General features: G+C 40.4%; 50 protein-coding genes (1 of these 50 running past the window's edge). 24 read left to right on the forward strand and 26 right to left on the reverse strand.

Annotated elements, in window-relative coordinates; genetic code table 11:
- The first annotated feature begins 869 nt into the window (after positions 1-869).
- A complete protein-coding gene (locus tag AACU98_RS05110) occupies positions 870-1,829 on the forward strand; it encodes a glycosyltransferase family 2 protein (protein WP_232504896.1) in 960 nt (319 codons plus the stop codon).
- An 11-nt stretch (positions 1,830-1,840) separates the two neighbouring features.
- Here the strand turns inward: AACU98_RS05110 and AACU98_RS05115 are convergent, their stop codons facing one another.
- The 3 genes from AACU98_RS05115 to cpxR form a co-directional block, all read right to left on the reverse strand.
- On the reverse strand, positions 1,841-2,638 hold the full coding sequence (locus tag AACU98_RS05115; protein ID WP_223304294.1) for an ATP-grasp fold amidoligase family protein: 798 nt from the start codon (positions 2,636-2,638) through the stop codon (positions 1,841-1,843).
- A gap of 165 nt (positions 2,639-2,803) precedes the next feature.
- Positions 2,804-4,171 carry an envelope stress sensor histidine kinase CpxA gene (cpxA, locus tag AACU98_RS05120; protein ID WP_004249903.1) on the reverse strand — a complete coding sequence of 456 codons (1,368 nt, stop codon included), beginning with the start codon at positions 4,169-4,171 and terminating at the stop codon, positions 2,804-2,806.
- A 12-nt stretch (positions 4,172-4,183) separates the two neighbouring features.
- Positions 4,184-4,882 carry an envelope stress response regulator transcription factor CpxR gene (gene cpxR, locus AACU98_RS05125; RefSeq protein WP_161735644.1) on the reverse strand — a complete coding sequence of 233 codons (699 nt, stop codon included), beginning with the start codon at positions 4,880-4,882 and terminating at the stop codon, positions 4,184-4,186.
- A 183-nt stretch (positions 4,883-5,065) separates the two neighbouring features.
- Here cpxR and cpxP point away from each other — a divergent pair, with 183 nt between their 5' ends.
- Positions 5,066-5,641 carry a cell-envelope stress modulator CpxP gene (gene cpxP, locus AACU98_RS05130; RefSeq protein WP_161735646.1) on the forward strand — a complete coding sequence of 192 codons (576 nt, stop codon included), beginning with the start codon at positions 5,066-5,068 and terminating at the stop codon, positions 5,639-5,641.
- 573 nt (positions 5,642-6,214) lie between these two features.
- Positions 6,215-6,526: a helix-turn-helix domain-containing protein gene (locus tag AACU98_RS05135; RefSeq protein WP_012368673.1), complete on the forward strand. Its 312-nt coding sequence runs from the start codon at positions 6,215-6,217 to the stop codon at positions 6,524-6,526.
- A gap of 145 nt (positions 6,527-6,671) precedes the next feature.
- Here the strand turns inward: AACU98_RS05135 and fabG are convergent, their stop codons facing one another.
- Positions 6,672-7,427, reverse strand: coding sequence for a 3-oxoacyl-ACP reductase FabG (gene fabG / locus AACU98_RS05140; protein ID WP_012368674.1), 756 nt, complete (start codon positions 7,425-7,427; stop codon positions 6,672-6,674).
- 533 nt (positions 7,428-7,960) lie between these two features.
- On the opposite strand from fabG, the gene pfkA reads away from it, so the two are divergent.
- Both pfkA and AACU98_RS05150 read left to right on the forward strand, forming a co-directional pair.
- Positions 7,961-8,938 carry a 6-phosphofructokinase gene (gene pfkA, locus AACU98_RS05145; RefSeq protein ID WP_004246429.1) on the forward strand — a complete coding sequence of 326 codons (978 nt, stop codon included), beginning with the start codon at positions 7,961-7,963 and terminating at the stop codon, positions 8,936-8,938.
- Positions 8,939-9,232: 294 nt separating this feature from the next.
- Positions 9,233-10,237 carry a sulfate ABC transporter substrate-binding protein gene (locus AACU98_RS05150; protein ID WP_017628682.1) on the forward strand — a complete coding sequence of 335 codons (1,005 nt, stop codon included), beginning with the start codon at positions 9,233-9,235 and terminating at the stop codon, positions 10,235-10,237.
- A gap of 95 nt (positions 10,238-10,332) precedes the next feature.
- On the opposite strand, the gene tpiA is transcribed toward AACU98_RS05150, so the two are convergent.
- Both tpiA and AACU98_RS05160 read right to left on the reverse strand, forming a co-directional pair.
- On the reverse strand, positions 10,333-11,103 hold the full coding sequence (tpiA, locus tag AACU98_RS05155) for a triose-phosphate isomerase (RefSeq protein WP_017628681.1): 771 nt from the start codon (positions 11,101-11,103) through the stop codon (positions 10,333-10,335).
- A gap of 106 nt (positions 11,104-11,209) precedes the next feature.
- Positions 11,210-11,845 (reverse strand): DUF1454 family protein, encoded by a 636-nt coding sequence (locus tag AACU98_RS05160; RefSeq protein WP_004249899.1) that lies wholly within the window; start codon positions 11,843-11,845, stop codon positions 11,210-11,212.
- A gap of 111 nt (positions 11,846-11,956) precedes the next feature.
- Between AACU98_RS05160 and AACU98_RS05165 the strand changes: the two genes are divergently transcribed.
- The gene (locus AACU98_RS05165) at positions 11,957-12,385 is read left to right on the forward strand and encodes a DUF805 domain-containing protein (protein WP_004249714.1); all 429 of its coding nucleotides are present in this window, start codon (positions 11,957-11,959) and stop codon (positions 12,383-12,385) included.
- Positions 12,386-12,445: 60 nt separating this feature from the next.
- Here the strand turns inward: AACU98_RS05165 and fpr are convergent, their stop codons facing one another.
- Entirely contained in the window at positions 12,446-13,192 is a 747-nt protein-coding gene (gene fpr / locus AACU98_RS05170) for a ferredoxin--NADP(+) reductase (protein ID WP_004246424.1), read from the reverse strand.
- Between the two features lie 338 nt (positions 13,193-13,530).
- On the opposite strand from fpr, the gene emrD reads away from it, so the two are divergent.
- Positions 13,531-14,715, forward strand: coding sequence for a multidrug efflux MFS transporter EmrD (gene emrD / locus AACU98_RS05175; protein WP_004246423.1), 1,185 nt, complete (start codon positions 13,531-13,533; stop codon positions 14,713-14,715).
- A 109-nt stretch (positions 14,716-14,824) separates the two neighbouring features.
- Here the strand turns inward: emrD and glpK are convergent, their stop codons facing one another.
- Together glpK and AACU98_RS05185 are read right to left on the reverse strand one after the other, a co-directional pair.
- The gene (gene glpK / locus AACU98_RS05180) at positions 14,825-16,357 is read right to left on the reverse strand and encodes a glycerol kinase GlpK (protein WP_004246422.1); all 1,533 of its coding nucleotides are present in this window, start codon (positions 16,355-16,357) and stop codon (positions 14,825-14,827) included.
- 42 nt (positions 16,358-16,399) lie between these two features.
- A complete protein-coding gene (locus AACU98_RS05185) occupies positions 16,400-17,215 on the reverse strand; it encodes an MIP/aquaporin family protein (RefSeq protein ID WP_004246421.1) in 816 nt (271 codons plus the stop codon).
- Positions 17,216-17,511: 296 nt separating this feature from the next.
- Here AACU98_RS05185 and zapB point away from each other — a divergent pair, with 296 nt between their 5' ends.
- Positions 17,512-17,754, forward strand: a complete 243-nt coding sequence (gene zapB, locus AACU98_RS05190; RefSeq protein WP_012368679.1) for a cell division protein ZapB — start codon at positions 17,512-17,514, stop codon at positions 17,752-17,754.
- Between the two features lie 93 nt (positions 17,755-17,847).
- Here zapB and rraA read toward each other — a convergent pair whose 3' ends face one another.
- From rraA to priA, 7 genes are all read right to left on the reverse strand, one after another.
- Positions 17,848-18,366: a ribonuclease E activity regulator RraA gene (rraA, locus tag AACU98_RS05195; RefSeq protein ID WP_004246419.1), complete on the reverse strand. Its 519-nt coding sequence runs from the start codon at positions 18,364-18,366 to the stop codon at positions 17,848-17,850.
- A gap of 108 nt (positions 18,367-18,474) precedes the next feature.
- Positions 18,475-19,392: a 1,4-dihydroxy-2-naphthoate polyprenyltransferase gene (locus AACU98_RS05200; RefSeq protein ID WP_020946557.1), complete on the reverse strand. Its 918-nt coding sequence runs from the start codon at positions 19,390-19,392 to the stop codon at positions 18,475-18,477.
- Between the two features lie 98 nt (positions 19,393-19,490).
- The gene (gene hslU, locus AACU98_RS05205) at positions 19,491-20,831 is read right to left on the reverse strand and encodes an HslU--HslV peptidase ATPase subunit (protein ID WP_004246417.1); all 1,341 of its coding nucleotides are present in this window, start codon (positions 20,829-20,831) and stop codon (positions 19,491-19,493) included.
- Positions 20,832-20,843: 12 nt separating this feature from the next.
- On the reverse strand, positions 20,844-21,374 hold the full coding sequence (gene hslV / locus AACU98_RS05210; RefSeq protein ID WP_004246416.1) for an ATP-dependent protease subunit HslV: 531 nt from the start codon (positions 21,372-21,374) through the stop codon (positions 20,844-20,846).
- Positions 21,375-21,484: 110 nt separating this feature from the next.
- Complete coding sequence (gene ftsN / locus AACU98_RS05215; protein WP_004246415.1) at positions 21,485-22,279, reverse strand: cell division protein FtsN; 795 nt, start codon at positions 22,277-22,279, stop codon at positions 21,485-21,487.
- 70 nt (positions 22,280-22,349) lie between these two features.
- On the reverse strand, positions 22,350-23,381 hold the full coding sequence (gene cytR / locus AACU98_RS05220; RefSeq protein WP_004249710.1) for a DNA-binding transcriptional regulator CytR: 1,032 nt from the start codon (positions 23,379-23,381) through the stop codon (positions 22,350-22,352).
- 252 nt (positions 23,382-23,633) lie between these two features.
- Positions 23,634-25,835, reverse strand: coding sequence for a primosomal protein N' (gene priA, locus AACU98_RS05225; RefSeq protein WP_004249709.1), 2,202 nt, complete (start codon positions 25,833-25,835; stop codon positions 23,634-23,636).
- A gap of 203 nt (positions 25,836-26,038) precedes the next feature.
- Here priA and rpmE point away from each other — a divergent pair, with 203 nt between their 5' ends.
- A complete protein-coding gene (rpmE, locus tag AACU98_RS05230) occupies positions 26,039-26,251 on the forward strand; it encodes a 50S ribosomal protein L31 (protein ID WP_004246411.1) in 213 nt (70 codons plus the stop codon).
- A 392-nt stretch (positions 26,252-26,643) separates the two neighbouring features.
- The gene (gene yjjJ, locus AACU98_RS05235) at positions 26,644-27,948 is read left to right on the forward strand and encodes a type II toxin-antitoxin system HipA family toxin YjjJ (RefSeq protein ID WP_004246410.1); all 1,305 of its coding nucleotides are present in this window, start codon (positions 26,644-26,646) and stop codon (positions 27,946-27,948) included.
- A 72-nt stretch (positions 27,949-28,020) separates the two neighbouring features.
- On the opposite strand, the gene metJ is transcribed toward yjjJ, so the two are convergent.
- On the reverse strand, positions 28,021-28,338 hold the full coding sequence (gene metJ / locus AACU98_RS05240) for a met regulon transcriptional regulator MetJ (protein WP_004246409.1): 318 nt from the start codon (positions 28,336-28,338) through the stop codon (positions 28,021-28,023).
- A 285-nt stretch (positions 28,339-28,623) separates the two neighbouring features.
- On the opposite strand from metJ, the gene metB reads away from it, so the two are divergent.
- The 5 genes from metB to ppc all read left to right on the forward strand — a co-directional run bounded on the left by metB (position 28,624) and on the right by ppc (position 36,222).
- Entirely contained in the window at positions 28,624-29,784 is a 1,161-nt protein-coding gene (gene metB / locus AACU98_RS05245) for a cystathionine gamma-synthase (protein WP_004249706.1), read from the forward strand.
- A 9-nt stretch (positions 29,785-29,793) separates the two neighbouring features.
- Complete coding sequence (locus AACU98_RS05250) at positions 29,794-32,232, forward strand: bifunctional aspartate kinase/homoserine dehydrogenase II (protein WP_004249705.1); 2,439 nt, start codon at positions 29,794-29,796, stop codon at positions 32,230-32,232.
- A 122-nt stretch (positions 32,233-32,354) separates the two neighbouring features.
- Positions 32,355-32,873, forward strand: a complete 519-nt coding sequence (locus tag AACU98_RS05255; RefSeq protein ID WP_004246405.1) for a TIGR00645 family protein — start codon at positions 32,355-32,357, stop codon at positions 32,871-32,873.
- Positions 32,874-32,951: 78 nt separating this feature from the next.
- A complete protein-coding gene (locus AACU98_RS05260; RefSeq protein WP_004246404.1) occupies positions 32,952-33,113 on the forward strand; it encodes a hypothetical protein in 162 nt (53 codons plus the stop codon).
- A gap of 472 nt (positions 33,114-33,585) precedes the next feature.
- Positions 33,586-36,222 (forward strand): phosphoenolpyruvate carboxylase, encoded by a 2,637-nt coding sequence (gene ppc, locus AACU98_RS05265; RefSeq protein WP_004246402.1) that lies wholly within the window; start codon positions 33,586-33,588, stop codon positions 36,220-36,222.
- 56 nt (positions 36,223-36,278) lie between these two features.
- Here the strand turns inward: ppc and AACU98_RS05270 are convergent, their stop codons facing one another.
- Genes AACU98_RS05270 through proP form a run of 3 tightly spaced genes read right to left on the reverse strand, consistent with a single transcriptional unit; the run spans position 36,279 to position 40,245 of the window.
- Positions 36,279-37,262 (reverse strand): glycosyltransferase, encoded by a 984-nt coding sequence (locus AACU98_RS05270; protein WP_049210413.1) that lies wholly within the window; start codon positions 37,260-37,262, stop codon positions 36,279-36,281.
- A 39-nt stretch (positions 37,263-37,301) separates the two neighbouring features.
- On the reverse strand, positions 37,302-38,732 hold the full coding sequence (gene phrB, locus AACU98_RS05275) for a deoxyribodipyrimidine photo-lyase (RefSeq protein ID WP_017827019.1): 1,431 nt from the start codon (positions 38,730-38,732) through the stop codon (positions 37,302-37,304).
- A gap of 10 nt (positions 38,733-38,742) precedes the next feature.
- Positions 38,743-40,245: a glycine betaine/L-proline transporter ProP gene (gene proP, locus AACU98_RS05280; protein WP_161735648.1), complete on the reverse strand. Its 1,503-nt coding sequence runs from the start codon at positions 40,243-40,245 to the stop codon at positions 38,743-38,745.
- A gap of 769 nt (positions 40,246-41,014) precedes the next feature.
- Between proP and AACU98_RS05285 the strand changes: the two genes are divergently transcribed.
- Positions 41,015-42,028 (forward strand): LysR substrate-binding domain-containing protein, encoded by a 1,014-nt coding sequence (locus AACU98_RS05285; protein ID WP_004246397.1) that lies wholly within the window; start codon positions 41,015-41,017, stop codon positions 42,026-42,028.
- A gap of 76 nt (positions 42,029-42,104) precedes the next feature.
- Here AACU98_RS05285 and AACU98_RS05290 read toward each other — a convergent pair whose 3' ends face one another.
- The 3 genes from AACU98_RS05290 to AACU98_RS05300 are packed head-to-tail and all read right to left on the reverse strand — an operon-like array spanning position 42,105 to position 44,553.
- Positions 42,105-43,286: a M20 metallopeptidase family protein gene (locus AACU98_RS05290; RefSeq protein WP_161735650.1), complete on the reverse strand. Its 1,182-nt coding sequence runs from the start codon at positions 43,284-43,286 to the stop codon at positions 42,105-42,107.
- Positions 43,286-43,735, reverse strand: coding sequence for a hypothetical protein (locus tag AACU98_RS05295; protein WP_004246394.1), 450 nt, complete (start codon positions 43,733-43,735; stop codon positions 43,286-43,288). The genes AACU98_RS05290 and AACU98_RS05295 overlap by 1 nt, the downstream gene beginning before the upstream one ends.
- Positions 43,732-44,553, reverse strand: a complete 822-nt coding sequence (locus AACU98_RS05300) for a DUF3100 domain-containing protein (protein WP_004246392.1) — start codon at positions 44,551-44,553, stop codon at positions 43,732-43,734. Before AACU98_RS05300 ends, AACU98_RS05295 begins: the two co-directional genes overlap by 4 nt.
- 564 nt (positions 44,554-45,117) lie before the next feature.
- Between AACU98_RS05300 and poxB the strand changes: the two genes are divergently transcribed.
- Entirely contained in the window at positions 45,118-46,842 is a 1,725-nt protein-coding gene (poxB, locus tag AACU98_RS05305) for a ubiquinone-dependent pyruvate dehydrogenase (RefSeq protein WP_017827020.1), read from the forward strand.
- A gap of 91 nt (positions 46,843-46,933) precedes the next feature.
- Here poxB and argE read toward each other — a convergent pair whose 3' ends face one another.
- Entirely contained in the window at positions 46,934-48,097 is a 1,164-nt protein-coding gene (gene argE, locus AACU98_RS05310) for an acetylornithine deacetylase (protein WP_004249893.1), read from the reverse strand.
- A 100-nt stretch (positions 48,098-48,197) separates the two neighbouring features.
- On the opposite strand from argE, the gene argC reads away from it, so the two are divergent.
- From argC to oxyR, 5 genes are all read left to right on the forward strand, one after another.
- Positions 48,198-49,202, forward strand: a complete 1,005-nt coding sequence (argC, locus tag AACU98_RS05315) for an N-acetyl-gamma-glutamyl-phosphate reductase (protein ID WP_161735653.1) — start codon at positions 48,198-48,200, stop codon at positions 49,200-49,202.
- Positions 49,203-49,222: 20 nt separating this feature from the next.
- A complete protein-coding gene (gene argB / locus AACU98_RS05320; protein WP_004246388.1) occupies positions 49,223-49,996 on the forward strand; it encodes an acetylglutamate kinase in 774 nt (257 codons plus the stop codon).
- Positions 49,997-50,060: 64 nt separating this feature from the next.
- On the forward strand, positions 50,061-51,272 hold the full coding sequence (locus AACU98_RS05325; protein WP_004246387.1) for an argininosuccinate synthase: 1,212 nt from the start codon (positions 50,061-50,063) through the stop codon (positions 51,270-51,272).
- Between the two features lie 92 nt (positions 51,273-51,364).
- Entirely contained in the window at positions 51,365-52,747 is a 1,383-nt protein-coding gene (gene argH / locus AACU98_RS05330) for an argininosuccinate lyase (protein ID WP_004246386.1), read from the forward strand.
- Positions 52,748-52,981: 234 nt separating this feature from the next.
- Positions 52,982-53,899 carry a DNA-binding transcriptional regulator OxyR gene (oxyR, locus tag AACU98_RS05335; RefSeq protein ID WP_004249700.1) on the forward strand — a complete coding sequence of 306 codons (918 nt, stop codon included), beginning with the start codon at positions 52,982-52,984 and terminating at the stop codon, positions 53,897-53,899.
- On the opposite strand, the gene sthA is transcribed toward oxyR, so the two are convergent.
- On the reverse strand, positions 53,891-55,288 hold the full coding sequence (gene sthA, locus AACU98_RS05340; RefSeq protein WP_004246384.1) for a Si-specific NAD(P)(+) transhydrogenase: 1,398 nt from the start codon (positions 55,286-55,288) through the stop codon (positions 53,891-53,893). The genes oxyR and sthA overlap by 9 nt on opposite strands.
- Before the next feature lie 200 nt (positions 55,289-55,488).
- Between sthA and fabR the strand changes: the two genes are divergently transcribed.
- The gene (fabR, locus tag AACU98_RS05345; protein ID WP_004246383.1) at positions 55,489-56,169 is read left to right on the forward strand and encodes an HTH-type transcriptional repressor FabR; all 681 of its coding nucleotides are present in this window, start codon (positions 55,489-55,491) and stop codon (positions 56,167-56,169) included.
- Complete coding sequence (locus tag AACU98_RS05350) at positions 56,169-56,570, forward strand: YijD family membrane protein (RefSeq protein WP_004249699.1); 402 nt, start codon at positions 56,169-56,171, stop codon at positions 56,568-56,570. The genes fabR and AACU98_RS05350 overlap by 1 nt, the downstream gene beginning before the upstream one ends.
- Before the next feature lie 121 nt (positions 56,571-56,691).
- On the opposite strand, the gene trmA is transcribed toward AACU98_RS05350, so the two are convergent.
- Positions 56,692-57,671, reverse strand: partial view of a tRNA (uridine(54)-C5)-methyltransferase TrmA gene (gene trmA / locus AACU98_RS05355; protein WP_004249698.1) — the 3' portion only. Its footprint extends 118 nt past the window's final position; 980 of the gene's 1,098 nt are visible here — the last part of the coding sequence; the start codon falls outside the window, past its right edge; it ends in the stop codon at positions 56,692-56,694.

Below are 57,671 nucleotides of genomic sequence, written 5' to 3' on the forward strand. Positions count from 1 at the left end.
TGAAATTAAAGATATAAATTTTCCAAAATATTTAAAAAAATTTCTTCCGGTCATAATGATTATTTCTTGATAGCTACGATTTTTGGTCTTTCATTATTAATATTATCTATTTTTTTAAAAAACGTTAATTGCATTCTCTTTAATAGTAAATAATACTGACTCATTGCCTTCTGCTCCTGATTATACATAGCCTAAAATATGAAAAATATTGTCTTTAGGCCCGATGATACTGTATTTAATAACAAGAACTACTTTAATAATTAAAACGGCTAAAGCTACCGCACTAGGTTTACGGCCCCCAGAGCGCCAAAATTTCTCTTTTAAAACTCTTATCTATCTGTAATATAAGAGTTTTATTGTATAAGTATACTTTATCTGTACACAAACCCCACTGAGATTAGACTCTTCAAACCAGCGGGTCAAGTAATTGATGGGTATTCTAACATTGATTAGGTATATATAAGTATCGGAATATCGGCCGATTTAGCAAGATCATTCTGAATTATGTATAAAAGATAGGTATAAGAAGAATATGCTACCAATTTATTAATAAATGGTAGAGTTTGCTAATATATTAATTTTATTGTTTATTTAAATTGGTTGTTAGTAGGCGTTCTTTGTAACTATGATATCTTGCTGATTTATATAGTTTAAATGTTTTCTGTAGAAGGGGTAAGAACTCAGTGTAAACATTGTTATTTTATGTTATGTCATAGCTATTGATGCTCGATGATTATAATTATTTCAACTACTTTAAATGTTTATTGATATTCACTAATTTTATTTATTAATTTATAGTATATGCAATGTCGACTATAGGAAATAACATTTAATTAAAAATGAAAAATCATCCCAAAGTTAGTGTATTAATGTCAGTATATAATGATGCAGTACACTTAGAAGAAGCGATAAATTCTATTCTTAATCAAACAGTTAAAGATCTTGAATTTATCATTATTGATGATGGTTCTACTGATGTGTCTGTAGATATACTTAGACGATACGAAAAGCAAGATAGTCGAGTTAAAGTATATACTAATGAATCTAATATTGGATTAGCTAAGTCTTTGAATAAAGGTTTTTTACTCTCTTCTGGTGAGTATATTGCTCGTATGGATGCTGATGACTATGCATATCCTATCCGACTTCAAAAACAATTAGAGTTTATGGAGGCGCATAAAAATATCATGGTTTGTGGTACATCAATGGAAATTTATGAAGACCATAATAAGTTTATGGTTCCACCAACTGCACATAATGCCATTGCTGCGGGATTAATTTTTGGAACAAATTTTTATCATCCAACGGTGATGTTTAGAGCGAGTTTTATCGGAGATAATCAAATCACATATCCAGAAGATTACAAATATGCTCAGGATTATGGGTTATGGGTTAAATTATTAAAGTTGGGTAAAAAAGATATTTTTGCTAATTTAGAAGAACCTTTATTAAAATATCGAACCCATCCAGAAAAAAATAGAAAAAAATACTTTAATACACAAACTTCATTTGCTATAAAAACACAAATTAGCGCATTAGAGATATTTAGTATTAATGCAAATGAGAAAGTTTTATATGATTTGAATTTTTCCTCTGAATATCTCACATTAGATAATATAAAAAAATGTAATTCTTTGTTGGAAAAAATAAGAATTAAAAATATACAATCAAAACCTTACTTTTATAAGGAGCTTAAGGTTGCCATCATCAGAAAAAAAGTTTCTTTATTTAGGCGTTGTGAGAAGAAAAGTTTTTATTATCCTTATATGAAGTTGAAAGCTCGATTTATTTATTTAATTAATAGAAAAATAATTAAGTCCATAAACTAAGGGGACTCCCCTTAGTTTAATTTAAGATAGTTGCCAAAAATCATATCAACGTTTTTAACTTCTTCATTATTTAGTTCTTTATCCATTCCTGCTGATGGTATAAATGTTAATTCTCCAAAATGGATAATACCATTGTTTAAATATAAATCTACTCTAACAAAAGGAAATGGCTTAGACAGCTTTTCTGCATATTCAAATAGTTTTTGATAATTTTGAGGTTTCTCTAGTACAGTTGAAACATTTCTATTTTTATAATCAATACCATAGGGTAGTAGCTCCCATTCTTTATTAACAAAATAGAATTTTGGATGGTGAGATTCCCTTTCTGTGCATATCATTACAAATAGTGGTTTACCATGGAAACAAAATAATTTGTAATCGTATGGCAATTCATTATTTTTTGTTTCAATGAATTTTTCACAAATTATTTTTTTAGGTACATCTTTATAAACAAATTCTACAGATAAACGCCAATAATCTTCATTTAACCAAGTTGATAATTTTTGTTTTATTTTATCAGGAGATATACTATTTTTATCTCTACAAATAATATTGTATCCTGCTCCATGGTTGCATTTTAGTACAAATTTATTTGGTAATTCGGAAAAATTAATTTCATGTGGTTCTTCCCATACCTGATGGATTTCATTGAGTATCTCTTGACAGCCACATTCTTTAACATATTCTCTAGCCGCATATTTATCTGCACATTGTGTTACCAGCGGGTTATCTCTATATAAATTTAGTTTTAGCCATTGCAATTTTTCATTGAAAGTTTGCGGATGTCTTAAATCTAATTTTTTATTCATTCTTTCTTTATATATTGATTTTGTTATCAATTTTGGAAAAACATCACAGTACTTATAACGTAATTTATTTCTGATAATTTTTAAGTATTTATTCATTTTAACGATTAATTAAAGTTTAGTATTTTTGTATTTTAAATCTAAAGGCGACTTTTAGATAGCTTATGTTTATTTTGTTTTCGGCAACCAAATCTCCACTCTTAATCCCCCTAATGGGCTATCGTCAGCTTTTACATGGCCTCGATGTTGACTAATTGCGGTTTCAACAATTGCCAGTCCTAGTCCTGTACCGCCGGATTCTCTATCACGTGCTTCGTCCGTACGATAAAAAGGTCGGAAAATATGCTCGCGATCTTCTGGGCTAACCCCTGGGCCATCATCATCAACAATAATAGTGATACCCTGATTTTGTTCGGTAAAGGCCACTTCAATACGAGAATGTGAATAACGCAAGGCATTGCGAACGATATTTTCAAAGGCACTCGCTAATGAATAAGGATTGCAATAAATTGTCCATGGGCCTGGCGGGGCGGTTACTGTTAGGGTTTTATTGCTCTGTTCAGCCTCAAATTTCGCGTTATCTAAAATATCGTTCCAAAGCTCATTTGCTTTTACGGTTTCACGTAATAACTCATTTTTATACTGGTTGCGAGAAAGCACTAATAAGTCATTGATCATGCCATCTAGCCGCTGTGTTTCTGTTTCAATACGCTCTAGCTCTTTACTTTCACCGCTACGACGACGTAGTAATGCACTGGCAAGCTGTAAACGAGTTAACGGGGTGCGCAACTCATGGGAGATATCAGAAATCAATCGCTGTTGCGCTTCAACCATACGCTCTAATGCGCTGATCATCTGATTAAAACTGGTGCCTGCCGCTAAAAATTCTTGTGGGCCAGTTTCCAACTCAGGGTGAGGGCGCAGATTGCCTTTTGCCACATCATCCGCCGCATTTTTGAGTTTTCGGGCCGGTTTTGCCAAGCTCCAAGAGAGCCAAACCAGTAGCGGTGTACTGATAAGCATGGTGAATATCAGTAATAAAAGCGGTTTATCAAATAATAAATTGATAAAGTCAGATTGTGGGCTACTTGATGGGCGCACTAAGTAAAGTTGATAGTGATCTTCACCATCTCTAATGGAAAAGGGGCCTAGCATCTCAGAGCGACCGTATTTTTTCTTTTTCGGATGGTCTGCGTTATCAGACTGTCCCATAAAGTTTCTGACAACTTGTATTTCATTACGTTGAGCACCAATAATACGACCTTCACTGGTGACAATAATAAGACGTTGACCAGGTGGCGCCCATTTATCAATGGCGCGGATTAATCGCCGCCACCATAGCAGATCGTTAGCCGGATCTTGCGCTAGTTCGGCTTCTATATGTTGCTCTAGCATAACACCTTGACGGTATTCACTTTCAAGTAAAGTGGTAAGCTGGCGCGAGTCCAGCTTGGGTACCATCATAACTAGCACTAGAACTAATGCTAGTGTCAGCCAGAATATGGCGAATATACGCGCTGACAAACTGTTTATCATAAAGATTTTTTATTAAGTTATTGAAACCATAAGATAACCACGGCCACGTAATGTTTTAAACCAAGGCTGCCCGTCTGTTCTTTCCGGTAACTTACGACGTAAGTTGGAAATATGCATATCAATCGCTCTATCAAAAGGTGTTAAGCGTTTACCTAACACTTCTTGGCTGAGATGCTCGCGCGATACCACTTGTCCTAAATGCTGAGCAAGTAGATAAAGTAACGTAAACTCAGTACCTGTTAGCTCTAATGGTTCATTATCAAAGCTGGCCTCTTGTCTACCCGGATTAAGTTGTAATTTATCGACTTGCAATATCGGTGAGGTGTTACTATCGGTCTGTTTTTGTTCACTCCAGTTGGAACGACGTAAAATAGCCCTAATGCGTGCAACTAGCTCTCTATCGTTAAATGGCTTAGGTAAATAGTCATCTGCTCCCAGCTCTAGGCCAAGTACACGATCAAGATCGCTGCCTCTTGCCGTTAACATAATGACAGGTGTTTGGAAATTTTGGCGTAACTCTTTAAGTGTCTCGATCCCGTTCTTACGTGGCATCATGATATCCAGTAATAACAAGTCAATAGACGCGTCCAGAAGTTTTAAGGCCTGTTCGCCGTCAGTGGCGAGCACAACATTAAAGCCTTCCATTTCAAGTAGTTCTTTCAATAGCGAGGTTAATTCGCGATCGTCATCCACTAATAAGATTTTATGCATTCGTCAATTCCTCCAAGAGAAAAATACGATAATAAATAGCGCGAATCTATGACTTTACGTTCTTTTACACGCTCTGACGCTAGTTTGCAGCCGTAAAGGTATAGTAATCCACATCGAGAACAATTACACATATTTAGGTCAGCATTAATAAGTCGGTATTATAACCGAATGAGGAGTGGGACAATGCGTAAAGTAGCAATGGTTGCACTAGCATCAATGTTTTTAGTAGCTCCGACGGTAGTAATGGCTGAAACATCAAATACAAATAATCAGCCTGCTGGGCAACAACAGTATAATGATAATTACCATTGTGGATACGGTTACGGTATGCATGATGGACGTGATAACCGAGGTCATCGTGGACAACGTGGCCATATGATGGGTAACAATAATTTCGGTGAGTCGCGTATGTTTAATGGTATTACATTAACAGAGCAACAACGTACTCAAATGCGCGATTTAATGCGCCAGCATCATCAAGATCGTTTTAATAACAGTGATTTTCGTCAGCGTCACGAAAATATGCATAAGCTAATTACCACGGATAAGTTTGATGAAGCAGCGGTAAGAGCGCAAATACAAGATATGGACAAACAAGCAATAGAGCGCCGAGTTGAAATGGCGAAAGTTCATAATCAAATGTATCAGCTATTAACCCCTGAGCAAAAAGCGCAGCTAGAAAAGAATTATCAACAGCGTGTCTCTTCTGTTAGCCAGCAAAACCAGCAAAACCAGCAAACTCAAGAGAAAGCTAATTAGTGATTAAGTAAAGTCCTTTAGTAATGTAGTAGTAAGAGTGTAGTAAAGCAGTACCTAGTTAGAGAGTAAGTAGCAACAACGAAGTTTTTTCCTTGCCATAGACACCATCCCTGTCTTTTGCAGCCCCTCTGGAGAGGGGCTTTTTTTTGCTCTTTTGTTTACCATTCCTTTTAAAACAAAGAGTTAGATTTCATTTTTAAGGGTAATAAAAGTCTACTAAAGTCTTTAAAGGTGGACGTTTTTGGCTGTCCGTGGACACTTTGTGGACATTTTAAAGACTTATAAATGCTAGATTTCCTCTTTACTTTTTAGTGGGTTAAATTAGTGGCTTCTTTCCCGTTTCTTGCGACTATACTTCGGTAAAGTAATACCACCTACTTTTTATTTCTGTCTAACCTCTATGAAAAAAGAAAGGATAAAAATGTAATAACGTTTTTTTGTCAGTTTTGTTCTTTGTTTTTAGGTACAAATTCTAAATTTTTATTTACGGTAAAAACATTGCTGATGATTTAACAATAACTCAACGTGAACAGCTGAGAGCAATGTTAGAAATGATTAAAAAAAGGGGGGATCATGACTAAACGTGATATTTTTTCTGAGCTTCAAGAAGGAATGAATGCGTGGAGTGAATTTAATGAAGGGAAAAAAACACTAAAGACTCACCGTATTAATGTTAAGCCTCTTTCTATGACGCCAGCAGAAGTAAAAGCAGTACGTGAAAAATTGAATTTATCTCAAGCTGTTTTTGCTCAGTATTTACATACGGGGGTTACAACATTACAAAACTGGGAGCAAGGGATAGTAAAACCGAATAAACAAGCGGTTTTACTACTTAAAATGGTTGAAAAAAGACCGGATACGTTGATTGAGCTAGCAGGACTTTGATGTCGGTATGTTTAACGATAACTGAATAATTAACCCCTCTGGAGAGGGGCTTTTTTTTGCGTTTTTAATTTTATTATTGATATATTATTTTATCTTCTGGTAGTGAATTATAATCGATTCATTCTTCCTTAATTAATCTAATCAACTACAACAACGCCTCTGGAGATTCAGGTAAAATCTGGCCGCCATCGACAATAATGGTTTGACCGGTAATATATTTTGCTTCATTAGAGGCAAAGAATGCGGCGGCATAGCCGATATCTTCAGGCTCCCCTAAGGTATGGGTTGGGATAGAGGCCTTCATTTGATTAAGATAGGTCTCTCCTTGGGCTTGTAAGCCTTCGGTTAAAATATTGCCGGGCATAACGGCATTAATGGTAATACCGTGGCGTGCATATTCTAGTGCAGCACTGCGCATAAAGCCTAACTGACCTGCTTTGCTTGCTCCGTAATGGCTCCAGCCCGGATAGCCAGTAATGGCGCCTGTAATAGAAGAGGTGATGATCACACGACCATATTGTTGTTTTTCCATTACCGCAAGGGCCGCTTTTACTAAGAAAAACATTCCTTTTAAATTGACGGTATGCATTTTATCCCAATCAGCTTCGCTCATCTCTTTAATTGTTGCTTGGGGGAAAATACCGGTATTAGAGCAAAGAATATCGAGTTTGCCATACTGTTTAACAATATCATTGACTACTTGTTCACAGGCTGCTTGAGAGGTGACATCAAGGTGCATAAAATCAACACCAAGTGCTTCTTTGGTTGCGTTACCTGCTACATCATCAATATCAGCAATAATAACCTGTGCACCGCTGTTTTTTAATGCGCTAACAATGCCTTTACCAATACCTTTTGCTCCGCCGGAAACTAAAGCAATTTTACCCGTTAAATCAAACATAAAACCTCCTACTGTACTGTTTGTTATACTGTATCAGCCTTATTGTATAAACGGTAAATTAACGCAAAATTTTTGTCATCAGTCACAATTGTGTAGGGTGGGCGCTTCTTCTATTTATGCCGAATGACAAAAAAGTATCGATAACAGCGCGCAAAGTGTTAAGCAAACCGTCAATAAGCCCATTACACTTTATATCTTGATAGTAATATATGGCTAACACACTGTTTTTTGAGATAGATAGCAAAAGGCTGTAAAGTATCTGTATAAAAAGTGTTAACTTATCGGTGTAATACAGAGACGATAGACTAGTATAGTATTTATACAGGCTACTCAATTAATTTAATGCGCATCAAGTTTATAAAAAAAAATGTACGTTGATGATGAAGTGATAAAAAATATGCGTACAATGGGGTTGTTGAATCAATTCAGCATTTGAGATATCGGTGGATTACGTTCGTGAAGCCGGTATTAAGATAACAGTTATTCCAACAATATATTGCAATAATGATATCGAATAAGAATCAGAGGTAATCATGGTTAATGGGATCAAAAGAATTGGGGTTTTAACAAGTGGTGGTGATGCACCGGGTATGAATGCCGCGATCCGTGGTGTTGTCCGTGCAGCACTCAGCGAAGGTTTAGAAGTGTACGGTATTTTTGATGGCTATATGGGCTTATATGAAAACCGTATGAAAAAACTCGATCGCTTTAGTGTGTCAGACATGATCAACCGTGGTGGTACTTTTTTAGGCTCTGCGCGTTTCCCAGAATTCCGCGAAGATAATGTGCGTGCCGTTGCTATTGAAAATATGAAGCAAAATGAGCTAGATGCACTGGTGGTTATCGGGGGAGATGGTTCTTATCTGGGGGCGAAAAAATTAACTGAAGCGGGTTTCCCATGTATTGGTTTACCGGGCACCATTGATAATGACGTTGCGGGTACTGATTACACTATTGGCTATTTCACGGCGTTAGAAACGGCGGTAGAAGCGATTGACCGCTTACGTGATACCTCAACATCCCATAAACGTATCTCTATCGTTGAAGTGATGGGACGTTATTGTGGTGATTTAACCTTATCCGCTGCTATTGCGGGTGGTTGTGAGTTCGTGGTGTTGCCTGAATCCGAATTACCTTTTGATCGTGATGAATTATTAGCAGAAATTAAAGCGGGTATTGAGCGTGGTAAACGTCATGCTATCGTGGCAATTACCGAACATGTGTGTGATGTACATGAGCTAGCACGTTTTATTGAAGCAGAAACCAAACATGAAACACGTGCCACTGTATTAGGCCATATTCAACGTGGTGGCTCTCCGGTTGCTTACGATCGTATTTTAGCCTCTCGTATGGGGGCTTACTCTGTACAACTGCTACTTGAAGGTTATGGTGGTCGTTGTGTAGGGATCCAAAATGAAAAACTGGTTCACCATGATATTATTGATGCGGTTATGAATATGAAACGTGTCTTTAAAGCCGATTGGTATGAAACTGCGAAAAAACTGTATTAAGCCATAGTTTTACTCTATTACCAGAGCCTTTCTGAGTTATATCCTTATTCGTGGACTGTTCTGATGCAATATCAGCTTGTATCAGAACAGCTTCCCGAGTGAAAATATTTCATTCTACGCGCTTTTCTTCTCTTATCTGATGGGTAATGACTGTGTGAGTCCCCCGTTTTCTCAACTATATAGCTGTTACGTATAACAGTCTGTTTTTTATTATTTCATCGTTATAAATCTTTCTGTCAGCCTAGTTAAACAAAACAAATAAACCAACTAGAAATAGGATAGGGGGAGATAACGATGTTAAAACGATGGGGATTATTGACGACGCTAGCGCTGACGGCACTGTTTACACAAAGCATCTGGGCGAAGGATATTCAGTTATTAAATGTTTCTTACGATCCGACTCGAGAGCTTTATCAACAATATAACCACGCATTTAGTCAATATTGGCAACAAAAAACCGGCGATCATGTGACTATTCGTCAATCTCATGGTGGCTCTGGTAAACAGGCAACCGCCGTAATTAATGGTATTGAAGCGGATATTGTCACCCTCGCATTAGCTTATGATATTGATGCCATTGCACAAAGAGGGCGTATAGATAAGCAGTGGATCACCCGCTTACCTGATAACTCAGCACCTTACACCTCAACCATTGTTTTTTTAGTGAGAAAAGGTAATCCGAAACAGATAACCGACTGGGATTCTTTAATTAAACCCGGTGTATCGATTATCACACCTAATCCTAAAACCTCCGGTGGAGCAAGATGGAATTATCTGGCTGCATGGGGATATGGATTAAAGGCCAATCAGCAAGACAGTGAAAAAGCGAAAGCCTTTGTAAAGTCACTGTATCAACAGGTTGAAGTCTTAGACTCCGGCGCGAGAGGCGCGACAAATACTTTTGTTGAGCGTGGTATTGGTGATGTGTTAATTGCATGGGAAAATGAAGCGTTATTGGCGATTAATGAGTTAGGTACAGATAAGTTTGAAATAGTCACCCCTTCCGTCTCTATTTTGGCAGAGCCAACCGTCTCTGTGGTGGATAAAGTGGTTGATAAGCGAGGTACGCAGGAAGTGGCAAGCGCTTATTTAGAGTATCTTTATTCACCTCAAGGGCAAGAAATTGCTGCTAAAAACTATTATCGTCCAAGAGATAAAAGCATTGCTGAAAAATATCAAAAACGTTTTCCAACCTTGCAATTATTCACTATTGATGAGCTTTTTGGCGATTGGCAATCAGCGCAACAAACCCATTTTGCCACCGGGGGAGTATTTGATGAAATCAGCCGACGTGATTAGCGAGTAACGCATAAAAAAATCACCTTCTGTTAAGACGCAGTAAGGTGATTTTCGTGATAGTTATTTATCGGTAAGATAACGATTTGCTATCAAAGTTATTTTTTCGCTTTCGCTTCTGCTGCTGCTTTCACGATAACGGCAAAGGCATCTGCTTTCAGTGACGCGCCACCAACTAATGCACCGTCGATATCAGGTTGGCTAAATAGCTCTGCTGCGTTTTTATCGTTGACTGAACCGCCGTATTGAATAATGACTTGCTCAGCGATAGCCGCATCTTGTTTAGCGATATGATCACGAATAAATTTATGTACCGCTTGTGCTTGTGCAGGCGTTGCTGATTTACCTGTACCAATCGCCCAAATAGGTTCATAAGCGATCACTGCATCTTTGAATGCTTGTGCACCATGTGTATTTAAAATCGCGTCGATTTGACGTGCGCACACTTCTTGTGTTTTACCAGCTTCGTTTTCTGCTTCTGTTTCACCGATACATAACACAGGTGTTAAGCCTAACTCTTTTAACACACCAAATTTTTGTGCGATAAATTCATCAGATTCTTTATGGTAAGTGCGACGTTCAGAGTGACCGATGATCACGTATTTAACATCAACGTTTTTCAGCATTTCTGGGGAAGTTTCGCCAGTGAAAGCACCAGATAAGTTAACACCGGTATCTTGGGCACCTAACGCAATACGGCTTCCACCGATTTCATGACGAGCTTGGCACAGATAAACTGTTGGTGGTGCAATAGCAACATCACATCCAGCAACACCGCTGATTTCTTTACGTAATGCAGCGATTAATTCATGAACCATATGAATGCTGCCGTTAAGTTTCCAGTTACCCATGACTAATGGATGGCGCATAACTTTTCCTCCAACCGAGTGGTTTAAATTTAATTTATCGATAAACTCAAATTCTGTTGATACACAACAGTATAGAGAACATTGAATAGAATAGCTTTGTTTTTTATCACGGAATAGCTGAATCGATATTGCTATTAAGTGAAAGCTTAATCGGTTCAATGGCAAAGGTCGTTAATTGATTGTCCTCGTGGGCAATAATATAGCGAATAGCACCAACATTATGGCTAATATAAGCAGGCACATCTTGTTTAACAGCAAATAAATTGAGCACCTCTTGAATTTGCGCTGCATTAATGGAGGGATCAAACTGTGTCACTAATGCAGTGATATAGCGCATTGCAGTATCTTGATGCTCTTTTTCGATTTGTGGCGTATCAAGTGTATGGATCAGGGTGAGCTGTAGACTCTTAATTTTTTCACTGCCACGCTCTAATACGGCTGATGAGTATAAATAAGGGGTTATTCGTGTCGCGGCCCTGACTAACGGAATAGTAATATCGTTGTTGGTGATAATTTTATATTCATTGAGAAATAACGACGCATTATTTTGATTGAATTTAGCTCTTATCTCCGGAATGGTGGTTTCAAAAACAGGGGCATCCTGTTTAAGGTAAAGAATATCATCTTTAGTTGGGGGTTGATGAGCAATCGAGGGCGACGCTGCCATAGCAAGGGTTGGCAAAGATAAAGCGATGCTTATTATGATAAGTGCTAACTGAGTAAGCGTGCTTTTTTTTATCATCTGTCCTCCTTGGTCTGTTGTGCGATAGAATATTATAAAATCACTCTGTATTATTTGATGTTAAATGGACAGCTTAATTCACTAAAATAAGTCTATATTGAGAAATTATTAATGACCTTACAACATTGGGCCTTTTCATTCAAAGGGCGAATTGGACGCCGTGACTTTTGGGCGGGTTTTGCACTCTGTTTTGTGCTGTTTTGCGGATTATATACAGTTAATCAGCACTATTCATTGCCTGCTGTACTGGTGGGGATAATTTCGCTGGCTATTTTATATCCGTTATGTGCCATTTTTACTAAGCGACTTCACGATAGAAATAAACGTGGTGCATGGCTGTTACTATTGTTGCTGGCGGTGATGCTAGGATTGACTGATACCAGTAGTTTAGAGCCCTTTTGGCAGTGGGCGATAGGGCGTTTTCTCCCATCATTTATTATGATGATCATGTTGTTAGATTGTGGGGTGTTTATTGGCACCCAAGGAGAAAACTATTTTGGTGCCACGACTGAAAAGGTTGACTACTCAAGTTTTCGTTAAAGTGTGTAACTGCTAAACAGTCAGGGCTGAATAAAGTGCTATTCAGCCCTGATGTTGTCATTACCAATACTGTTCACTGGTGATATGTCCCGGTTTACGGCGTAAATGTTTTCTCATATCACGCTGTGTTTTCAGTAACTGTTGCGTGTCTCTTACCATTTCTGGATTACCACATAGCATAATATGGCTCTCTTCTGGGGAAATGGTTAATCCTACGGTTTTTTCTAATGCACCACTTTCAATTAATGCTGGAATGCGTCCGGTTAGTGAGCCTATATGGTTTTCACGGCTGACAATAGTTTGGATACGCAGTTTCCCTTGGTAGCGTTCAGCTAACTGCTCCATTAATGGTAGATAGCTTAAATCACGGGCGTAGCGTACAGCATGGACTAAAACAATATTTTCGAAACGGTCGAGATCATCACCAAGTTGTAAAATAGAGAGAAATGGCCCGATCGCCGTACCTGTTGATAACATCCATAAGGTATTCGCGCTAGGCACCTCTTCTAAAACAAAAAAGCCACTGGCTTGTTCTGTCACTAAGAGTTCATCACCAACGGTTAACGCCGCTAAGCGTGGGCTGAGTTTACCTTCAGGTACAGTGACTAGATAGAACTCTAAGTTGGGATCTTGCGGGGAGTTAACATAAGAGTAGGCGCGTTGTATACGTTCACCGTCAATTTCGAGTGCCAGTTTGGCAAATTGACCTGCTGTAAACTTATCGATAGGGGCGTGTACAACTAAACTGATTAATGTATCTGTCCAATACCTAACTTGAATGACTTTTCCAGTGACCCAATTTGCCATAATCTCTTATCTCCTTTTTAGGAAAGCGCTTATGTCGATAATTTATTCTAAAGAGGAAGGGCGTTTTTATTTATCAAGATGATGTGATGGCGATATTAATCTGTAGTTTCGTTAATCGTTAATACAAAATGTACATTTATATTGACAACGATGGTGTTTTTCACTGACATCGTTGACGAGATAAAAATGGCTGACTACTTCGCAAATTTTGCTAGATTTGTTACCTTAGTCTCATTATTTAGCGCAAGTGCATTTTGCAGAGTTTATTTTATCAAAGCTCTGTAGCACTTTCCTGTCCGTTAATCGGTTAATTTTTAATTTCTGAGCAAAGAAAAGAAATGAGAAAGTTAGAACATGCAAATCTGTTATTACTGATTATTGCACTGGTTGCTGTCGGTCAAATGACACAGACGATTTATGTTCCTGTGATTGCTGATATGGCTGTCTATTTTGGTGAGCCAACAGGTGCTGTACAGCAAGTAATGGGCGCATATCTGTTTTCTTATGGTTTTTCACAATTAATTTATGGCCCTATTTCTGACCGAGTAGGGCGTCGTCCGGTTATTTTAGTGGGGATGAGTATTTTCTGTTTAGCGACGATCGTGGCTATTTTTTCACAGAACTTAACTACCTTAGTGATCGCCAGTACCTTACAAGGAATGGGGACTGGGGTCGCAGGGGTAATGACCCGTACTCAGCCTCGTGATCTCTATACCGGTACTGCGTTACGCTATGCCAATAGCTTATTAAATATGGGGGTGTTAGTCAGCCCACTCTTAGCGCCAATGATCGGTGGGGTGGTGGCGCACTTCTTTGGCTGGCATGCCTGTTATATCTTCCTATTATTATTAGGAGGAAGTGTACTCTTTAGTATGTATCACTGGATGCCAGAAACCCGACCTGTACAGGCTGAAAGACGCAGTATGTTGTCATCTTTTTATTTATTGCTGTCCAACAGTACTTTTAGTGCCTTTTTGATCATGTTGATTTGTGCATTATCAGGTATTGCCGTATTTGAAGCTTCCAGCGGTGTGTTGATGGGAGGCGTGTTGGGTTTAAATAGTATTACTATCAGTATTCTATTTATTTTACCTATTCCCGCGGCCTTCTTTGGTGCGTGGTACGCAGGGCGTGAAGGTAAAACCTTTGTGCAATTGATGTGGCACTCCGTATTTTGCTGTGTAGCAGCAGGTATTTTAATGTGGCTTCCCGGCTGGCTGAATATTATTAATATTTGGACTTTACTGGTGCCCGCTGCCCTGTTTTTCTTTGGCGCTGGGATGCTATTTCCGCTGGCAACGACAGGGGCGATGGAGCCATTCCCTTATTTAGCCGGAGCGGCTGGTGCGTTGGTGGGCGGATTGCAAAATGTTGGCTCAGGGATAGCAACGTGGTTCTCTGCACTATTGCCACAGCATAATCAATTTAGCTTAGGAATGATTATGTTTATTATGTCAGTGGCTATTATGTTGTGTTGGATCCCGTTATCACACCGTTTTAGTCATCAGCAGAATACGGTTTAATGACTACCTTTAAGTTTTCGCCAATAAAAATGCCGATAGTGTATACCTACTATCGGCATTTGTTTTATGTCGCCTAGGCGACTTCTCTCTCATAGGGGGTGATTAGCGATTAACCGCGATCTTCCCATTCTTGTGCGCGGGCAACCGCTTTTTTCCAGCCGTTATAACGATAATTACGCTCTGTGGTTTCAATACCTGGGCGGAACTCTTTATCAATCTCGGCTTTATTTTTTACCTCTTCCAGATCAGACCAGAAACCTACCGCAAGGCCTGCAAGGAACGCAGCCCCTAACGCAGTACTTTCACGTACCACAGGACGTTCAACACGGGTACCTAAGATGTCAGATTGGAACTGCATTAAGAAGTTATTGGCAACGGCACCACCATCTACACGTAGTGCTTGTAAGCGTGCTCCAGAGTCTGCTTGCATCGCATCAAGGACATCGCGGGTTTGATAAGCGATAGATTCTAAAGTCGCTCGAATAATATGATTACGGTTAGCACCACGGGTTAAACCGAAGATAGCGCCACGGGCATACGGATCCCAATAAGGTGCACCTAAGCCAGTAAATGCAGGTACGACATAAACACCGTTGGTGTCATTAACTTTAGTGGCAAAGTATTCTGAGTCAGTTGCTTCATCAATTAATTTTAGCTCATCACGTAGCCACTGAATGGAAGCACCACCGACGAAGACTGCACCTTCTAAGGCATAGTTTACTTCACCACGTGGGCCACAGCAGATAGTGGTTAATAGACCGTGGTTAGAGCGCACGGCTTCTTTACCTGTATTCATCAGCAAGAAGCAGCCTGTTCCGTAGGTGTTTTTTGCCATACCGCTTTGTACACAGAGCTGACCATAGAGTGCCGCTTGTTGGTCACCAGCCATACCGGCGATAGGAATACGTGTACCACCTTTACCACCAATGTTGGTTTGACCATAAACTTCAGAAGAAGGCACCACTTTAGGTAGCATATTGCGGGGAATATTCAGCAGATCGAGGATTTTTTGATCCCAATCTAAAGAGTGAATATTAAACAACATAGTACGTGAAGCGTTGGTATAATCTGTTACGTGAACACGACCTTGTGTCATTTTCCAGACTAACCAAGTATCAACGGTACCAAAGAGTAACTCTCCTTTTTCTGCTCGTTCACGAGCGCCTTCAACATTATCGAGGATCCATTTTAATTTGGTGCCTGAAAAATAGGGGTCAACCATAAGCCCAGTATTTTGACGAATGTACTCTTCAACCCCTTCTTGATCTTTTAAGCGAGTACAAAAGTCTGCAGTACGGCGACATTGCCACACGATAGCATTATAGATAGGTTTACCGGTCTCTTTTTCCCAGACGATAGTCGTTTCACGTTGGTTGGTAATACCGATACCGGCAACATGATCAGAAGGGATGTCTTCTTTGGCCAATACTTCAATTAGCGTTGCGCTTTGAGTTGCCCAGATTTCCATTGGATCGTGCTCAACCCAGCCGGGCTTAGGATAAATTTGGGTAAATTCGCGTTGTGAGATGCTAACAATGTTGGCGTCATGATCGATTACGACAGCGCGTGAACTGGTTGTTCCCTGATCCAGAGCAACGATATATTTTTTTTCACTATTCGATTTGTTTGTTTCTGTTGTCATGTTAGTAACCTGTTTTCATAATCAACGATATTGCTTGCATCGTTATTTGTCGTTTTCAATTTTGCAGGTATCACAAGGTAAGTGACGGCCAATAAGTTTACGATAAGCAAGTGCGCCTAAAATACCCCCAATCATTGGAGCAATGAGTGGGACTAAGAAATAAGGAATATCGCGTCCACCTGTTAAAGCAATATCACCCCATCCGGCAAAGAATGCGACTAATTTTGGCCCAAAATCACGGGCAGGGTTTAAGGCGAATCCAGTTAATGGACCAAATGCACCACCGATAACCGCAATCAGAATACCGATAAGTAATGGCGCTAAAGGCCCACGAGGTACACCGTTACCATCATCTGTTAAGGCTAAAATTAAGCCAACGAGAATAACGGCAATAATTACTTCGATAAAAAATGCGTGGATCACAGAGATTTGGGCTGCTGGGTAAGTAGAGAAGACGCCCGCAGTAAAGAGGCTTTCTTGTGATCCTCGTACAATTCCATTGACCTGTTCGTAGTCGATAAATAAATTGTAATACATAAAGTACACAACAGCGGCGGCAAAAAAACCACCTAACATTTGTGCAACAATATAAGGGATAACTTTTTTACGTTCAAAGCACGCAAACAACCAGAATGCGACTGTGACCGCCGGGTTGAGGTGAGCACCAGAGGTACCCGCAGTAAGGTAAACGGCTAAGGCAACACCTAAGCCCCAGATAATACTTATCTCCCAAAGACCGAGTTGAGCGCCTGCGATACGTGCTGCTGCAACACAACCAAGACCAAAGAAGACTAGCAATGCAGTACCGATAAACTCGGAAATGCATTGACCCATAAGAGAGGTTTTCGTCTGGCTCATATATTCTATCCTGAAAGAGGGTGATTTTAATTGTTAGTATTCTTTTCGTATTGAAAAGATAACTGTAAATTTATCGTTAATGAGCGTAAACGAGAATAAGCGAAATTGAATTTTGTGTGTCCCATCATGAAAATGAGTGAAAACGCTCTTAAATAGTGACTTGTACAACACTAGGAGTGTGATCAGACCAGTATTTTTGTTAAATTGAAAAAAGCAGGTAATTCCACGGAAGATGCTAGACAGTTGTTGATAGGCTACTTACAATCGGGAGTATCGATTATATGGGGGATTACAGTATGTCATTTGAAGTTTTTGAAAAATTAGAGTCAAAAGTACAACAAGCACTAGATACCATCACATTATTACAGATGGAAATTGAAGAGCTAAAAGAGAAAAATGATGCACTGAATCAAGAAGTGCAGGGCGCAAGAGAATCAAGAGAAGCCTTGGTTCGTGAAAACGAAGAGCTGAAACAAGAGCAATCAAGCTGGCAAGAGCGTTTACGTGCTCTGCTAGGAAAAATGGAAGACGTACAATAATCGTCCACCGTTTTCACCAGTTAAAAACAAAGCCACTGATAAAGTGGCTTTTGTCGCTTTATGCGTTATCTTTGTTAATAAGAGAATGGTCTATTATTCTTCTAATAAATCATCATCTAAATCGTCATCATCTAAGCCTAAAGGCTCTTCAGATAAGATAATGCCAGTATTATCAGCATAAAGATAATCACCGGAGAAGAAAGTAACACCACCAAAGTTTACGCGGATATCACTGTCGCCGATGCCTTCACTTGGGCAACCTGCAGGAATGGCAGCCATCGCTTGAATGCCTAAATCAAGCTCAGATAAAGCGTCCACTTGGCGTACTGCACCATAAACAACAATACCTTCCCATTCGTTGAGTACCGCCAGTTGCGCCAATTCAGCGTCGACTAGCGCTTTGCGGACAGAGCCACCGCCATCAACTAATAGAATACGATCTTTACCGTTTTCTTCTAGTAAGTCATAAAGCAGACCATTATCTTCAAAACATTTGACAGTGGTAATTTGTCCACCAAAGGAGCTACGACCACCAAAGTTTGAGAAAAGCGGTTCTACGACATTGATATCTTCTTGATAGATATCACAGAGTTCAGAAGTATCATATTTCATAGGATTTACGTCAGGTTGCCTCAGGAAAGTCCAGTATATCCCTTAACAGGGGGTGTTGGCAAAAGACTCACTGACAATTCAGTGAGTCAAATCAACAATAGCGGTAAATTACTCTAAAACTAAACCTAAAGAAAAAAGAATATTGGTTAACAGCGCCGCTTTGACCATATGTTCAAGCAGTGGTCGCATGGCTTCGCCACTAAGATCGGCATTAACGCGTTTAATATGCAGTAATAGCATGGGAACGGCTAATAAAAATAGCCACGCCGTCCAACGGTGCATATAAATCAGGGTGAACACAATCAAACAGATAATGGCTATGGCAATCACGCAGGTGTGGTAAATCCGTGAGCCAGAAGCCCCCAAACGCACCGCCAAGGTATTTTTACCGGCTTGAATGTCGTTTTCAAGATCACGCATATTGTTAATGTTAAGTACTGCGACCGAGAGCAGTCCGCAGGCGGTGGCAGGCAGTAGTGTCACAATATTAAAAGCATTAGCTTGCAAATAATAAGTGCCAATCACACTTAGCCAGCCAAAGAAAATTAATACCGAAATATCGCCCAATCCCATATAGCCATAAGGGCGTTTCCCTACGGTATAGGTAATGGCTGCCACGATAGCCAATAAGCCCATCACTAAAAAGCCAATAGCATCTTCGGGTTTTTTACATGCGACAATTATTAAGGCGATACCTGAAACACAGGAGATAATTACATTAATAATTAAGGCTTTTTTCATTTGAGCAGGGGTGATCACCCCTTTTTGCATTCCACGCAGTGGCCCTAATCGCTCTTCAGTATCTGTCCCTTTAACGGCATCACCATAGTCATTCGCTAAGTTAGAGAGAATTTGTAGTGTGCCAGCAGTTAAAATCGCCAGTAATGCAATAGGTAGCTCAAAATGACCCGTCCAATACGCTAAGGCGGAGCCTGTCACAATAGCAATTAACCCTAAAGGTAGGGTTTTGGGTCGTAAACTTTCAAGCCAGGCTTGTGTCCGGCTAATGGAATGTTGAGCGCTCATGCTGAAATTCAATACTCATGTTCGTTGTTATTATAAAAATAAGAATGGGAGGCAAGCCTCCCACGTTAATATTGCTGATTAAGGATCGCATAAGTTGATTATAAAATAAATCGACTCAGATCTTCATCTGCTACAAGCTCATCCAGATGCTGTTTCACATATTCTGCATCAATAAGAATAGTTTCGCCTTGACGTTCACTCGCATCATAGGAAATTTCTTCCATTAAACGCTCTAATACCGTATGTAGACGACGTGCACCAATGTTTTCAGTGGTTTCATTTACACGCCATGCAGATTCGGCAATTTTGCGAATACCGTCTTGGCTAAAGTTAATGCTTACCCCTTCGGTAGCCATTAATGCTTGATACTGTTTTGTTAATGATGCATTTGGCTCAGTAAGGATACGTTCAAAATCTTCTGCAGTCAGTGCTTGTAGTTCAACACGAATAGGCAGACGGCCTTGTAACTCAGGAATTAAGTCAGAAGGACTAGAGACTTGGAATGCACCTGAGGCAATAAACAGAATATGATCTGTTTTCACCATACCGTGCTTAGTGGATACGGTGCAACCTTCTACCAGTGGTAATAGGTCACGTTGTACACCTTCACGAGAAACATCAGGGCCAGAGCTTTGACCACCACGTTTACAGATTTTATCTACTTCATCAATAAACACGATACCATGTTGCTCAACTGCATCGATGGCTTGTTGTTTTAACTCTTCAGGATTAACCAGTTTAGCGGCTTCTTCTTCGACAATCAGTTTAAACGCTTCTTTGATTTTCATCTTACGCGCTTTTTGCTTTTGTCCCGCTAAATTTTGGAACATGGATTGTAATTGATTAGTCATCTCTTCCATGCCTGGAGGTGCCATAATTTCAACACCCATTGGGGTGGCCGCTAATTCAATTTCAATCTCTTTGTCGTCTAATTGGCCTTCACGGAGTTTCTTACGGAACGCTTGGCGCGCTGCTGAAGGCTCTGAGGATGATGCCGATTCTGTGACTCCCCAGTTATTTTTTGCTGGTGGGATCAGTACATCAAGAATACGCTCTTCTGCCATTTCTTCAGCACGGTAACGATTTTTTTCAATCGCTTGGCTACGTACCATTTTAACAGCAGAATCAGTTAAATCGCGGATAATAGAATCGACTTCTTTACCTACATAACCCACTTCAGTGAATTTTGTGGCTTCGACTTTGATAAAAGGTGCATTGGCTAATTTTGCTAAACGACGTGCAATTTCAGTTTTACCTACCCCTGTAGGTCCAATCATCAAAATATTTTTTGGGGTTACTTCATGACGCAGCGCTTCATCAAGCTGCATGCGACGCCAGCGGTTACGCAGTGCAATAGCAACCGCACGTTTGGCCTTATCTTGACCAATAATAAATCTGTCGAGTTCGCTGGCAATTTCGCGAGGAGTCATTTCGGACATGCTCTCAAATCCTTACTCTTTTGAAGAGATTTCTTCAAAGTTGACATTATGGTTGGTGTAGATGCAGATATCACCGGCAATATTCAGTGCTTTTTCCGCAATTTCGCGTGCACTTAGATCGGTGTTTTCTAACATCGCTCTCGCCGCTGCTTGTGCATAAGGGCCACCAGAACCAATAGCAATCAGATCGTTTTCTGGCTGCACAACATCACCGTTACCGGTGATAATCAAAGATGTTGTTTCGTCTGCCACAGCCAGTAATGCTTCTAGTTTGCGTAACATTCTGTCTGTACGCCAATCTTTCGCAAGTTCAACAGCGGCTTTAGTTAAATGGCCTTGATGGAGCTCTAATTTACGCTCAAAAAGTTCAAAAAGCGTGAAAGCATCAGCAGTGCCGCCGGCAAATCCCGCAATCACTTTGTCGTTATAAAGACGGCGTACTTTGCGAACATTGCCTTTCATGACGGTATTACCCATCGTCGCCTGTCCATCACCACCGATTACGACTTGGCCATTACGGCGAACACTTACGATTGTAGTCATGAGTCAGCCCCTGGTTTATCAATAAAAAGAAGTGGGTTGTGCTTTAATATCAGAAAAAACACAGCCCATTATGTGAATTAGATTTATAGGTGGGGGAGAAATTTTATTTTTCAACCCCCCGCAGTACGAAGAATACAACCTGATACACCTGCGCCTGCAGCTTGACGGCTTAGCGTATTGGCTTGCTCTTTATTAAATGGGCCAGATAAAACGCGGATCCAGCCGTCATTTCCTTTGGTCACACGGCTTTCGATACCGGAAAATGCCAAGGTTGCGCGTACAGATTCGGCTTGTTCATTGGTTTTAAATGAACCGCATTGGACTAAAAATCGCGCTTCAGTCGTTGCAGGTTTTGGTGTCGTTATCGCGGGTGCAGGCTCCTGTTTTACCGGTGCTGAAGGTTGCGAAGGTTGTACCGAAGGTGCGGTGGTTGTCGGTGGAGTAATGACAACCTGTGAACGTGGTACTTCACCGTTATAAGGCACTTCTGGTAACTCTACCGCCGGTTGACGTTTATCCGCTTCAATTTGTTGTAAAAAACGTAATTGCTCCGGTGAAAGTGTCGCTTTCGGATTAATCTGGCTCCCTGAAGAGGTCGCTGGTGGCTGTAATGGGTTCCCCACCTGTCGATTCTCGAGCTCTTTGATATATTGCCAACGCTCTTGCGGTTTAGGTGGTAAGTTGTTAGTTGGTTGTTGCCCTGCACTTGATGACGTTGGTTCGACAACCTCTTTTTTATTATGGGTAATAAAATAGAGGCCGCCAACAAATAGCGCCACAAGCGCAATTGCTACAATAAGTGTGGTTAAAGGCAACCCACTGGCCGCCTTTTTACCTTTGCCTTTCGTTGTCTTTTTACGACGAGCAGATGACTGTCCTCGTCCCACATAGTCTCGTTGTGCCACAGTTCGATTCGCTGATAATTAAATGAATAGGTATCACAACCGATATGTTACTTAACATAGTGTCTTTTGCCTAGCTTTTAAGCCGACAGACACTTTCTCTTACTATTAACTCACAATCTAATAGGCGAGAGCCGGGTGCAACAGGTCTACCTTGTAACTGATCAAGCAGTAACAACATGGATTGACGACCAATTTGGTAACGTGGCTGTTCCATGGTGGTTAATGCAGGCTCGCTATAGCGCGTAATATCAAGGTTATCGAAGCCAATCACAGAGAGATCGTCAGGTAATTGTAAGCCAAGTTTTTTAGCCTGCCACATCACACCAATCGCCATAATATCGCTATGACAAAATACCGCTGTCGGTGGTTCAGGTAACGAAATTAACTTTTTCAGACTTTCTGCACCGCTTTCGTGGGTAAAATCACCTCTAATAATATAATCTTCGCGTAGAGGGACACCGGTTCTACGCATAGCTTGAATATAACCTTGTAAGCGATAACGACATAGTGGCATATCTTCAGGGCCAGTAATACAGGCAATACGCTTATGTCCCATCTGTTGTAGATAGTGGGTGGCTCTAAAAGAAGCAGTCAAATTATCAATATGAACGGTTGGCAATTCAAGCTCTGGCGCAAATTCATTTGCCATGATCATAGGAGGAAGATTTTTTTGCTCTTCTTTAGAAACATCAAAAGGGATATGAGAGCCAAGCAGTAACATGCCGTCAATCTGCTTAGTAATAATTAAATTAATAAAGGCATTTTCATGTTTTTGTTGGTGTTTGCAGTCACCAATTAATACGAGATAGCCGTGTTGAGCTGCGGTTTCTTCAATGCCACATACAACATCTGTAAAAAAGGGATCACTGATGTTAGGGACGATCACGAGGATCGTTTTTGACTCGTTACGTTTCAGGTTTTTTGACAAATTATGTGGGTAATAACCCACGTCAAGAACAGCTTGCTCAACTTTTTGACGGGTTTGTGAGGATACTTTTTCTGGATTCATTAATGTGCGTGACACCGTGGCTGTTGACACGCCAGCAGCAAAAGCAACATCTTTCATTGTTGCTTGTGCGCTCTCTTTATTATTCTGTTGCAAACCCCATACCTCCGTACTGATGGTTTGGTTAAACGATTGCTTTTTTGTTGCAAAAAAACCGTCGTTGTCCAAAATACAAAGATGCGACGGTTTTTTAATTCAAGAAATATTCTAAATTGTTATTTTACCCACTTTTTGAATAGATACTGTTACCTAGTTTGCATAAAAAGTGTGATACCAATCGTTTTTATGAGGTAGTTCGCAAAATTGATAAATAGTTTTGAATTATAAGCGCGCTAAATATCAGTAGGCTTAGCAATCAGTTGGATCAACATCAATATTCCATTTCACTTTTTTACTCTCAGGAAGCGCCACTATCTGAGGATAAGTAACAGACATTAACTTTTGTAAATAACCCCTTGAAGGATGTTGCAATAATAGTTGCCAACGGAAATTTCCCCCTCGTTTTGCCTGAATGGCCGGAATGGGGCCCATCACCCATAAATGACTATCCCTCATCGGGTGTTGCTCGAAGAACTGTTTAAGCTGGCGTAAAAACTGGGGGGCTTTTTGGTTATTATGATCTTCAGAGCGGATCATAATATGGCTGGAATAAGGGGGTAAAAAGGTTGCTTGTCGCTCTTGTAACGCCTCTTTAGTAAAAGCATCATAGCCTTTTTCTAACAGCGTTAATAATAGTGGGTGATCGGGTTGGTGAGTTTGTAAATAGACGGCACCTTGTTTCCCAGCTCTTCCTGCACGACCTGATACTTGAGTATAAAGCTGAGCAAAACGTTCAGCAGCACGAAAGTCACTAGAAAATAAAGCACCATCAACATCAAGTAGCGCCACCAGCGTAACGTCTGGGAAGTGGTGACCTTTAGCCAACATCTGTGTGCCAATTAGAATACGTGATCCACCTTGATAGATGTCTTCTAGTTGTTGCTCTAATGCTCCTTTACGACTGGTGGTATCTTTATCAATACGGGTGATCGGGGTATTAGGAAATAACTCGCCAATGCCTTGTTCAAGTTGTTCTGTGCCCAATCCTACTGGCATTAAATTAGTTGAACCACATTGAGGGCATTGTGATGGAATACGACGTTGGCTATCACACTGGTGGCAACGTAGCATGCCGTGTTTTTGATGTAAGGTATAATAGTGATCACAGCGAGGGCATTCGGCAATCCAACCACACTCATGGCAGAGTAACGCAGGCGCAAAGCCACGGCGATTTAAAAACAACATCACTTGATTTCCGGCATTAAGATGCTCTTTTATGGCTTTAATGAGTGTTGGAGAGAGTCCGGTTGTGAGCGGTTGCCCTTTTAGGTCGATTAAATGCTCTGTGGCAGGTTTAGCATTTCCCGCCCGTTGCGTTAACGTCAGTTGTTGATATTTTTTTTGTGCAACGTTATAGCTGGTTTCAATCGATGGGGTGGCAGTGCCCATCACGATAGGAATATTTTCTTGCTTGGCGCGAAAGACCGCTAAATCCCGTGCATGGTAACGCCAGCCATCTTGTTGCTTATAAGAGCCATCATGCTCTTCATCAATAATAATAATCCCTAATTGCTGAAAAGGGGTGAGCAATGCCGAGCGCGTACCGATAATAATGGCATTATCTCCCCGTTTCGCTCGTAGCCATACCGCAAGGCGTTCCGTATCGTTGAGTCCGGAGTGAAGAACATCGACGGGGGCATTAAAACGTGCTTTAAAACGGCGAATGGTTTGTGGGGTCAAACCTATTTCAGGGACTAAGATCAGTGCCTGTTTACCTTGAGCGAGAATAGTTTCAAGTACACTGAGATACACTTCTGTTTTACCAGAGCCAGTGATCCCCAATAATAACCAAGGCGAAAATTGGTCTGCTTGTGCCGTGATAGCACCAACAGCAACCGCCTGTTCAGCATTAAGTTTAAATCGTTCACCCTGTACGGCAAAAGTGCTTTGCCACTGTATAGGGGCGGGTTGAATAGGACGTAAATCCGCTAATGCTTTCTTTTTTAAGTTATTTAGTGTCGCTGTTGTAATTTCATATTCATCTAACTGGTGGCGATACAAAGGGGCACGGCGTAGTGCCGCCAAAGCTTGTTGTTGCTTTTTAGCGCTTTTTAGACTGTTAAGATCAAGCGCTTCTCCCTCTTGAGTGGCATACCATTGCCATAAGGGCGTAAATTCAGCCGGTTTCCCTTGTCGTAGTAGAATTGGCATCGCATGAAAGAGAACTTCACCTAAAGGATAATGATAATAAGCACTTGCCCAATTAAGCATATCCCATAAGATCCCCGGAAACAGAGTCTCTGTATCAAGTACTTCTTCAATAGGTTTCAGTTTTTCAATGGGAAACTCACTGTGTGAACTAAAACCTTTAACAATACCGATAGAGCGACGCTGTTTGCCAAAGGGAACGACCACGCGACAACCTATTGTTGGCATGGCACAACCTTCTGGAAGCAGGTAGTCAAAGGAAGAAAACAGTGGTACAGGTAATATTACCTGAACTATAGTCATATCAGGGTTTCCGAGTGTTTTAGCGAAAAGATAGTATTAAGAATATCACAAAAAGTGTGCAGATTTCATTGCGCGTTTGGCGGATATTCTGTATGATCCGCCCCCTTTGGTAGATAAAATACCAAACAATTTAATTCAATCAACACGACGTGTGGTGTTCGGCTGAGGGCTGAATAGCGACACGGCCTTAGCAGAGGTTTTCCATGAAAAAAGATATTCATCCTAAATACGAAGAAATTACTGCAACTTGTTCTTGCGGTAACGTTATGAAAATCAACTCCACAGCAGGCCACAACCTGAATCTGGACGTTTGTGATAAATGCCACCCATTCTATACTGGTAAACAACGTGATGTTGCAACCGGTGGTCGTGTTGATCTGTTCAACAAACGTTTCAAAATCCCAGGCAGCAAATAAGATATTTGTTACCACAACTTTTCAGGTAACACTGAAAACGTGTAGGGAAAACGGAATTGAAGAAAGCCCAAAGTATTTGCTTTGGGCTTTTTGTTATTGTGTATCGTCCAAATTATGGTCACTTTGTATCACACTTTAACCGCTTGATCTTTTATTATTGATAGTAAGCTTTCCCTATCTCTATTCATCACCTAGCATGACCTCCCAATGATAAAATAACATATCGAATATACCTCAAAGCGATAGCGCCCTTTTGTATGCATTTTTTATGTAATATCGTCGCCAATGTTCGCGCTTTTAATAGTGACAAGACAGATCACAGCTGATAAATTATCTATTCATAATCCTATTCATTTATCTATTCATTAACCTATTTATAAGTAGCTAATATCATGACACAACGAGCAGAAGTCATACGAAAAATACTACGTAATGGACCTGAGCCAGCAAGGCAACTAGCTAATATTATGAATATTAGTCAGCCAACCCTGTCGAGGGCATTAAAAATGTTGTCTAATGATATTGTTCAAATTGGCTCGGGTCGTTCTATTCAATATGCTTTACGTGATGGTTCGCGTGGCTTCAACTCTGTACCCATTTATCGCATAAATGAAGAAGGTAAAATTAAATTGTTGGGTAAATTGACACCAGTTTATCCAGCCGGTTTTGTTATGGAGCAGGTTGATAATGTCAATCGGTATAGCGAAGGATTGCCGTGGTGGTTATTTGATATGCGTCCACAAGGGTATCTTGGACGTGCTTATGCTGCGACTTATTCCGCTGAGTTGGGTTTACCACATAATCCAGACAGTTGGTCTGACACAGATATTATCAGAGCTTTAATTGCTCACGGTCATGATGCAGTGGGAAATTTGTTAATAGGGGAACAGGCAAAAAAACATTTTTTGGCGATGCCGATACCTGCTGTGGTTGCTCGTTCAACAACTTACCCAACATTAGCTCGAGCGGTTAGTTCAGGGGAAGATCCTGGCTCATCCGCAGGTGGCGAACAACCCAAGTTTTGTACCTATACCGATAGAGGCCATGTCATCGTTAAATTTACGGCTTCTGACAATAATGCTATCAGCGAGCGTTGGCGTGATCTCCTGCAAGCTGAGCATCTTGCCTTAAAGGTGCTAGGCGTTGAAACAGAAATTTTTGATTTTGAAGGGCAACGTTTTCTTGAAATACCGCGTTTTGACCGTGTAGGTGCTCTAGGTCGTGTCGGACTTTTTTCTTTACAAGCATTAGATGCACAGTTTGTCGGGCGAGCAAGAGAGCCATGGCCTGTGTTAGTTGATGCGTTAATTGAGCAAAAACAGGTTCAGCCTGATGCCTCGGTAAGTACAATGCGACGTTGGGCATTTGGTATGTTGATTGGAAATACTGACATGCACCATGGCAATTTATCGTTTATTAGTCTCCATGGCCGACCATATGCGCTTGCGCCTGCTTACGATATTCTACCAATGGGATTTGCGCCTAAAGTAGGAGGAGAAATAGTCAACACACTGCGACCGGCGACATTACTTGATGGGATCAGCCGTGAAATTTGGCGGGAGAGTTTAGCACTCGCAGAGCAGTTTTATACTTTGCTTACTCATTGTCATGCTCTTTCTGACAATTTTTCTCCCTGCCTTAACGCGTTACGCAATCATCTGGATGAAGCGAGTTCGCGTATCTCTCGTCTAGAGTAATGCACAAATTGAAGCCCAAAGTGTTGGCTTTGGGCTTCTGGTTATATTTTTGCTATCAAAAATAATTTCTGATCAATATTCCCAAGTCTCGGGATCAACACCCCGCTGGCGCATTATTTCTTTTGCCTCTTCAGGGATTTCATCGTTACGCTCTTTGCGTAAGTCTTCATCATTGGGGAGAGGCTGTCCGGTAAATGCGTGTAAAAATGCTTCACACAATAATTCACTATTGGTGGCATGTTTTAGGTTATTGACCTGACGACGAGTGCGCTCATCTGTCAAAATTTTTAGCACTTTCAATGGGATTGAAACTGTAATTTTTTTGACTTGTTCGCTTTTTTTACCATGCTCAGCGTAAGGGCTGATATATTCACCGTTCCATTCAGCCATGGATTACCTTAATTAATATCATTTAGTTGAAGCCAGTTTAGGGTTGATGCCCTATTCTGACGAGCCATGCCAGTTTATCATGACTTTTCTAAAACCACCGACTGTTACTGGCTAAAGGTGTGAGAAAAAGCAATAGTTACCTGGCGATATCCTTAATATTTATATTATTCCATTTGTTGGTCTATCCGTAAAGGAGTTTAGATGTCTAGATGTATTGACGTCTTGGTGTCTAATTGGATATGCTGTAAGCGACTTTTCCACTTAGCGCTGTAACAAGGTGTCTGTATGACGAAGAAAACCGCAACCATTGCCATTCACAATGGGCTTAATGAAGATAAGCAATATGGCTGTGTTGTACCGCCAATCTATCTTTCTAGCACCTATAATTTCTTAGCATTTAATCAACCTCGTGAACATGATTACTCTCGTCGGGGCAATCCCTCGCGCGATATGGTGCAAAATGCATTAGCAGAGCTTGAAGGTGGGGTGGGAGCGGTTGTTACTAGCAGTGGGATGTCAGCAATTCATTTAATTTGTACGACTTTTTTAAAACCGGGTGATGTCATTGTGGCGCCCCATGATTGTTATGGGGGCAGTTATCGTCTGTTTAATAGTCAGCAGCAACGTGGTGCTTATCGTGTGGTATTTGTTGATCAAAACGATGAGCAAGCGTTACAACAGGCGTTGGCATTAGCACCAAAAATAGTATTTATTGAAACACCCAGTAATCCACTATTGCGCATCACTGATATTGAGAAAATAAGCCAATTAGCTCACCAAGTTGGGGCGTTGGTGGTGGCGGATAACACCTTTATGAGCCCGGTATTGCAAAAGCCATTGGCTTTAGGGGCTGATTTAGTGGTGCATTCTTGCACTAAGTATCTTAATGGGCATTCTGATCTTGTCGCGGGTGTTGTGATTAGTCAGTGTAGGAAACAGCTTGAGGATTTAAGCTGGTGGGCAAATAATATTGGTGTTACTGCTGGGGCGTTTGATAGTTATTTGTTATTACGAGGGATCAGAACCTTAGTACCACGAATTCGATTACAACAAGAAAATACTCAAGCATTGGTGGCTTATCTACAAACACAACCCTTAGTGGATAAAATTTATTACCCAGCACTAGAACATCATGTCGGTCACGCGATAGCGAAAAAACAGCAACAAGGTTTTGGTGCGATGTTAAGTTTTGAGTTAAAAGGGGGGATTGAAGCAATTAAATCCTTTTTATCTCATTTAACACTCTTTACACTGGCAGAGTCTTTAGGTGGTGTAGAAACATTAATTTGTCATCCGGCGACCATGACACACGCAGGAATGTCTGAAGAAGCGAGAAAAACCGCTGGGATCAGTAACGCTTTATTGCGCATTTCCGTGGGGATTGAGGATAGTCTGGATCTCATCAACGATTTACAAAATGCGTTTAATGCAGCAACGAAAAGGTAACCATGGATCATGAGCGTAGTGGCGATTAAACAACAGGCGCAACCAACTTGCCGTCAGTTACATAAATTCGGTGGTAGCAGTCTTGCAGACATAAAATGTTATCAGCGAGTTGTGAATATCATGACAAATTATAGCCAACCTAATGATTTAATGGTGGTTTCTGCAGCAGGCTCGACAACAAATCAGCTGATTAACTGGTTAAAATTGAGTCAAAGTGATCGTATTTCTGCCCATCAAGCTCAGCAAGAATTACGTCGTTATCAGCTATCCTTAATTGAAGGACTATTATCAAAAGAGCATGCACAAGCTCTTTCACAGGCCTTTATTGCTGATTTAGAAAGACTAAGTTACTTACTTGATAAGCCGATAACGGATGCAACTTATGCTGAAGTCGTTGGTCATGGTGAAATTTGGTCAGCGAGATTAATGGCAAGCTTATTAACGGAGCAGGGTTTACCTAGTGTGTGGTTAGATGCGCGAGAGTTTTTATGTGCAGAGCGCGCCGCACAGCCTCAAGTTAATGAAGCCTTATCGCGTCCTTTGTTACAATCATTGCTGGCTAAATATCCTCAATGTCGCTTTGTGGTAACGGGTTTTATTAGTCGTAATCAACAAGGTGAGACGGTGCTATTAGGCCGTAATGGTAGTGACTACTCAGCGACCCAAGTAGGTGCTTTAGCTGATGTGGGTAAAGTGACCATTTGGAGCGATGTTGCAGGGGTTTATAGTGCCGATCCCCGAAAAGTGAAAGATGCTTGTTTGCTACCGTTATTACGTTTAGATGAGGCGAGCGAGCTGGCAAGATTAGCGGCGCCCGTTTTGCATACACGCACACTACAACCCGTCTCAGGGAGCAATATCGATTTACAATTACGTTGCAGTTACCAACCAGAGCAGGGTTCAACTCGAATTGAACGGGTATTAGCATCAGGCACAGGGGCAAAAATTGTCACTAGCCATGATGATGTTTGTTTAATTGAGCTTCAATTAGCCGCACATCAAAATTTTGAACAAATCGCTAAAGAAGTGGATGCATTACTTCAGCGGGTACAAATTCGTCCACTGGCAACAGGTATTGATAGAGATAGTCAGTTGCTACAGTTGTGTTACACCAGTGAAGTCGCTAATAGTGCGTTAGATGTTCTGCAAGATGCGGCCTTACCGGGTAAATTACATCTGCGAGAGGGCTTTTCTCTCGTTGCTTTAGTTGGCGCCGGGGTATGTAAAAATCCACTCCATTGCCACCGTTTCTACCAACAACTTAAAGATCAACCGGTAGAGTTTATTTGGCACGCGGAAGATAACATCAGTTTAGTTGCGGTATTACGTAACTATACGGCTTCATTATTGCAAGGTTTACATCAAACATTATTTAGGGCAGAAAAACAGATTGGTTTAGTGCTGTTTGGTAAAGGGAATATTGGCTCACGTTGGTTAGAGCTGTTTGCTCGTGAACAAGAGCCATTATCTGCACGTAGTGATTTTGAATTTATTCTGGCGGGGGTGGTAGATAGCCGTCGCAGCCTACTAGATCACCAAGGTATTGATCCTAGTCGCGCACTGGCCTTTTTTGATGATGAAGCAACAGTGCATAGTGAAGAGTCGCTTCATTTATGGATGAGATCGCATCCTTTTGATGATTTAGTGGTGGTCGATATTACCGCTAATGAAGAGCTTGCCGCCTGTTATGAAGATTTTGCCAGCTATGGTTTTCATGTGATTAGTGCAAATAAAATCGCTGGCTCGGCATCAAGTTTACGCTATCGCGCAACTCGTGATGCTTTCTCTAAAACAGGACGCCACTGGTTATATAATGCGACAGTTGGTGCGGGATTACCTATTAATCATACGGTGCGTGATCTACGTGAAAGCGGTGATACGATTTTATCTATCAGTGGTATTTTCTCCGGCACATTGTCATGGCTATTTTTACAATTTGATGGCAGCGTACCTTTTAGTGATTTGGTAGAGCAAGCATGGCAACAAGGGCTAACCGAGCCTGATCCGCGTATCGATTTATCAGGACAAGATGTGATGCGCAAATTGATTATTTTAGCCCGTGAAGCTGGCTATGATATTGAACCTGAGCAAGTCCGTGTTGAATCGCTGGTTCCTGCTCAAGCGCAAAGTGGATCATTAGAAGCCTTCTTTGAAAATAGCAGTGTGATTAATGAACAAATGGCACAACGTTTAGCGGCTGCCAATGAGATGGATATGGTACTGCGTTATATTGCGCGGTTTGACGCTAACGGCAAAGCGAAGGTTGGGGTTGAAGCGGTGAGAAAAGATCATCCTCTGGCATCACTATTACCGGGGGATAACCTATTTGCTATTGAAAGCCGTTGGTATCGTGATAACCCATTAGTCATTAGAGGTCCTGGTGCTGGACGTGATGTGACTGCGGGGGCTATTCAGTCTGATCTCAATCGCCTTTCTCAACTATTGTAAAAGACTATTTTCTTTTTAATCAAAACTATCAGTGATTTTTTTATTGCTGATAGTTTTCTGTGTATTTTTTTCTCTTCTATACTGAAAAAGATGATGATTAATTGTGTAGATAGAGAGGAAATATGAATAGAATTGTTGAAAAATGGATGTATCGCTCTCGTTGGTTATTTGCACCTGTCTATATTGGCTTATCTCTTGGATTGTTGGCATTAACGATTAAGTTTTTTCAGTCAATGTACGAGATCTTACCCAATATATTTGCCTTATCTGAAGCTGATTTAGTTTTACGTTTATTATCGCTAATTGATTTGGCATTAGTGGGGGGGTTATTAATAATGGTTATTTTCTCAGGTTATGAGAATTTTATTACCAATATGGAAATCGAGGGAGCGAAGGATAAACTCTCTTGGTTAGGTAACATGGATGCAGAATCGCTGAAAAATAAAGTTGCTGCTTCTATTGTTGCTATCTCTTCTATTCATTTGTTAGGGGTGTTTATGGACTTAAAAAATATCCCCGATAACAAGTTATTATGGTATGTGGTGCTACATCTGACGTTTGTTTTTTCCGCTTTTGTGATGGGCTATTTAGAGAAGATCTCTAAACGAAGTAAGCGAGCAAATAAAGCCAATCAAGGGTGATAAAATGAGAGCTACAGCACGTCGTTATTTTTAACCTTGGCTATACTTAAATCATCTCTAGTCACAAAGGAGCGATTAATGTCAAAAATTGAAAAACATGTTGATCAGCTAAAAGATAAAGCGACGGAGGTGAAGCATCGGACAGAAGAAAAATTATCTGAAGTTGCCCACGATTTAAAACATGGTGCATCTGATCTTAAAGAAAACGTAGAAAAAAAGATTGATTCATTGAAAAAGTGAATGTGCTATTTGTTAACACAAGGCGCTGCATAGTCAGCGCCTTTTCTATTTAAGAAGTATCGATAGGGTGAAGTTGGAGAAAAAACACCAGACAATTTATCAATATTAAAAAAATTCATCTAAATTTTTCGCCAGATAAATTTTTACTTATTTCACCCTTTCTAGTAAAAAACGCTTCTTAGACGATAAGAAACAAAAAAATGTCCTTATTATGGTTAATATTGAGCAAAAACAACGTCGATATTAGCCATTCTTATAACACTAAAGCCGTAATTAAATTTCAGAAAATTCCCCCAAAACGCTTATTTTCTGATATGAATAGTAGGCTATAAGTAAAAAGCAGTGTGGCTTATCACAAAAATCACAATAAAGTCACATAAAAAATGAAAATTAATTACACAACTGGAAGGACATGACTTTTTCTTAGTAAAAAGTATGTTGTTACCGACACAAAGCCAAGGTCAGGAGTCTTATGAATCAACAATATTCTGCTATGCGTAGTAATGTCAGCATGCTTGGCAAACTACTCGGCGACACGATAAAAGAGGCACTCGGTGAAGAAATTTTAGATAAAGTGGAATCTATCCGAAAGTTATCTAAGTCATCACGAGCAGGTAATGAAGTTCAGCGACAAAAGCTACTATTAACCTTACAAAATCTCTCTAATGATGAGTTATTACCTGTTGCTAGAGCATTCAACCAATTCTTAAACCTGACTAATGTAGCAGAGCAATACCATAGCATTTCTCCTCATGGCGAGGCGGCAAGTAATCCTGTGGCATTGGCTAAATTAATTGAACGGCTGAAAGATAAAAATTTTACTAATCAGCAACTCAAACAAGCCGTTGAACAAATTTCGATTGAATTAGTCTTAACGGCTCATCCAACGGAAATTGCTCGCCGTACGCTTATTCATAAGCTAGTGGAAGTCAATACTTGCTTATCTCAGCTTGATCATGATGATCTTGCCGATTATGAACGTACCAATATTATGCGCCGTTTACGCCAATTGGTTGCGCAATCGTGGCATACCGATGAGATCAGAAAAATTCGCCCAACCCCTATTGATGAAGCGAAATGGGGCTTTGCGGTGGTCGAAAATAGCTTATGGGAAGGTGTGCCTGCTTTCTTACGTGAATTTAATGAACAGTTAGAAGAGTCTATTGACTACAATTTACCAGTAGAAGCTTCTCCTATTCGCTTTACTTCATGGATGGGGGGAGATCGTGATGGTAACCCAAATGTTACCGCTGAAATTACCCGTCATGCATTATTACTTAGTCGCTGGAAAGCCGCCGATCTATTTTTAAATGATATTCAGGTGCTCGTTTCTGAGCTGTCTATGACAGAAAGCACACCAGAATTACGCGAATTAGCCGGCGGTGCCGATGTTGCCGAGCCTTATCGTGAAATAGCCAAACAATTGCGCACTCGCTTACAAGTGACTCGTGATTATTTAGAACAACGTATCAAAGGTCAGCAATCATTACCTCCTGAAGGCTTACTGATTGATAATTCAGCACTTTGGGAACCTTTGTATGCTTGTTACCAATCACTGCATCAGTGTGGTATGCGCATTATTGCCAATGGACAGTTATTAGATACTTTGCGCCGTATCCGTTGTTTTGGATTACAGCTGGTGCGACTCGATATTCGCCAAGAAAGCACTAATCATACCGAAGCGCTGTCTGAATTAACGCAATATTTAGAGCTTGGTGATTATGCTAGTTGGTCTGAAGAGCAAAAACAGACGTTTTTACTGACAGAACTTAACTCTAAACGTCCATTGATCCCTACTCATTGGCAACCGAGTGAAGCAACTAAAGAGGTATTTGAAACCTGTCGGGTGATTGCTGAGTCACCAAAAGATTCTATTGCTTCTTATGTGATTTCCATGGCGAAAGTCCCTTCGGATGTATTAGCCGTTAAACTATTACTAAAAGAAGCAGGGGCAGATATTCGTTTACCTGTAGCACCATTATTTGAAACGTTAGAAGACTTAAATAACGCAGAAAGTGTGATGACCCGTCTGTTTGATATTCCGTGGTATCGCGATTTAATAGATAACAAACAGATGGTAATGATTGGCTATTCTGACTCAGCGAAAGATGCGGGTGTGATGGCGGCATCGTGGGCACAATACCGAGCACAGGATGCATTAATTAAGTTATGTGAGAAATCAGGCGTGACATTAACGCTATTTCATGGCCGTGGGGGTACTATCGGCCGTGGAGGTGCGCCGGCGCATGCTGCATTATTATCACAACCACCGGGTAGTTTAAAAGGTGGGTTGCGAGTGACAGAGCAAGGGGAGATGATCCGCTTTAAATTTGGCTTACCGCAAGTGACTATCAGTAGTCTGGCTCACTATGCTGGTGCGATTTTAGAAGCTAATTTATTACCTCCTCCAGAGCCAAAAACAGCTTGGATTGAGGTTATGGATGCTTTATCTGATGTATCTTGCGAGATGTATCGTGGCTATGTCAGAGGCGAAAAAGATTTTGTGCCTTATTTCCGTGCAGCGACGCCAGAAGGTGAATTAGGTAAATTACCATTAGGCTCTCGACCAGCTAAACGTCGTCCAACAGGAGGCGTTGAAACATTGCGTGCTATTCCGTGGATCTTCGCTTGGACTCAGAACCGTTTAATGTTACCCGCATGGTTAGGGGCCGGTGCTGCTTTACAGCATGAGATAGATAACGGAAAACAAGCCGTATTGGATGATATGTGTGAGAATTGGCCTTTCTTTAATACTCGTATTGCTATGCTAGAGATGGTGTATGCAAAAGCGGATCTATGGCTTGCGGAGTATTACGATCAGCGTTTAGTCGAAGAAAATTTATGGCCATTAGGGGCGAAATTACGTCAACAACTCTCTGATGATATTAAGAGTGTATTAGCGATTTCCAAAGATGAGCATTTAATGGCGGACTTACCGTGGGTTGCTGAATCTATCGCATTGCGTAATGTTTATACTGATCCACTTAACGTCTTACAGGCAGAGCTATTGCAACGCTCTCGTACTCATAGCGAGTCTGATCCACGTATTGAACAAGCGTTGATGGTGACTATCGCAGGTATTGCAGCGGGTATGCGTAATACCGGCTAGTGGTCGCAATTGGGTTATTCTATTAGTAAAACAGCGCTAAATTTAGCGCTGTTTTTTTATCTTTTTTTCCAACGATGCCAATAAAGAACGCAATAAACACGGCAAATAAACCAACGTTGATGCCAATTTTGGGCGCCTTTATTAAGGGCTGGAAAGAGGTGATAAGTCCTAAATTGCTGTGCAATGATGGTTTGGTTTTTTGTATCACAGCGTTTACGAAAAAGAATAAAGAAACTGCCAAGTTCACGTAGTGCTTGTTGGCGCAACGCGTTGGCTAATAGTGGTTGATGTTGTTTATCTGCAAGCTGCAAGAGTTGTATAACAATTTGCAAATAACTTTGTGCGCGCTTGGCTTCTTTTTGTGGATTAGGTTTACGCGTAATAGAGTTAGGATTAGCGCAATAGTAATAAAGAGGTTGATCATCAAAGCCGATACGTTGAGTGACCAGTGCAAGTTGTGTCGTCCACAAAATATCTTCATGATAAAGGCCATCAATAAAGCGTAAGTGATGTTTTTTGATTATTTCGTGGCGAATAAATTGTAACCAAACAAAATGTGGCCATTGATGTTGCGTAACGGCATGGATCACCCACTCTTGACCGCTGATCACTTGTTGATAAGGTTGACGTTGATGGATGGTAGTTTGATGCTTTTGTGGATTATGTACATCATAGCGTTCACCATTGCCAATTAATACATCGATATGTTGTTCGCAGGCTAATTGATGCCAATGTGCCAGTAATTGAGGTTTAATAAAATCATCGCTATCAAAAAAGACTATCCAATCACCTTGAGCATATTTTAAGCCAGTATTTCTCGCGCTAGATAACCCTTGGTTAGTTTGGTGATAAAGGTGAAAACGATTATCTTGTTGGCAATAGAGCATAGCGATGTCAACACTATTATCCGTTGAGCCATCATTTATAATGATCACTTCAAAGTCGTGAAAGGTTTGGCAAAGTAGGCTCTCTAATAATCGCGTAATGCGAGATGCCTCATTAAACATAGGAACGATAACAGAAATAATCGGTGTTTTCACAATAGCCCGCCAAGGATTGAGAGATAATATCGCGCTATTTTACCTTTTTTTGGCCTCTTCATAAGACGCAATTGCAGTTACTCGTGCTTTGGCGTGATCAACAATTGGCTGTGGATAATCGAGGTAGTGACCTGTTTTGATTGCCCATTCAGAAGGAGTATGGATATCGCGATCTGGGACATCAGCAAGCTCTGGTAGCCAGTGGCGGATAAACTCACCATCAGGATCAAACTTACGTCCTTGGGTGGTCGGATTAAAAATACGAAAATAAGGCACAGCATCAGTGCCTGTTGATGCTGCCCATTGCCAGCCACCATTATTTGACGCGAAATCACCATCAATTAATTGTGACATAAAATAATTTTCCCCCCAGCGCCAATCAATTAATAGATCTTTGACTAAAAAACTTGCCGTCAGCATACGTAAGCGATTGTGCATCCAGCCGGTTTGATTCAGTTGTCGCATCGCGGCATCAATAATAGGAAAGCCTGTTAAGCCCTGTGTCCAAGCGGTAAATTCAGTTTGGTCATTACGCCAGCGAATATTTTCTGTCCATGGTTGAAAAGCTATCTGTTTGGATAAACTCGGGTTAGCAACTATTAGATGTTGATAAAACTCGCGCCAAACTAACTCATTAAACCAAACAAATGCACTGGAATGGTTATTTTCTAAGAAATCAGGCTCTGTTTGGTAAAGGCGATTAAAACATTGGCGCACAGACACTAGGCCTATGGCAAGATAAGGGGATAATTGACTGGTTCCATCAATAGCAGGAATATCTCGCCATTTTGCATAATGTATCACCCTTTCATAGCAGAACTGTTTTAAACGCTGTAACGCTGCTTGTTCGCTTGCTGGGAACATCTTGGTTGATGATATTGGTAGTGCAAAAAGTGGTGCACTTAACGGTGAAACGGCTTTTTGGTGTGCTCTTATTTCGGGGGCTGGTAATGAAGCATTATCTTGCGACAGAAATAGCCGTAAAAATGCGGTTCTAAAAGGAGTAAAGACTTTGTACATCTCTCCTTGTTGGGTCACAACATTCCCCGGTGGCACAAAAACGTTATCGTGGTAACAATAAACCGTGGTGTTATGGGCGAGTAATTCCATTACTTTTTTATCACGGTTTTGCTCATTAAGCGCATATTGATGATTAAAAAATAGCGCAGTGACCTGATGTTGCTGACAATAATCCACAATACTTTGTGCCGCATCAGCATATGTATCACTGATGATAAGTGTCAGTGGAATATTTAATTTAGCTAGCGCATGGGAAAGATTAAGCAATGCATCATGAATAAACGCCTGCTGTGATAAAGCCATATGATGGGCTTTCCACTGTGCAGGCGTGACGGTAAAAATGGCATGCACCTGCGCCTGTGTATTTTGGCAAGCATAAAAGAGCGCTTTATTATCGGTCACTCTTAGATCATGACGGAACCAAACTAAATGAACAGGCGCTGAGTGCATGTAACCTCTCTTAATCTAATTTTGGATGTTGATCGATAAGCGCTTGGCGTTTTTTCTGTAATGCTTCAATTTCCGCTTCGATATCTTCAACACGTTGTTCGATATTGTCATAGTGCTCAGATAAAATCTCTTTCGCTTCTGATTTATCTGATGCTGCCGGTGTTGCTCCACGTAATGGTTTGTTGGCTGTTTCAATCATTTTTATACCCGTTATCAAACCGACAACAGCAACTACCATTAGATAATAGGCGGGCATATATAAATTGCCAGTCGATTCAACTAACCAAGCCGCTGCAGTTGGTGTGGCACCAGCAATTAATACCGAGATATTAAATGCAATAGCTAAGGCACTATAACGAATATGGGTTGGGAAAATAGCCGGTAAAATAGAGGCCATCACCCCAGTAAAACAGTTTAATAAAACCGCAAGAATTAATAATCCTAAGAAAATTAAGCCGATTTCATCACTGTTAATCATCATAAATGCCGGATATGCCAATATAAACAGTCCAACGCTACCCCCGATAACAAAAGGTTTACGACCAATTTTATCACTCAGTAATCCAATCACAGGCTGAACAAATAGCATCCCTATCATAATCGCGATGATGATCAAGACCCCATGATCAGCGGAATAATTTAAGTTATGGGATAAATAACTTGGCATATAGGTTAGCAGCATGTAGTAAGTGACGTTAGTCGCAATCACTAAGCCCACACATACCGTTAAACTTTTCCAATACTTGGAAGCGATTTCTCGTAATGAAACACGTGGCGGATTTTCGATAGATTTACGATCATCGCTGTTCATTTCATCAACATGTTGTTGGAATGCCGGGGTTTCTTCTAAGGCATGACGTAAATATAAGCCAATCAGACCTAAAGGTAATGCCAAGAAGAATGGAATACGCCATCCCCACTCATGGAATGCAGCTTCACCCATAATAGTTGAGATAAGGACAACAACACCCGCCCCCATAACGAAGCCGGCAATAGAGCCGAAATCTAACCAGCTTCCCATAAAGCCCCGTTTACGGTCTGGTGAATATTCGGCAACGAAAATCGCCGCACCTGAGTACTCACCACCAATTGAGAAGCCTTGGGCTAGTTTTGCTAATAACAGTAAGACGGGTGCCCAAATTCCAATGGTGTCATACCCAGGAATAAGACCGATAGCAAAAGTACTTAATGCCATAATTATGATGGTGACAGATAAGACTTTTTGTCGTCCAAACTTATCCCCCAACATACCAAATACAACCCCACCTAATGGTCTAACAAGGAATGGGACTGAGAATGTCGCAAGTGCTGCGATCATTTGTACGCCAGGTGATGCACCAGGGAAAAACACTTGACCTAATACATAAGCCAAGAAGCCATATACACCAAAATCAAACCACTCCATTGCATTACCTAACGCTGCCGCAGTAATGGCTTTTTTAAGTTTGCTATCATCAATAATGGTTATATCATTGATTCTTAATGGTTTGTTTCTTTTTTTCTTCAATTTCATATTAAGTGACCTTTCAATTAAGGTATTAGTAAATTGTTGTTATTCAATTAATAATTAAACGAAATGAAGTGACTATTTTATAGCGAGAAAAGAGAGTGGTAATAATTCACTAAAAAACAGTTTACTTCTACATAGTTAAATAGTGAGGGTGAACTAATAGCTTATGGAACACTTATTAAGTATAGATGAGGTTAAATGAAAGATTAGGGATTTTTTGTCGTTGTTTTGATATAACAAAACGAAGCCTCTAAGTAAAAAATGTGACCTATATCATAGCTGAATATGACTTTTGTGTAAAATCCATGATGTTAATGGTTGTAAATTTGAATTAAGTTAGATGAAGATGGCGATAAAAAGCTAATAGTAAATATTATTATATAACAATGGGTTATGTTGGATTTTTATTTTTTGATTAGAAATAATATATTGATAGTCAAATTATGCATAATAAATAGTTAATATCTGCTTTAATGTGGATGAAATCATCTATTATTCGTTGTGCTAAAACACAGAAATAAAAACAGTCATTGCTAGATTTGGTGCAGTCACTTTTCTATTCTAGCAAATAGATAAGGTAAGTCAGTGGATAATTAAGTAGATATCACTATTCTTATTAAGAGAGCAAAAAGAGAGGAGATGTCATAATATCCACTAGGCATAAGAGCAGATAATTTGAGTAATGACATTGTAGTATAAATATTAACAATAATTATTTTTATAAAATCAATAATTAACGGCATGCTTGTGCCAATTAACCCAGGTACTCCTCATGAATATTAATCAACTGAAAAGCTTTGTTGAAGTAGTGCGAAATGACTTTAACATTACGAATGCGGCAGAGAAACTCTATACTTCACAACCAACGATTAGTAAGCAACTTAAGATATTAGAAGACGAACTCAGTGTTTCTTTATTCGTCCGTAAAAATAATAATTTATTAGCACTTAGTCCTATGGGGAAAGAGGTCCATAAAATAGCTAGCGATATTCTTGGGCAGGTTGATAAAATTAAAAGTATTGTGGCAGAAGAAGATCGTAATAAAAAAGTAGATTTGCACATTGCCACAACACATACGCAAATACGTTACTCCTTACCCAACGTCATTGATCATTTTCGCCGCTATTACCCTAATATTTCACTCCATTTTCACCAAGGTGCTCCTGCTCAGTTAGCAGAAATGGTAAAAAATGGCGATGTCGATTTTGCCATTGCCACAGAATCGATGCATTTATATGAAGATTTAATTACTTTGCCTTGCTATCGCTGGACTCGTAGTTTATTAGTACCTTATGATCACCCTCTTGCATCATTACCTGATGATCAACAGGTTACCATTGAACAACTTGGTCAATATCCCCTTATTACCTATGTGTTTGGTTTCACTCGAGGCTCTAAACTCGATAAAGTGTTTTATAAAAACCATCTTAAACCTCAAGTGGCATTGACGGCGACAGATACCGAAATTATTAAATATTATGTCAAGCGCCACCTTGGTATTGGTGTGATTGCCACGGTTGCTTATGATGAAATAGAAGATAGCCAAGCATTAAAGTGCATCAATATCGATCACTTAGTACAGCCCAGTTATACACATATATGCCTAAGTAAACATACGCATATGAAAGATTATATGCATGAGTTTATTTCACTCTATGCTCCGCATATTGATAGAAATATTATTCAGATGCCAGAGCAGTGGGAAACCCAGTGGCATAGCAAAGAAGTGTATCAGGGGTTACCTGATCTGATTTCGGTAAATAGCAAAGAGAAAATAATAGAATAAATCTTCAGTTAAGATGAGGGACTAAAAAGCCCGTTTTTTGCGGGGGCAAAAAACGGGCTTAGGGCAGAATAAGTAATTATTTGCGAGTTAGCAGATTAACAAAAATCTGTGCACCCACTAATAAGCAATCATCATCAACAAAATAAGGATTAGCATGAAGGTAGTTATTGATACCTTTAGCTTGATTACCACTGCCTAAAAAGAACATTGCGCCAACTTTACCTTTAGTGGCATTCACCATATAGCTAAAGTCTTCACTACCCGTCATTGGTTTACCGTTAGATTCGATATTCTCTTCTGGTAAAAATTGGCGAGTGGCTTCTAGTAAACGCTGATAAGCCGTAGGATGGTTAATAACAGCAGGGTAGCCTGTCGCTGTTAATGTTGTTTTAAATCCACCCGCTGTACTGCGTGCTACGATTTCATTAAAACTTTCTTTTAATACTTTGTCGGTATTTTCATCCATAGAGCGGATAGTACCACGGGCTTGAACGTGATCTGCTAACGCATTAGGAATAGTACCGCCATTGATCATGCCGCAACCAAATACCGCAGGGCTAAAGGGATCAGTTTTTTTGGCAACCACATAATCCATATAATCAATTAAGCGAGTTGCTTCACGAATAGCATCTAAACCTTTATGCGGTGTAGATCCGTGCGCAGAAACACCATAAACATCTAATGTCCATGCTGAGCCGTAAGATGACATGACACCATCATTAAAACGTACACAACCGGTTTCGATAGCTGCATCATTATGTAGTGCGTAAGTTTCATCAACGCCTTCCATGCAACCTAACTCAACCATTTTGTCAGCACCAGGAACACGCATATCCTCTTCTGCCATTTGGAAAATAAAACGCACATTAGCGCTCATTTCTGCTTGATTTTCAGCAAGGTATTTAGCGGCCGTTAATGCAATGGTCATATGAGTATCGTGACCACAATTATGTGCACAACCTTGATGGATAGAGCTGTGTTCGTTGTTCGTTAAGTCTGGCATTTCTAATCCATCCATATCTGCACGGATGGCAATTAGTGGAAAATCAGCATTAACAATTAAATCGGCAGTAAATCCAGTATAGCCATCAAAGGTTTTAATTTGATAGCCAAAGCTTTCCATCAATTCACGGCAATACTTTGATGTTTTATATTCTTCACCTGATAACTCAGGAATTTTGTGCAGATCTTGTCGTGTTTTTTTACTAAAGTCATTTAATTGAAAGAGTTTTTCGTTGACATTATAAATATTATTCATTAGATAACTCCCTGGATAGTAAATCCAATTTGTGCGACGATTGATGCGCCGAAGAAACAGCAGGTAGAAACAATCATGAAAATAAGGATCACTTTCCATGACATTTTCTTCAGTTCTTCTAATTGGCCACCAACGGATAAACCAGCAAATGCTAATAAAGGTACACAACAAGATAAGAAAGAGACTTTACCAATAGAACTAATAAAAAACTCTCTTACAGGTGTTTCAGGTAAACAAATAAGTATCCCGATAATAGTTGCATAAGCAAATGTTGGTAGAGATGAAGGTAAATATTGTTTAGCAACGAGTGAAATAAAAACCACTACAGACATAGCAATAAAGCTATCCCACATTGCATAAATAGCAATCCCTGATGTTAACGTTTGAGTAAACATTGCCAGTAAAATAGCAACGAATACTAATTTCATATCTATAATTATATTTTTCATGCAGTTTTGCCTCTGGTGAAAACTTTATAAATTTTTTCTGAAAGAGGTAAACCTAAATAGGTTAATGAGAGTGCGCCAAGTGCAGAAGATAATAAGTTAGATGCAGCCGCAACACTTAATACTTGTTGTGCTAAAGCTTCGTCTAAACCGTTAATTAATGCCCCTGATGCAGCACTTAACATTGAACCTGAACCTACGCCGGAGCCTGCTGCTAGAGCAAGTGGGTGTAAGCCTGTTAATGGTGCAAGACTACCTAATACGCTAAACCATAAAGTCCCGATAACAGAACCACATAAGTAAATTGCTAATACACCAATATATTCTTGTGAGCCAGTCCCAAATCTACCTTGAATAACGGCGATAGAAGGTTCTCGACTAATAGATGAACATGCACCAATTGCACGGCGACCAAAACCAAATTTAATGGCTAATGGTACGGCAATTAATACTGGTAATAAGTTTCCTAGCTCTTGAACAAATAAAGGAATACCGACACTTAAAATCATTTTTATATTTGGGACGATCATGCCAGCATATTGCGTACCTAAAATAAGTAGGCTGAAACCTACCATTTTACCGCAGAAGCCTTCTTCTTTTTCTGTAAATAATTTACCCCAAACTTTAATTTTTTTGCGGGTAAATCCAGCCGACATAAACATACCAATAATAACTGCAAATAACATTGGTAGAATAGGAATGACTGCAATGCCAATCTTAATTTCTTTTTTACCAATCACATATTGTGAAATAAAAATTAAGAAAAGGACTGCCAGAATACTAATAAAGAAAACCTTTATCGGACTTCTACTTTTGTCCATCCGTTAATCTCCGTAGAAAAATAAACAGGCTTTATTCTAGAGGACAAAAAGCAAAAGGTAGCGTGACCAATGTCATGTTTACTTCATACCTCTTTTTCATGGGACATGAAATAAAATAATAGTAATAAATTTATTAACAATTTGAGTTAACTGAAATTATTGAGGAAAGACAGAGAGTAAGGCTGAAATGTGTCAGCTATATTGTTAAATAAAATGATAGTAGAAAAAGAGCAATTAAAAATTAGTTTAATTATTAAAATAATCCTATAAGTTTATTTTGTCTAGCACTTGATGATTTTAATACAATATAAATGAGATAGATTCTTATTTAATGCGAAATGAGTCATAAAAGCGATGAGTGCATTTATCAATAGTATTATTTTTTATAGTTAATTTCCTTTATTAATTGACCTATCTACCGTGACAATCAATCAAGAGATGTTATTCTTAATATTTGATTTAATAACACGGTATTCTCTATATGATGTGGTAAAAGAGTCGGTTGTTATATCTGGGGCAGCATGTAGAGAGATTACCCACTAAAATAAAAAGGAAATGCGTCACATGAGTAAGCAAACAGTTGCAACCTATATTGCTAAAGTGCTCCATAATGCAGGTGTGAAACGTATTTGGGGGGTGACGGGCGATTCATTGAATGGATTAAGTGATAGCTTGCGCAAAATGGGTACCATTGAATGGATGGGCACACGCCATGAAGAAGTCGCGGCTTTTGCCGCCGGAGCAGAAGCGGCTATCAATGGTGAATTAGCCGTTTGTGCCGGCTCCTGCGGACCAGGTAACTTACACTTAATTAATGGACTTTTTGATTGTCATCGTAATCATGTTCCCGTGTTAGCGATTGCCGCTCATATTCCCTCTGCTGAAATTGGTAGTAATTACTTTCAAGAAACTCATCCTCAAGAGTTATTTCGTGAATGTAGTCACTATTGTGAATTAGTCTCTAATCCCGATCAGATCCCACAAATTCTGGCTATCGCTATGCGCACCGCTATTTTGAAAAAGGGTGTTGCGGTGGTGGTATTACCCGGTGATGTAGCGTTAAAACCCGCTCCAGAAGATGCCCATGAAAATTGGTATCCATTACAATCACCACTGATTATGCCGAATCGTTTTGAAATCGAAAAACTGTCTGAGGCACTGAATAACGCTAAAAATATCACCTTAATGTGTGGTGCCGGTTGTGCTCAAGCACATGATGAAGTGGTGAAACTAGCACAAACCTTAAAAGCCCCTGTTGTGCATGCACTACGTGGTAAAGAGTATCTCGAGTGGAATAATCCATGTAGCGTGGGAATGACGGGTCTTATCGGTTTTTCATCGGGTTATCACGCAATGGAGAATGCCGATACTTTAGTGCTATTAGGTACTCAATTCCCTTATCGCGCTTTCTATCCTGCTAAAGCTAATATTATTCAAATTGACCTTAATCCAAGTAGTATTGGCTCACATTGCCATGTGGATATGGCTTTTGTTGGAGATGTCAAAGCAACCCTTAATGCATTACAACCGCGATTAAAAGAGAAAACAGATACCGCACATCTTGATGCCTCGTTAAAACATTATGCTAAAGCACGCAAAGATTTAGATGCATTGGCTCAACCTAGTGAGCGTGAGTTGATCCACCCTCAGTATTTAGCACGTCGATTAAGTGAATTAGCCAACGATGATGCGGTATTTACCTGTGATGTTGGTACGCCAACAGTTTGGGCAGCACGTTACGTGAAAATGAATGGTAAACGTCGTTTAATTGGTTCGTTTAACCATGGCTCAATGGCGAATGCGATGGCGCAAGCTATTGGTATTCAAGCACTGGACAGAAAACGTCAAGTTGTGGCGATGTGCGGTGACGGTGGTTTTACCATGTTAATGGGTGATTTCATCTCATTGGCTCAAATGAACTTACCGGTGAAAGTGGTGATTTTTAATAACAGCGTATTAGGTTTTGTGGCGATGGAAATGAAAGCGGGGGGCTATTTGACTGATGGCACCGATTTACATAATCCTGATTTTGCCGCTATTGCCAATGCGTCGGGAATTAAAGGTATTCGCGTTGAGAAAGGCGAAGATCTTGATGAAGCATTAAAAACAGCCTTTGAACATGATGGCCCTGTTATTGTGGATGTGGTAACCGCAAAACAAGAGCTTTCCATGCCTCCGGAAATTAAATTTGAGCAGGCCAAAGGTTTTAGCTTGTATATGATGAAAGCGATTATTAATGGTCGTGGCGATGAAATAGTGCAATTAGCGAAAACCAACTGGTTGCGCTAATCATTAAACGCATAATCGTTATATTGCGAGTTGCAGGGGCTAATCGCCTACCTGCAACTTGCATTTCAACATAAGTCGATAGGATTTTTTATTATTTCGCTTTCTCTGCTAAACAAAAGTTTTCAATTAATTGCCCCATTAATTCACGAGTTGGCTCAATAAAAGCCATATCAATAAACTCATCAGGCTGGTGGGCTTGTTCAATGGAGCCAGGACCAAGCACTAGCGTAGGGCATAGCGCTTGAATAAAAGGTGCTTCGGTACAGTAATTAACAGTTTGCGCTTTCTCACCCAGTAGTTTTTCAATCACGGCAACCATTTTATGATCGGTCGGACACTCGTAGCCGGGAATAGGCTCGTGCAATGCTTCGACACTTAAACGTCCCGGCCAGCGCGCTTTTACCGGGGCTAATGTTTCGTGCAGCAGATCATCAAGATCTTGCAGCGTTAATCCCGGTAATGGGCGAATATCCATATGTAATTCACAGCAAGCACAAATTCTATTAGCAGCATCACCACCGTTAATATAACCAAAGTTCATGGTGGGATAGGGAATAACAAACGCCGGATTGTTATAACGGGTTTTTAATCTATCGCGCAGTGTACTGAGATGGGTGATAGATTCATGCATTAACTCAATAGCGTTGACACCTTTTTCCGGATCACTAGAGTGACCGGATTGCCCAGTAATACGGATAGCATTAGATAAATGCCCTTTGTGAGCACGTATTGGTTGTAATGAGGTGGGTTCGCCAATAATAGCAAAATCAGGACGAATAGCGGTATTAGCGGCAAAATAACGTGCACCAGCCATCGACGTTTCTTCATCTGCTGTAGCAAGAATATACAGAGGATGTGTGAGTTGAGAGGTATCTATATCTCGCAATGCATCAATAATAAAGGCAAAAAAGCCTTTCATATCTGCCGTACCTAAACCATATAACTTGCCTTCTTTTTCCGTTAGGGTAAAGGGATCTTGAGTCCAACGCCCTTCATCAAATGGCACCGTATCCGTATGTCCACAGAGTAATAACCCGCCGGTTCCACTGCCAAGGGTAGCAAGTAGGTTAAATTTCCCTCTGGTTTCAGGTACTGGTTGTATTTCAATTGAAAAACCGAGTGTTTCCAACCAATTAGCCAACAGATTAATCAGTGCCTCGTTACTTTGGTCTGTCTTAGCATCTGTTGCACTAATTGAGGGTGTTGCAATTAATTGTCGATAAAGCTCAATAAATGTAGGTAATTTAATATTCACTGTTGACAGCCTTTCTTCATAATAGTATCAATATTCATGCACTTTTTTTGAATAAAAATACATTAATCGGTTTGTGTTCATAGTACAAGGTAAGAATGACATGTTAAATACTCTGATTGTAGGAGCAAGTGGTTACACCGGTGCTGAATTAGCAGCCTATCTTCAGCAGCATCCCCATGTGAATTTGAGCAGACTGATGGTATCCGCTCAAAGTATAGATGCAGGGAAGTGCTTTTCTGAGCTTTACCCACAATATCGTGGCTTAGTTGATTTGCCACTTGAGCCTATGGTCGATGTTGCTAATGCCGCTGAAAATATCGATATCGTTTTTTTAGCCACCGCACATGAAGTCAGTCATGACATTGCCCCTATTTTTCTCGCTCAGGGGTGTGTGGTGTTCGATTTATCCGGCGCCTACCGAGTACAAAATAAGCATTTCTACCAACAATACTATGGATTCGAGCATAAGAATACTGATTGGTTATCACAGGCGGTTTATGGTCTTGCCGAATGGAACGCTGATCAGATTAGTCAGGCTCAACTCATTGCTGTGCCGGGTTGTTATCCCACCGTTTCTCAGCTGTCGTTAAAGCCATTAGTTGAAGCGGGATTATTAGACAGCGCTCACTGGCCTGTGATCAATGCCACCAGCGGTGTAAGTGGCGCCGGCAGAAAAGCGTCTTTAACAAACAGCTTTTGTGAAGTGAGTTTACAACCTTACGGTGTTTTTACGCATCGTCACCAACCGGAAATTGCTACCCACCTTGGCATTGATGTCATTTTTACTCCTCATCTTGGTAATTTTGCTAGGGGGATCTTAGCCACTATCACCTGTAAGTTAAAACAAGGTGTCACAGAAAATGAGGTAAGGCAGGCATTTGAAACAGCGTATCAAGGCCAACCGTTGGTACGTGTGTATGACAAAGGTCTACCTGCATTAAAAGCCGTTGTCGGTACCGCCTTTTGTGATATCGGGTTAGCACAACAAGGTGAGCATTTAATTATTGTCGGTGCGGAAGATAACTTATTAAAAGGGGCCGCAGCACAAGCGGTGCAATGTATGAACATTCGGTTCGGTTTTGCACCAACCGAAACACTTATCTAAATAATGAGTAGGGACGTTTTATGGAACCATTAATTATCAAACTAGGCGGTGTACTGCTAGATAACGAAAAAGCGTTAACACGTTTTTTTACAGCACTACAAGAATATCGTACTAGTCATAGTCGTCCATTAGTGATTGTTCATGGTGGTGGCTGTTTGGTTGATTCTCTGATGAAAAAGCTGCAATTGCCTGTTGTTAAAAAACAAGGCCTACGAGTTACCCCCGCCGATCAAATTGACATTATTACTGGCGCGTTGGCAGGAAGTGCCAATAAAACATTGCTGTCATGGGCCACACGCTTTGGTTTAAATGGTGTCGGACTTTGTTTGGGCGATGGCCAATTAGCCAAAGTAACAAAAATTAGTGATGAACTAGGTCATGTAGGAAATGCTGAACCTGGCTCTCCTGAGTTATTAAATCTATTACTGAATGCAGGGTATCTCCCGATTATTAGTTCTATAGGTGTGAGTATCCAAGGTGAACTGATGAATGTTAATGCTGACCAAGCGGCAACAGCGATTGCTGAAACCTTAGGAGCAGATTTGGTGTTGCTCTCAGATGTAAGTGGCATTTTGGATGGTAAAGGACAAAAACTCACAGAAATATCTGCCACAAAAGCGCAAGCATTAATCGACCAAGGCATTATCACCGACGGCATGATTGTTAAAGTTAATGCTGCGTTAGAAGCGGCAAAAACGCTTAGACGTCCTGTTGAAATAGCCAGTTGGCGTCACGCGGAAAAACTGACTGATTTATTTAATGGTATGGCGATCGGGACACGTATTTTAGCTTAAACACAACCACATAACGCTTTGTATATTGGCGAAATAAACACAATTGAGAATAAAGGTTATCACTATGACGAAAGGTATTAAAAAAATTGTACTGGCATATTCAGGTGGTCTAGACACATCGGCTATCATCCCTTGGTTAAAAGAGCATTATGACAATTGCGAGGTGGTTGCGTTTGTTGCTGATGTGGGACAAAGTCGTGAAGATCTGGAAGGCGTAGAGCAAAAAGCATTGGCGTCAGGGGCCAGTGAATGCTATGTGGTTGATTTACGAGAAGAGTTTATTAAAGACTATGTGTATCCAGTATTAAAAACAGGGGCATTATATGAAGGGAGCTATTTGTTAGGCACTTCAATGGCACGTCCTGTGATTGCGAAAGCACAAGTTGAATTGGCATTAAAACTCGGGGCTGATGCCTTGGCGCATGGCGCAACAGGTAAAGGTAATGACCAAGTTCGTTTTGAAAGTACTTATACCGCACTGGCACCGCAACTTAAAGTGGTTGCACCTTGGAGAGAGTGGGACTTGCGCTCCCGTGAAGCCCTACTGGATTATCTAAAAGTTCGTCATATTCCAACCACGGCGACACTTGAGAAAATTTATAGTCGTGATGAAAACGCATGGCATATCTCAACAGAAGGCGGAGTGTTAGAAAGTCCATGGAATGCTTCTAATGAAGATTGCTGGGCATGGACGGTAGATCCGAAAAAAGCCCCTGATACACCTGAACAGGTTTCTGTAACGGTAAAAGCAGGTGAAGTGGTTGCTATCAATGGCAAAGCTCAATCCCCTTATGAGTGTTTAGCTACATTAAATACGCTAGGCGTAAAACACGGTATTGGTCGTATTGATATTGTGGAAAATCGTCTGGTCGGTATGAAATCTCGCGGTTGCTATGAAACCCCGGGAGGCACCATTATGATGGCGGCACTGCGTGGTGTTGAGCAACTGGTTTTGGATAGAGATGCTTTTAAATGGCGTCAACAGTTGGGTTTAGAGATGTCTTATGTTGTTTATGACGGTCGTTGGTTTACGCCAATTCGGGCTTCATTACAAGCTGCCGCTGACTCGCTGGCAACAGAGGTAAATGGCGAAGTGGTGTTAGAGCTTTATAAAGGCCATGTAAATGCTATTCAGAAAAAATCTGACAACAGCCTCTACTCGGAAGAGTTCGCCACCTTTGGTGAAGATGAAGTTTATGATCACAGCCATGCAGAAGGGTTTATCCGCCTATACTCTTTGCCATCACGTATTCGGGCATTAAGTAAAAAGAAATAAGGTGAGACCAATAAGAGTGATGTGACAAAAGGCATCACTCTCTACATTTTTATCAAGCATGACTTTTAACAAAGACAAAATAGGATGTGATTATGGCACTTTGGGGTGGACGTTTTAGTCAGCAAGCTGATCAACGGTTTAAACAATTCAATGATTCACTGCGGTTTGACTATCGACTCGCACAACAAGATATCTTTGGTTCAGTAGCTTGGTCTAAAGCGTTAGTCACAGTAGGTGTCTTATCGCAGGATGAACAAGCTCAACTTGAACAGGCACTTTATGAGCTGTCTGAGGAAGTAACAGCTAATCCCCATTCTATTTTACAAAGTGATGCGGAAGATATTCATAGTTGGGTAGAGAGCAAACTGATTGCCAAAGTGGGTGATTTAGGTAAGAAGTTGCACACTGGACGTAGCCGTAATGATCAGGTCGCGACAGATTTAAAATTGTGGTGTAAAGAAGAAGTCGCCCACTTACGTCAGGCTATTATTGAATTACAAAAGGCGTTAGTGGTAACCGCTGAGCAAAATCAACATGCTGTGATGCCCGGTTATACTCATTTACAACGTGCTCAACCCGTCACTTTTGCGCATTGGTGTTTAGCTTATAAAGAGATGTTAGCAAGAGATGAGAGCCGTTTAGCGGATGCATTAACGCGTTTAGATGTAAGTCCACTGGGTAGTGGCGCTTTGGCGGGTACCGCTTATGATATTGATCGTGAACAATTAGCTCAATGGTTGGGTTTTGCCAGTGCAACAAACAATAGTTTAGATAGCGTATCAGATAGAGATCATGTGTTAGAGCTATTATCTGCGGCCGCTATTGGTATGGTGCATCTTTCTCGTTTTGCTGAAGATTTGATTTTCTTTAATAGTGGGGAAGCAGGTTTTATTGAGCTTTCAGATAAAGTCACTTCTGGCTCTTCATTAATGCCACAGAAGAAAAATCCTGATGCATTAGAACTTATTCGTGGTAAGTGCGGGCGTGTACAAGGGGCATTAACCGCAATGATGATGACTCTAAAAGGGTTGCCTCTTGCTTATAATAAAGATATGCAAGAAGACAAAGAAGGGCTGTTTGATGCCGTTGATACTTGGTCTGATTGTTTGCATATGGCAACATTAGTGCTTGATGGGTTGCAGGTTCGCCGTCCTCGTTGTGAAGAGGCTGCAAAACAAGGTTATGCCAATGCGACAGAGCTTGCTGATTATTTAGTCGCAAAAGGGGTGCCATTTCGCCAAGCTCACCATATTGTCGGTGAAGTTGTTGTTAGTGCAATTGAGCAAGGTAAAGCGCTTGAAGAGTTGGCGCTATCTGAATTACAGAAGTTTAGTAGCAAAATTACCGTTGAAGTTTACGAGATCCTTTCATTGCAATCTTGTTTAGATAAACGATTAGCAAAAGGTGGAGTATCTCAACAGCAGGTTTCTTATGCCATTACTGAGGCCAAAAAACAGCTTAATATGGATGAGTAGTTTTATCCCATTGTATAACTGATAGATTATTCAAAAAAAGCAGGGTGGCTCATGAACTGCCCTGCTTTTTTATGGACGCTTACCGATAATAATAGTTTAATCAATTGATATATCACCATTTATTGATAAAAGATGAAAAAATCACGTTACAATAACGCACGATTGATAGAAAAATTTATCAGTTGTTATATTATCTATAGCTATTAACTATCAGTAATAAGTATGGGATCTGCAATGAATATCCGTGATTTGGAATATCTGGTGGCTCTAGCTGAGCATAAACATTTTCGCCGTGCGGCAGATTCTTGCCATGTGAGCCAGCCAACATTAAGTGGCCAAATTCGTAAACTTGAGGACGAATTAGGCGTTATGTTACTTGAAAGAACCAGTCGCAAAGTACTGTTTACCCAGCAGGGATTATTGCTAGTAGAGCAAGCGAAAACGGTATTACGTGAAGTGAAAGTGCTACAAGAAATGGCATCACTACAAGGTGAGAGTATGGCAGGGCCGTTACATATTGGGCTTATTCCTACTGTTGGACCTTATTTATTACCGCATATTATTCCCGAATTACATAGAAACTACCCTAAGTTAGAGATGTATCTTCACGAAGCACAAACCAATAGCTTATTAGCTCAGTTAGATAGCGGTAAACTCGACTGTGCTATTTTAGCCATGGTAAAAGAGAGTGCCCCTTTTATAGAAGTGCCTTTGTTTGAAGAGCCGATGAAATTAGCTATTTATGATGAGCATCCATGGCATGATCGCAAATCAGTGCCGATGGGGGACTTAGCAGGCCAACGTTTATTAATGTTAGAAGATGGGCATTGCTTACGTGATCAAGCTTTAGGTTTTTGTTTCCAAGCAGGGGCTAAAGAAGATACCCATTTTAGAGCAACTAGTTTAGAAACATTGCGTAATATGGTCGCTGCAGGAAGTGGTATTACACTTTTACCTGATTTAGCGGTACCTCAAGCACAAAAACGCGATGGCGTTTGCTATTTAGATTGTACTTCACCTAACCCATCACGTTCTATTATTTTGGCTTATCGCCCCGGATCGCCTTTGCGTAATCGTTATGAACAATTAGCAGAGACAATCCGTGATCATATGACCGCATTTTATGAGGCTAAGAAAGCAGCATCAAAATAAGCGATTTAAACCATTTAAAGCAGCAACGCGATAGGCTTCCGCCATGGTTGGATAGTTGAAGGTGGTATTAACGAAGTATTCGATAGTATTGCCTTCTCCTTTCTGCTCCATAATTGCTTGGCCGATATGAATTATTTCAGCAGCGCGCTCGCCAAAGCAGTGAATACCTAAAATTTGCTTGGTTTCACGGTGAAAAAGAATTTTTAAGCTACCGACATTCATACCCGCAATTTGGGCTCTAGCAAGATGCTTAAATTGTGAACGACCGACCTCATAGGGGATCTTCATTGCGGTGAGTTGCTGTTCCGTTTTACCCACAGAGCTGATTTCTGGAATGGTATAGATACCCGTTGGAATATCTTCAATTAAATGCGTTTCCGAGGTGCCTGTGGTAAGCGCAAGTGCCGCAATGCGCCCTTGATCATAAGCCGCAGAGGCTAAGCTTGGATAGCCAATCACATCACCTACTGCATAGATATGTTCACAACTGGTTTGATAATGCGCATTAACTGCCACTTGTCCACGGCTATCGGTTTTGATCCCAACATTTTCTAAACCAAGCGTATCGGTATTACCCGTTCTACCATTAGCATAAAGCAGACAATCGGCTTTGACTTTCTTACCGGATTTTAGATGAACAATAACGCCATCATCAACGCCTTCGATGGTGTCGTACTCTTCATTGTGTCGAATAACAATACCGTTATTCCAAAAATGGTAAGAGAGTGCATCTGACATTTCTTGATCAAGGAATGACAGTAGATGATCACGAGTATTAATTAAATCAACTTTTACTCTTAGACCTCTAAAAATAGAAGCGTATTCACAACCAATGACCCCAGCACCATAAATAATGACATGGCGAGGTTCATGCTCAAGGTCGAGTATGGTATCGCTGTTATAAATACGAGAGTGTGAGAAATCAACATCCGGTGGGCAATAAGGGCGAGAGCCTGTGGCAATAATAAAATTATCTGCACTGAGAATATCACAAGTACCATCAGGATAACGTACGCTAATTCTATGATCATCAATAAAAGCAGCTTCGCCTGAATACATCGTACAATGATTACGCTCGTAGAAGCCTTGACGCATTTTAGTCTGTTGACTGATTACCGTGCTGGCTTGGCGTAGTATTTGAGAAAAAGAGGAGTTGATCAGGCGAGATTGGTCGCTATAGAGCGGGTTTTGATTAAACTCGATAATACGACTGACCGCGTGGCGTAGAGCCTTTGAAGGGATAGTTCCCCAGTGAGTACAACCACCACCGACTTGATCATAACGTTCAATGACGGCGACGCGTTTTCCTTGTTTAACCAGCCCCATGGCCGCGCCTTCACCACCAGGACCTGAACCGATTACAATTGCATCGAAATGAGAATGTTGCATAGGAAGAGACCTGTTTTATACAAAACGACAACGACATATTAACATTAGAATGAATAATAGCCCAATTGACATTAGGGGCATTAGTCACACTTTATTTAGTTTTTTATCTGAATGTGTCGTTATGGATAACGGTACGTACTTATTTTCTGTAAAAATTTGATATATTGGTTATAAACCACATTTGGATTATCAGGATTGCTGTGAGTAATAATATTGGCATCAGAGCGAAACAAAAAGAAAAAACCCGCCGTTCTTTGATTGAAGCAGCTTTTAGCCAACTCAGTGCAGAACGTAGTTTTACTAGCCTAAGCTTACGAGAAGTGGCGCGAGAAGCGGGTATTGCACCTACCTCATTTTATCGTCATTTTAAAGATGTTGATGAGTTGGGGTTAACTATGGTCGATGAAAGTGGACTGATGCTACGTCAATTGATGCGACAAGCACGACAGCGTATTGCTAAAGGTGGAAGTGTGATCCGTACATCGGTTTCTACCTTTATGGAATTTATTGGTAATAATCCGAATGCTTTTCGATTATTGTTACGTGAACGCTCTGGCACATCTGCTGAATTTCGTGCCGCTGTCGCACGAGAGATCCAACATTTTATTGCAGAACTGGCAGACTATCTTGAGCAAGAAAGTAATATGCCACGTTATTTTACTGAAATGCAGGCTGAAGCGATGGTGACTATCGTATTTAGTGCAGGGGCAGAAGCATTAGATATTGATATTGAAAAACGCCAACAATTAGAAGAAAGATTAGTAATACAACTACGGATGATTGCCAAAGGCGCTTACTATTGGTATCGACGTGATTTAGAAACACCTCTACAAAATAACCCCGAAATAAAGAAAAAAATGCATCAGAAAGGAGATAAATGATGGAACAAAATCGCTGTGAAAAAAGCACACTATTACTTTCCGTAGTTATCGGTGTTGCTTTACATGGTAGTTACTCAACTTTATTTAACCCACTTACTGGACCTTGGTCTATTTTTCCACTGATTAGTTTAGTTCTAGCTGTTTACTGCTTATACCAACGTTATTTAAATCAACCAATGACTGATGGTATGCCTAAGTTAATTTTCTCATTCTTTTTATTAGGGCTATTTGGTTACAATGCATATTTAAAAACCTCTAACCCTGAAATGGGCTCTAACTTCTTCTCTTCTGTATGTATTGTGATTATTGCTCTATGGATTTATCGTCAAATTAAACAGCGTAAACGTCTACGTGAACAGGAAGAAGACGCTGAGAAAGCATCGCAAGCAGAGCAATATTAATTGTTATCAGCTTTTGGTTGTAAACACAGCGAGATTTTGACACCAGTAAGTGCACTTACTGGTGTTTTGTTTTTATTGGGGTTTTGGTGGTAATTTCTGCTATAACTTCTAAAATTAAAAGTTATCTTTTCTCCAATAACACACCACATTCCATATGATGGGTGTAAGGGAATTGGTCAAAAAGTGCTAACTTGCTGATTTTGTGAGTTTTGATCAGCGTTTCTAAATTCTGGCACAGAGTCTGCGGATTACAAGAGATATATAAAATGCGCGAGTAATTCTTAACCAACTCAACAGTTTTCTCATCCAAACCACTGCGTGGTGGGTCAACAAAAATAGTTTCACATTGGTAATCTTGTAGATTAATCCCTTCTAAGCGTTTAAATTCCCTTACGCCATTCATTGCTTGAGTAAAATCTTCCGCTGACATACGAATAATTTTAACATTATCAATATGGTTCATCGCGATATTATATTGCGCTGCATGCACTGAGGGCTTCGCTATCTCAGTGGCTAGCACTCGCTTAAAATTACGCGCAAGGGCGAGAGAGAAATTGCCGTTACCGCAATAAAGCTCTAACAGATCACCGGTTGAGTTTTCAGTGACTGATAGTGCCCATTCCAACATCTTAATATTGACCTGTGCATTAGGTTGGGTAAAGCTATTTTCCACTTGACGGTAGATCATCTGTTGACCCGCAACAGGTAATACTTCATCGACAAAATCATTATCGAGCATAATTTTAGTTTTATATGCTCGGCCAATTAATTGCACATCAAACCCCTGAGCAATCAATGTTTGGCGTAATGCTGTCGCTTCTTGTTGCCAAGTCTCATCAATTTTTTTGTGATATAACAACGATACAATGATTTTATTGCTTAAGGTTGAAAGATAATCAATTTGAAATAATTTATGGCGCAGTGTTGGTTTATCTTTTATTTCTGCCAATAAAGCTACCATCATCTGATTAATCAGTTGGCTCGCCACTGGAAATTGGTCAACGCGGATACGCTGCTTAGTCTCTTGATCAAACATAATATGATACAGAGCGTCCTGCTCATGCCAGATGCGAAATTCTGCACGCATACGATAATGTTGTT

Origin of the sequence: Proteus sp. G4380 (genome assembly GCF_963885725.1) — a bacterium.
In the GTDB taxonomy this organism is placed as follows: domain Bacteria; phylum Pseudomonadota; class Gammaproteobacteria; order Enterobacterales; family Enterobacteriaceae; genus Proteus; species Proteus mirabilis.

Bases quoted from the DNA above. Each gene is read 5' to 3' on its own strand.
- AACU98_RS05110 (WP_232504896.1), top strand. From the start codon at position 870: ATGTCAGTATATAATGATGCAGTACACTTAGAAGAAGCGATAAATTCT.
- AACU98_RS05115 (WP_223304294.1), bottom strand. From the start codon at position 2,638: ATGAATAAAAAATTAGATTTAAGACATCCGCAAACTTTCAATGAAAAA.
- cpxA (WP_004249903.1), bottom strand. From the start codon at position 4,171: ATGATAAACAGTTTGTCAGCGCGTATATTCGCCATATTCTGGCTGACA.
- cpxR (WP_161735644.1), bottom strand. From the start codon at position 4,882: ATGCATAAAATCTTATTAGTGGATGACGATCGCGAATTAACCTCGCTA.
- cpxP (WP_161735646.1), top strand. From the start codon at position 5,066: ATGCGTAAAGTAGCAATGGTTGCACTAGCATCAATGTTTTTAGTAGCT.
- AACU98_RS05135 (WP_012368673.1), top strand. From the start codon at position 6,215: ATGACTAAACGTGATATTTTTTCTGAGCTTCAAGAAGGAATGAATGCG.
- fabG (WP_012368674.1), bottom strand. From the start codon at position 7,427: ATGTTTGATTTAACGGGTAAAATTGCTTTAGTTTCCGGCGGAGCAAAA.
- pfkA (WP_004246429.1), top strand. From the start codon at position 7,961: ATGGTTAATGGGATCAAAAGAATTGGGGTTTTAACAAGTGGTGGTGAT.
- AACU98_RS05150 (WP_017628682.1), top strand. From the start codon at position 9,233: ATGTTAAAACGATGGGGATTATTGACGACGCTAGCGCTGACGGCACTG.
- tpiA (WP_017628681.1), bottom strand. From the start codon at position 11,103: ATGCGCCATCCATTAGTCATGGGTAACTGGAAACTTAACGGCAGCATT.
- AACU98_RS05160 (WP_004249899.1), bottom strand. From the start codon at position 11,845: ATGATAAAAAAAAGCACGCTTACTCAGTTAGCACTTATCATAATAAGC.
- AACU98_RS05165 (WP_004249714.1), top strand. From the start codon at position 11,957: ATGACCTTACAACATTGGGCCTTTTCATTCAAAGGGCGAATTGGACGC.
- fpr (WP_004246424.1), bottom strand. From the start codon at position 13,192: ATGGCAAATTGGGTCACTGGAAAAGTCATTCAAGTTAGGTATTGGACA.
- emrD (WP_004246423.1), top strand. From the start codon at position 13,531: ATGAGAAAGTTAGAACATGCAAATCTGTTATTACTGATTATTGCACTG.
- glpK (WP_004246422.1), bottom strand. From the start codon at position 16,357: ATGACAACAGAAACAAACAAATCGAATAGTGAAAAAAAATATATCGTT.
- AACU98_RS05185 (WP_004246421.1), bottom strand. From the start codon at position 17,215: ATGAGCCAGACGAAAACCTCTCTTATGGGTCAATGCATTTCCGAGTTT.
- zapB (WP_012368679.1), top strand. From the start codon at position 17,512: ATGTCATTTGAAGTTTTTGAAAAATTAGAGTCAAAAGTACAACAAGCA.
- rraA (WP_004246419.1), bottom strand. From the start codon at position 18,366: ATGAAATATGATACTTCTGAACTCTGTGATATCTATCAAGAAGATATC.
- AACU98_RS05200 (WP_020946557.1), bottom strand. From the start codon at position 19,392: ATGAGCGCTCAACATTCCATTAGCCGGACACAAGCCTGGCTTGAAAGT.
- hslU (WP_004246417.1), bottom strand. From the start codon at position 20,831: ATGTCCGAAATGACTCCTCGCGAAATTGCCAGCGAACTCGACAGATTT.
- hslV (WP_004246416.1), bottom strand. From the start codon at position 21,374: ATGACTACAATCGTAAGTGTTCGCCGTAATGGCCAAGTCGTAATCGGT.
- priA (WP_004249709.1), bottom strand. From the start codon at position 25,835: ATGACTATAGTTCAGGTAATATTACCTGTACCACTGTTTTCTTCCTTT.
- rpmE (WP_004246411.1), top strand. From the start codon at position 26,039: ATGAAAAAAGATATTCATCCTAAATACGAAGAAATTACTGCAACTTGT.
- yjjJ (WP_004246410.1), top strand. From the start codon at position 26,644: ATGACACAACGAGCAGAAGTCATACGAAAAATACTACGTAATGGACCT.
- metJ (WP_004246409.1), bottom strand. From the start codon at position 28,338: ATGGCTGAATGGAACGGTGAATATATCAGCCCTTACGCTGAGCATGGT.
- metB (WP_004249706.1), top strand. From the start codon at position 28,624: ATGACGAAGAAAACCGCAACCATTGCCATTCACAATGGGCTTAATGAA.
- AACU98_RS05250 (WP_004249705.1), top strand. From the start codon at position 29,794: ATGAGCGTAGTGGCGATTAAACAACAGGCGCAACCAACTTGCCGTCAG.
- AACU98_RS05255 (WP_004246405.1), top strand. From the start codon at position 32,355: ATGAATAGAATTGTTGAAAAATGGATGTATCGCTCTCGTTGGTTATTT.
- AACU98_RS05260 (WP_004246404.1), top strand. From the start codon at position 32,952: ATGTCAAAAATTGAAAAACATGTTGATCAGCTAAAAGATAAAGCGACG.
- ppc (WP_004246402.1), top strand. From the start codon at position 33,586: ATGAATCAACAATATTCTGCTATGCGTAGTAATGTCAGCATGCTTGGC.
- phrB (WP_017827019.1), bottom strand. From the start codon at position 38,732: ATGCACTCAGCGCCTGTTCATTTAGTTTGGTTCCGTCATGATCTAAGA.
- proP (WP_161735648.1), bottom strand. From the start codon at position 40,245: ATGAAATTGAAGAAAAAAAGAAACAAACCATTAAGAATCAATGATATA.
- AACU98_RS05285 (WP_004246397.1), top strand. From the start codon at position 41,015: ATGAATATTAATCAACTGAAAAGCTTTGTTGAAGTAGTGCGAAATGAC.
- AACU98_RS05290 (WP_161735650.1), bottom strand. From the start codon at position 43,286: ATGAATAATATTTATAATGTCAACGAAAAACTCTTTCAATTAAATGAC.
- AACU98_RS05295 (WP_004246394.1), bottom strand. From the start codon at position 43,735: ATGAAAAATATAATTATAGATATGAAATTAGTATTCGTTGCTATTTTA.
- AACU98_RS05300 (WP_004246392.1), bottom strand. From the start codon at position 44,553: ATGGACAAAAGTAGAAGTCCGATAAAGGTTTTCTTTATTAGTATTCTG.
- poxB (WP_017827020.1), top strand. From the start codon at position 45,118: ATGAGTAAGCAAACAGTTGCAACCTATATTGCTAAAGTGCTCCATAAT.
- argC (WP_161735653.1), top strand. From the start codon at position 48,198: ATGTTAAATACTCTGATTGTAGGAGCAAGTGGTTACACCGGTGCTGAA.
- argB (WP_004246388.1), top strand. From the start codon at position 49,223: ATGGAACCATTAATTATCAAACTAGGCGGTGTACTGCTAGATAACGAA.
- AACU98_RS05325 (WP_004246387.1), top strand. From the start codon at position 50,061: ATGACGAAAGGTATTAAAAAAATTGTACTGGCATATTCAGGTGGTCTA.
- argH (WP_004246386.1), top strand. From the start codon at position 51,365: ATGGCACTTTGGGGTGGACGTTTTAGTCAGCAAGCTGATCAACGGTTT.
- oxyR (WP_004249700.1), top strand. From the start codon at position 52,982: ATGAATATCCGTGATTTGGAATATCTGGTGGCTCTAGCTGAGCATAAA.
- sthA (WP_004246384.1), bottom strand. From the start codon at position 55,288: ATGCAACATTCTCATTTCGATGCAATTGTAATCGGTTCAGGTCCTGGT.
- AACU98_RS05350 (WP_004249699.1), top strand. From the start codon at position 56,169: ATGGAACAAAATCGCTGTGAAAAAAGCACACTATTACTTTCCGTAGTT.